The following is a 55930-nucleotide window of genomic DNA, read 5'->3' on the forward strand; positions in this document are numbered from 1 at the left end:
CAACGTCAAAAACTGGCTATCCCTGGGATGGCGGGGTGGGTCCGGTGGCGGGGGACGCCGTAAATACGTCCATGTAGGCTCGGTCGCGCCATCCATGGCGCTCACGCCCCCGCAACCGGACCCACCCCGCCTCCGACAGTTGGTCGTGGGCCAGTAGATCCACGCCATGCATGGATGGATCGAGGGAGAGGACGACGAAAATGAAATTCCGTTCATCTTTCCTACTTTGCCGATTCCGGTTGTTGGCCCGGATTTGGCATGATGGGGCATTGTTCCGACTTGAAGGCATGAGGCCATGAAACGTTCCCGCACCACCGCGCTGCTGCTGATGAGCGCTGCGCCGCTGCTGTTCACTGCCTGCCAGAAGGAAGAGCAGGTGCAGGTGCAGGAAGGCCTGTATACCTCGGTGGAGGCCTGCACCACGGCTACCGCTGATCCTTCGGCGTGCCGCAATGCGTTTGCCGAGGCGCAGAAGAAGTCCGCCGATGCAGCGCCGAAGTACGCGACCAAGGAAGCCTGCGAACAGGATTACAAGCCTGAGCAGTGCGTGCAGCAGCACACCTCGGCCGGCACCTCGTTCATCGGTCCGATGATGATGGGCTTCTTCATGTCGCAGATGCTGAGCAACCGCGGTGGCCTGGCCCCGCAGGCGCCGGCTTCGGCGCCGGCCTACCAGGACAAGAGCGCCGGTTGGGCGCGTCCTGCCCCGGGTGGCAGCGGCGGCCTGAACACCGCCAGCGGCATCGGCGCGGGCAAGGCCGGGCTGGCCCCGGTCAGCAGCGAACCGAACCGTGCGGTGACCGCCAGCCGCAGCGGCTTCGGCAGCACCAGTGCGCGCCGCAGCGGCAGCAGCGTCGGCGGCTGATCGACCCATGCAACGTATCCGTATTGCCGAGCGCGCCCAGTGGCGGGCGCGCGCGGAGGAAGCCGGTTTCCGCTTCCACACCATCGACGGCCAGCCGTACTGGGATGAAAGCGCGTATTACGCGTTCACCCTGCGCCAGATCGAGCAGGACATCGAAGACCCCAGCGCCGAACTGCACCAGATGGCGATGGACCTGGTCGGCGATGTCATCGCCAGCGAGCGCCTGATGGACCAGCTGGCGATCCCCGCGCATTACCGCGACTGGATCGCCGACAGCTGGCGCCAGCGCCAGCCGCACCTGTACGGGCGCCTGGACCTGGCCTACGACGGCACCGGCCCGGCCAAGCTGTACGAACTGAACTACGACACGCCGACCTCGCTGTTCGAAGCCAGTTTCTTCCAGTGGCAGTGGCTGGAGGACCAGCGCAACGCCGGCCGCCTGCCGCAGCACGCCGACCAGTTCAACGCGATCCATGAAGCCCTGGTCGAACGCTTCGGCGAACTGGCCACGCAGCTGCCGCCGCCGTTGTATTTCAGTGCGGTGGGCAGCTCGGACGAAGACCGCGGTACGGTCGAGTATCTGCGCGACTGCGCTTCGCAGACGGGCCTGCACGGGCAGGCGATCGCCATCGAGGACATCGGCCTGTCCGAAGACGGGCGCTTCACCGCGCTGGACGATACGGTCATCGGCACGCTGTTCAAGCTGTACCCGTTGGAAGACCTGATGGCCGAGGAATTCGGTCGCGCGCTGCCGGGCTCGGGCGTGCAGCTGCTGGAGCCGGCGTGGAAGGCGGTGCTGAGCAACAAGGGCATCCTGCCGCTGCTGTGGCAGCGCAATGTCGGCCATCCGAACCTTCTGGAAGCACACTTCGATGACGGCAGCGCGCTGGCCTCGGGCTGGGTGCGCAAGCCGCTGTTCTCGCGCGAAGGTGCCAACATCGAGATGCACCTGGCCGACGGCAGCACGCAGCGCAGCGACGGTCCGTACGACGGTCCGGCGATCCTCCAGCGTGCGCATCCGCTCACCCGCTTCGAAGGCGGTTACCCGCTGATCGGCAGCTGGGTGATCGGCGACCACGCCTGCGGCATCGGCATCCGCGAGGACGACAGCGCGATCACCCGCGACAGTGCGCGCTTCGTGCCGCACGCGATCATCGACGAAGCGCCGACGCGGATCTACGTCTGATGGAGGTGCGGCATCAGCCGAATCGTTTGTTGCAAGGTAGTGCCGGCCGCTGGCCGGCAACTGCAGGGCGCTGCTGACGTTCATGAGGTTGCGTCATGCGCCTGCGCGCGCTGCTGCAAGTACAGCGCGGCGGCACCGGCCTGCGCGGCATCCTCAACCGTATGCACCTCACCCTCCAGCGCAGCATCCAGCTCGCGCTCACGCAGGCTGGCCACGCACACCAGGTGGCGTCGCTGCAGCAGGCGCACGGCAGCAAGCAGGTCTTCGATGTCTTCATCGCGTACGTTGCTGACCAGCATCACCAGCGCGCGCCGACGCTGGCGCAGTGATACTTCGGTGGCGGCGGCCAGGTAATCGGTGGCCACCGCCTGTGGCTGCAGGTCGTAGCTGGCGCGCAACAGGTGCTGCACCGTGCCCATGCCGCGCTGCGGCGCCACCCAGCGGCGCTCGCCGCCGACGGCGAACAGGCCAGCGGCATCGCCCTGGCGCAGGGCCAGGTAGGCCACCACCAGCGAGGCATTCAAAGCATGGTCGAAATGCGAGAGCCCGCCTTCGCTGGCCAGCATGCGCCGGCCGCTGTCGAGCATCAGCAGCAGCTGCTGGTTCTTCTCGTCCTGGTACTCGCGCGAGATCAGCTTGCGCGCGCGTGCGGTGGCCTTCCAGTCGAGCTGGCGCAGGCTGTCGCCGATGCGGTACTCGCGCATCTGGTGGAAGTCGGTGCCTTCGCCACGGCGGCGCTTCACATGCGCACCCACCAAGCGTGAAGCCTGGTCGGCGCTGAACAGTGCGAAGCGGGTGAGCGGCACGAAGTTGGGATAGACCCGTACCTCCAGCGCCGGTGGCAGCGTGCGTTGCTGCCACCACAGCCGCCACGGCGAGCGGATGCGCAGCTGCACGCCCTCGAAGGCAAAGCGCCCGCGCTGCTGCGGCTGCACGTGGTAATGCAGCGAGCTGACATGGCCGGCCCGCAACTGCACGCGCTGTGGCAGCGATTCCAGTGGCCAACCGCCCGGCACCAGATCGAACACGTGCACGTGCATGCTCTGTTCGCTGCGCAGGCGCAGGCCGACTTCGCGACGTACGCCCAGTGCCAGCGCCTCGGGCACGTCACGTTCGACGCTGGGCGACGGCCGACGTCGTTGCCGCCACAGATCAACCAGTGCCGGCACGGCAATCAATGTGCCGGCCACGGTCCAGCTCCAGCGCGGCAGCAGGCCGCCCAGCACCACGCCTCCCAGCACGGCCCAGGCCAACAGCAACGCCAGCAGCAGCGGCGCAGGCCTCATCGGCGCGGCGCTTCCACCTTGGCCAGCAGCGCACCCAGCACGTCGTCGGCATCCTGGCCTTCGATCTGCAGCTCCGGTGCCAGCGCAATGCGATGGCGCAGGGCAGGGCGGGCGATGTCGCGCACATCATCGGGGGTGACGAAATCACGCCCGGCCAGCACCGCCTGCGCGCGCGATGCACGCACCAGGGCGATGCTGCCACGCGGGCCGGCGCCAACGGCGATGCCCGGCCACTGCCGGGTAGCGGCCACGATGCGCACCGCGTAGTCGATCACTTCATCATCGACGGTGATCGCGGCGGTGGCCTGCTGCAATGCCAGCAGTTCACCGGCTCCGAGTACGCGCGGCACCTGGCTCAGGTCGAAATCGCTGGCGGCACGGCCGCTGGTGATCGCCGCGACCATGCGCTTCTCGTCTTCCAGCTGCGGATAGTCGATCAGCACCTTCAGCAGGAAGCGGTCCAGCTGCGCTTCCGGCAGCGGATAGGTGCCTTCCTGTTCCAGCGGGTTCTGCGTGGCCAGCGCCATGAACGGCGGCGCCAGGGTGAAGGCCTTGCCTTCGATGGTGACCTGGCCTTCCTGCATCACTTCCAGCAGCGCGGACTGGGTCTTGGCCGGGGCGCGGTTGATTTCATCGGCCAGCAGCAGGTTGGTGAACACTGGGCCGCGGCGGATCTTGAAGCTCTCGCTTTTCGGGTCGTACACCGCATGCCCGCTGACGTCACTGGGCATCAGGTCGGGGGTGAACTGCACGCGGCCATAGTCCAGCTCCAGTGCCTGCGCCAGCGCGCGCACCAGCAGGGTCTTGCCGAGGCCGGGCACGCCTTCGATCAGCACGTGACCACCGGCCAGCAGGGCGACCAGGATCTGGTCGAGCACATCGGCCTGGCCGATGAAGGCGTGGCCGACGGCCTGGCGGATGGCGTCGACGCGTTCGATCAGGCGGGCGGTGGCGGCCGCCGGAAGTTCAGGGGCATCGGTCATAGCAGGGATCTCATCTGGAGCAGCAAGCGGATGCGCTCGCGCAGGGCGGAGGAATCTTGCGGCGAAGGCGGCGTGAGTGCACTGGTGACACGACTGATCGGCCATTGCAGCACCGCGGCGATGGCCTGGTCACGCGCAGCACCGTCGAGTGCGGCCGCTACGGGTGCGCGCAGGCGCAGGCGATGCAGGAACAGCGCCTGCACGGCCTGGTAAAGGCGCGCGCCATGACCGAAGCGCAGCAGCAGTTCGCCACTGGCGCGCACGTGTTCCAGCAACGAACGGCGCTCGATCACCGGGGCGGGCAGGGCACTGCCGAAGCGTTGCGCGCGTGACCACAACCAGCCGAGGATCGCCAGCAGTAGCGGCACCCATAGCGGCCAGCCCTGGTAGAAGATGCGCGCGCCCAGCGAGGGCGGGCGACTGCCGTACACCAGCCAGACCGTGCCCCGCCCATAGTTGGGGTCGAGCAGGTAGCGGGTCAGGTCGCGGTGCGAGAGGTCGTGCAGGCCATCGCGGGCAACAGCATCGACGTCGACAGGGCGACGGCGCGTCGACGCGTTCGGTGCTTCACCACGCATGACGTCCATGTCCGCCAGCACGTCGATGCGGCCCTTGCCGTGCGGCAGGCGTGCGAATACCAGTCCTTCGTTGCCGCCCCATCGGCGCTCGGCCGTGGCGTTGGCCTGGAAGCCCAGGCTGAAGCGCCGGCCTCCACAGAACTCGACATGGCTGGGATCATCGACCACATGGAAGGGCTGGCAGTCGCTGTCATGGAACAGGCTGTCCACGCCGATCCTGTCCAGCAAGGGCCCCTGCGTGCTGCTGGCATCGTCCTCGGCCGGAGGCTGCGTGCGCAGCAGCAGATGGCCGCCGGTATCCACCCAGTCCAGCAGTGCCTGCGCAGTGCGCGGCGGCATGTCGGCGGTGTCCTGCAGCAACACCAGCGTATCGGTGGCGGCCAGTGGCATCTGTGCCAGGTCCAACCGCTGTCGGGACTGCACCTCGATGCCGTCGGCGCGCAGGGCCTGGCCCAGCACATACAGTGGGTTGTAGCTGGCTTCGCCCTGTGGCGGCAGCACGACGGTCTCGGTCACCTTTTCGTGCGTGCGCAGGAACAGGATCGTCAGTGGCACGCCGAGCAGGACCAGGGCGCCCAGCAGCAATGACCAGAACAGGCGCGGCGTCATGCCTGCCACCCGTACTGCTGGCGCAGGGTGCTGGCCAACGCATCGAAATCGCTGCGGCTGGGCAGGCGCCCACCGTAGGCGGCGTACTGCCACATGCGCACGATGCGCGCGAACAGTTCACGGTCGGTGCTGTCGGTCATGCGCCGCGAGGCACGCAGGCACTGTGCTTCGGTCGCACCGGGCGGCAAGGCGATGCCGGTGCGCTCCACCAGCGTGCGTACGCTGGCGCGATACAACAGGGCCAGCGCCTGCCGCGGTCGTCCCTGGTCCCACAGCAAGCCGGCCTGGGTCGCCACATCCGGCGGCAGCACCACCGGCATTTCCACCTGCTCTTCGGTGATCTGCGGTGCCTGCTTCTGCTTGCGGCGGCCGGAACCGCGCAACCACGGCAGCCACAGCCGCGCGGTCAACAGCAACACCAACAGCAGGACGCCCAGCAGCCCCCACAGGCCCCATTCGGCGATCCGTGCCAGCCACAGCTGGCCGCTTTTGCGCGCCTTGCGGTCTGTGTCGCTGCTACTGTCCTTCTGCAGATCCTTCTTGTCTTTCTTTTTTTCGGCGGCGTCTTCGATCGGCTTCCATCGGCTGACCTGCCGCGTCGGCCGCTGCAACGGATCTTCGTAGGCGCGGTTCACGGCCTGGCGGAAGCCAGCGGTATCCACCGGCGTGTCGCCGAAGATCACCGCCGGTGTATTGGCCGGATCGTTTTCCGCAGTGGCCGCTTCTTCGGCTTCTTCAGCGTCTTCCGCTTCTTCGTCTTCATCGGCGTTGGCCGTGGCGGTCTGCGCGGCGTCCGGCGTGTCGGCGTCCTGTGCGTGCACGGGCGCCAACGGCAGCGCCAGGCACAACAGCAGCACCAACGAAGAGGCGACCGGCAGCAGGCGTTCGCGCAGGCGGCGCAGGGCGATTTCCACGTCCCAGGCTTCCATCTGCGTGCGTCGGTTCAAGTACAGGCCGAAGCCGGCGCCCACGTAGAACGGCCCGATCAGCGCCGCCGCCAGCCAGCACAACAGGTTGAGGCCAAGCTTGGCCCACGCAGGCGCCTCCACGCTGACCATCGCCCACGCTGCGCGCCAGGATTCGGGCAGCAGTTCCAGCGGGATGAAGATGAAGAGGGTGGCGATCGCGCCCACCACCAGCACCAGCTCGAATGCCAGGCAGATCAGCGCCAGCACCAGCGCAGGGCCCGCGGCGCCGGCAGCGACTGCACGCCGGCGAGCGCCGCGGTGTGTGGGCGCGTTGCCCTCCAGCAGATTGACCGGCAGGCACAGGCTGCGCAGGCCGCTGAAACGACGCCAGCCCAGGTAGCCCCAGAAGCCGCTGCCACCCCACTGCCGCTGCGCGCGAAGCGCATCGCGCGGGCCGACCCGTTCGCCGAAGATGCCACGCGAGAGCACGTACAGCGGTGCGCGTTCGAACAACGGTTTGCACCACCACATCGCCAGCCACGCCCAGCCGAAGGCATCCAGCCACCAGGCCAGTGCATTGAACAGCACGAACAACGGCGCACTGGCCAGCAGCCAGCTGCCCCACACACCGCGTGCGTGGCGGCGGGCCAGCGCGCTGCCCAGCTCCATCGCTTCCCAGCTGCTGCGCGCGCGCAGCACCACGTCCAGATGGTCAATCCGCATGGCCACCTCCGCGTCCACCGCGCCACAGCCACAGCAGCACGCCGGCCCACAGCACCCCGGCCACGCTGAACTTCACTGCAGCAGGAATGTCGGCGATGGAGGACCAGAACGCTTCCACGAACGCGGCCAGCAGCAGCATGAAGGCCACGCCCAGGCACAGCCGCGCGCCGATGCGCCCGCCTTCGACCAGCGCATCCAGGCGTCGCCGCCGCCCGGGAGCCAGCAGTTTCATGCCCAGCTGTAGGCCGGCGCCGCCGGCAATCACGATCGCGGTCAGTTCGAACGCTCCGTGGCCGGCCACAAAGCGCCAGAACGGGCCGCCATGGCCGATGTGCTGCAGGTGGCCGGCGACCGCGCCGATGGTGATGCCGTTGAACAACAGCACCAGCAACGTGCCCAACCCCGCCAGCAGGCCGCTGGCGAAGGTGCGCAGGGCGATGCTGATGTTGTTCATGATGTAGTAGCCGAACATCATCCAGTCGGTGCCGCTGTCGCGGCCCAGGCGCTCGGCGGATGGATCGTACATGCGCTCCATCTCGGCGATCTGGCCGTTGTCCATCAGCAGGTGGATGCTGTCCGGGTACACCTGCACCAGCACGAAACAGGCCAGCGCCGGCACTGCGAACATCGCCAGCGCTGCCCACATGCTGCGCGCCTGGCTGCGCACCAGCAGCGGGAAATCAGCAACCAGGAATTCCAGCGCGCGCCGCCAGCGGGTCGGCGGCGTGCGGTACAGCACGCCATGGCCGTGCTGCATCAACTGCTGCAGGCGTTGCACCAGCTGCGGGCTGTAGCCGCGTTCGCGGGCCAGCGCCAGCTGCTGGCACAGCCGTCGGTAACGCTGCGGGAAGCTGACATCGCCGGCTTCTTCCGCGCCCGGCCTGCGCCGGCGCCGACGTGAGGCACCGGCGCGATGCTGCAGCCACTGCTCCAGGTCATGCCATTCCTGTTGATGGCGGGCGACGAACTGCTCCTGCTTCATCGTCGTCCCAGCAACCAGTTGGCCATTGCATACAGGCGCAGCACGCCGACTTGGCCGGACGCGCTGGTCAACGGCTCGGCGATGCCGGCCAGTTCCTGCTGGCGTGCGGGTGACAGGCGTGGCGCGCGCTCGGCGAAGGCCATCACCGCCGCCTGTTCCTCCGGCCGCAGCGGTTGCGGCGGCGCCAGCGCGCTGTCGATGGTGGCCGGCGGCGGCAGGTAATGCGGCGGTGCATGCACCACCATCGTGCCGGCAACCAGATCGCCCAGGCGGCGGCCATGCGGATCGAACAGGCTGCTGATCAGGCCCAGTGCGTAGCCGAAAGGCAGCATGTCCACGGTGCGCAGCAGGTTGCGGGTGATCGAGGCCATCCAGCCCACCGGTGCGCCATCCTGCGCGAGCACCCGCAGGCCCAGCACGCGCTTGCCGAGGGTACGGCCCCACAGCGCTTCGCAGACGATGGGGTAGGCCCACATCAGCAGGAACATCAGCGCCATGTACAGGCCGCGGCCGAACTCATCGAGCAGGGCCAGCGGAATGGACAGCGCGGTGAGCGCGCCGAAGCGGACGGCCAGGTCGATCAGCCAGGCCAGCGCACGCGGCATCGGGCCGGCCGCAGGCAACTGCAGCGGCACGCCTTCCGGCGTTACCACCTCGCGGTAGGTATCGAGCATCGGCGCGGCCATCAGCGCGATGGCCGCCGAAGTGGGCGCTGGAGTCCTCTCCGGCGTGCAGCCACGGGCATGGGGGTCTCGACGGTTCCTGGTCGGGCCCAGACTTTAGCAGAGCCCGGCCATTGGCGAGGCGGCCTCAGCCCAGGTATTCGTCCTTCAGCCGCACGTAGTGGTCGGCCGAATAGTGCAGCGACTCGATCTCCTTGTCGCTGAGCGTGCGCGCCGGACGGGCAGGGTTGCCCACCCACAGTTCGCCTTCGCCCACCACCTTGCCGGGGCCGACCACCGCACCGGCACCGACGAAGCCATGGCGCTCGACCCGGGCACCGTCGAGGATGCATGCGCCCATGCCGATAAGGCTGTAATCGCCGATGCTGCAGGCGTGGATGATGCAGCCATGGCCGACGGTGACGCCTTCGCCGATCAGGGTCGGGTAGCCGGCCTTGTTGTACGGGCTGTGGTGGCTGACGTGGATGATGGTGCCGTCCTGCACATTGGTGCGTGCACCGATCCGCACGAAATTGACGTCGCCACGGATGACCGTGCCCGGCCAGATCGATACGTCATCGGCCAGTTCGACATCGCCGATGATCGTGCAGGCCGGATCGACATACACGCGCTGGCCGAGCACCGGCATCTTGTCGCGGAAGGGGCGCAGCGGGGTCATCGGCATCTCCGGAAGAACAGGGCAATCGCGATGATGATACCGCGTGCAGGAAGCAGCCCCGCCGGTAGTGCCGGCCGCKGGCCGGCACCCGCAGAGGTTCTGCCGAAGGTGTATCGGGTTACCGGCCAGCGGCCGGCACTACCGTTTTTTCATGCCACGCGTCCGCGCCGTGCGCGCTCCAGGTGCACCAGCAGCAGAGAGATCGCCGCCGGGGTCATGCCCGGAATGCGCTGGGCCTGGCCGATGGTCTGCGGACGCACGCGCTCGAGCTTCTGCAGCGCTTCGGCCGACAGCCCGCGCACGATGGCGTAGTCGAAATCGCCGGCAATCGGCGTTGCTTCATGGCGCTGCTGGCGCTCGATCTCCTCGCGCTGGCGATCCAGGTAACCGGCGTACTTCACCCCGATCTCCACCTGTTCGGCCACTTTGCCATCGGCCACGGCCGGGCCGAGCGAGGGCACCCGCATCAGCTGCGCGTAATCCAGTTCCGGGCGCTTGATCAGGTCCAGCACGTTGGTTTCGCGGCTGACCGCCACGCCCAGCGTTTCCTGCACTTCGCGGCCCAGCGCATTGGCCGGCGTGGCCCACAGCGCGCCCAGGCGCGTGCGCTCGGCGGCCACGGCAGCCTGCTTGGTTTCGAAGGCACGCCAGCGACGATCATCGACCAGGCCCATGTCGCGGCCGGCCGGGGTCAGGCGCTGGTCGGCGTTGTCTTCGCGCAGCTGCAGGCGGTACTCGGCGCGGCTGGTGAACATGCGGTACGGCTCGTTGGTGCCGTGGGTGATCAGGTCATCCACCAGCACGCCGAGGTAGGCTTCGTCGCGACGCGGGCACCAGCCCTCGAGGCCACGCACCTGGCGAGCGGCGTTGAGGCCGGCCAGCAGGCCCTGTGCGGCAGCTTCTTCATAACCGGTGGTGCCGTTGATCTGGCCGGCGAAGAACAGGCCGTTGACCAGCTTGGTTTCCAGCGAGGCCTTCAGCCCGCGTGGATCGAAGAAGTCGTACTCGATGGCATAGCCGGGGCGGGTGATGTGCGCGTTCTGGAAACCACGGATGCTGCGCACCATCTCCAGCTGCACGTCGAACGGCAGCGAGGTGGAAATGCCGTTGGGATAGATCTCGACGATGCCCAGGCCTTCGGGCTCGACGAAGATCTGGTGGCTGGCCTTCTCGGCGAAGCGCACCACCTTGTCCTCGATGGAGGGGCAGTAGCGCGGGCCGATGCCTTCGATCTGGCCGCTGTACAGCGGCGAGCGGTGCAGGGCGTCGCGGATGATCTGGTGGGTCTGCTCGCTGGTGTGGGTGATCCAGCAGCTGACCTGCTGCGGATGCTCATCCACCGAGCCGAGGAAGGACATCACCGGGCGCGGCGTGTCGCCGGGCTGCTCGTCCATCACGCTGTAGTCCAGCGAACGGCCGTCGATGCGCGGTGGCGTGCCGGTCTTCAGGCGATCCACCTGGAACGGCCGCTCGCGCAGGCGTGCGGCCAGCGTGGTGGCGGGCGGATCGCCCATGCGGCCGGCTGCGTACTGGGTCGGGCCGACGTGGATCTTGCCGGCCAGGAAGGTGCCGGCGGTCAGCACCACGGCCTCGGCATCGAAACGCAGGCCGGTCTGGGTGATGACCCCGCGCACGTGGTCGCCCTCGATGACCAGGTCATCCACCGCCGCCTGGAACACGGTCAGGTTGGCCTGTCCCTCGACGATGGCGCGGATCGCCATGCGGTACAGGTTGCGGTCGGCCTGGCAGCGGGTGGCGCGCACGGCCGGGCCCTTGGAGGCGTTGAGGGTGCGCCACTGGATGCCGGCGCGGTCGGCGGCATGCGCCATCGCACCGCCGAGGGCGTCGATTTCCTTGACCAGATGGCCCTTGCCGATGCCACCGATGGCCGGGTTGCAGCTCATCGCTCCCACCGTTTCGATGTTGTGGGTCAGCAACAGGGTGCGCACGCCGGTACGGGCCGCAGCCAGCGCGGCCTCGGTGCCGGCGTGGCCACCGCCGATGACGATGACGTCGTAACGATGGAAGGAATCGATCATGGGGGCTGTTCAGCAAGGGGCAGGCGCAGCCGGAGGCGGCGCCGGGGTGGCGATTTTAGCGCCAATCGAGGCAGGGACGTTGGCGCCGGCCGGCCGGCGTCGAAATCAACCCTAAAGTTGGCAGGATTTTTGCAGATAACCCAATAGCACCCACCGTGGCTGGCGCCGCAGGCGCTGGTGACCGGAATTGGAACAGGGGCCGGTACAGGCGCACGGTGGGGAAGCAGAGGGGCCGGCAGTCGGGGGACTGTCCGGCCCTGTTTTTTGGGGCGGCTGGGAACGCGGCATCCACGCATGGCGTGGATCTACTGCCCGCGCGCCCTGGTGTCCCAAACAACAAACGGCCCCGCAGTGCGGGGCCGTTCGTCTTTAAAGGTGCCGACATCCGACAGGGCCGGAACAGGGGGGATCCAGATGTTCCTGTCGGATATCGACGCAGAGCTGTTTGGGACGGGCCCTTAACGCTTTTGTCACTTTGTGACGCTGGCCGTCACCACCTGCGTAGATTGAGGCTTGGACCGTGTGAAATGCAAGATGGAACAAGCGTCAACTGTGCGCTATCTCTCACGATCCATGGCACGCCAGGGGGAACTGTTCATCCTCGGCGCACGCGGAGCCGGAGCCGGACGCGCCTGCGGCGGCGGCGAGGGGCGCTCGACCCGCTGTGCAGGCTGCGGCGGTCGACGCATCGAATCCATGTTGCGCCAGGGCGAGCCGCCATTGTTCTGGCGCGGCGGCGGTGGCGGGCGGTTTTCGCCGCCGTTGCCGGGACGCGGTGGCGGGCGGTGGTTGTGGTGCGGCGGGCGGTAGATCGGCCGCTGGTAGTACGGGCCGCCATAGCCGTAATAGCCACCACCGCCGTAATACGGATAGCCGTAGTCGGCCGGGTAGCCATAGGGGTAGCGGTACTCCACCGACGGCGCACCGTGGTAGTAGCCACCGCTGCGGCCACCGACATAGTCATAAGTGGTGCAACCGGTCAGGGCCAGCAGCAGGCCACCGGCAAGCATCAGGCGCGTTTTCATGATGGGTCCCCCCAGAGGACGGGTATGCAGGCAGCTTCAGCCGCCGGCGTTGAATCAGCCCTTAATTCCGCCGGCCAGGATGAATGGCGGTGTAGGACTGCATGCTGGCATGACCGATGGCGCCCTCGCCAGCGCGGAGCCATACGTTAATCTTGCGTCATGAGCGATTCACTGTTGCCCCGCGCTGATGACGTCCTCGCCGCCGCCGCGCGGATCGCGCCCCATGCCAGCGTGACCCCGGTGCTGCGCTCGCGCACGCTGGACGCGTTGGCCGGTGCGCAACTGGCGTTCAAGGCCGAGCACCTGCAGCGTGGCGGCGCGTTCAAGTTCCGCGGTGCGTGCAATGCGGTGTGGTCGCTGGATGCCGATCACGCCAGTGCCGGCGTGGTAACCCATTCCTCCGGCAATCACGGCGCCGCCTTGGCGCTGGCTGCCCGCACACGGGGCATTCCCTGCCATGTGGTGGTGCCCGAAGGGGCGGTGGCCGCCAAGCTGGCCAACATTGCCCGGCATGGCGCCACTCTCTGGCGCTGCCCGGCCACCATTGCCGACCGCGAGGCCACCTGCGCCAGGGTGCAGGCCGATACCGGCGCCACTCTGGTCCATCCGTACACCAACCCCGCGGTGATCGCCGGGCAGGGCACGGCCGCGCTGGAGCTGCTGCACAGCGAGGGTCCGTTCGACGTGCTGGTGGTGCCGGTGGGCGGTGGTGGCCTGGCCAGTGGCACCGCGTTGGCCCTGCAGCACGCCAGCCCGGACACCCGGCTGGTGCTGGCCGAGCCGGCCGGTGCCGATGACACCGCCCGTTCGCTGGCGACCGGCAAGCGCCAGGAGGCATTTACCCCGGACACGATCTGCGACGGACTGCGCACGCTGATCGGCGCACCCAACTTCGCGCTGCTGCAGGCCGCGGGCGCCGAGGTCATCGTGGTTGACGATGCCGCCACCGTGGCGGCGATGCGCCTGCTGTGGGACGTGCTCAAGCAGGTGGTCGAGCCGTCCTCGGCGATCGTGCTGGCGGCGGTCCTTGCGCAGCCTGCGCGCTTCGCCGGCCTGCGCGTTGGACTGGTGCTGTCCGGCGGCAATGTCGATCTGCCTGCCCTGCGTTGGGGAGCGCCATGAGCCGCGGCCGCCATCGCGAACGTACCGGCCTGCTCGGTTGGGTGTGGCGGTTGTTCGTACTGCTGGTGATCTGGCTGCTGGGCGTGACCGCCTGGATCGTTTGGGTCGGCGAACGTGACCAGGCGGCCAAGGCGGACGCRATCATTGTGCTGGGCGCGGCGGCCTACGATGCCAAGCCCTCGCCGGTGTTTGAAGAGCGCATCCGCCACGGCCTGGATCTGTACGACGCCGGCTACGCGCCACTGCTGATCTTCACCGGTGGCTACGGCGGCACCGGTGCGCGCTTCTCGGAATCGCAGGTGGCCCGGCGCTATGCGCTCAAGCACGGCATTCCCGATGAGGCGATCCTCATCGAGACCGCCTCGCGCAATACCGTGCAGAACCTGGTCGAGGCCAAGCGGCTGATGGACCAGCGCAAGCTGCATTCGGTGATCATCGTGAGCGACCCGCTGCACATGGCGCGCGCGCTGCGTCTGAGCAAGGCGCTGGGCATCCAGGCGTTGGCCTCGTCAACGCCGAGCACGCGCTTCCGCAGCTTCCATACCAGCTGGCGCTTCCTGGTGCAGGAGATCTACTTCTTCCACCGCGACCTGGTGCGGCCGCCGTTGAGTTCACCGGCCAATACCTGAGCGCAGGCGTGCAATGGGGCCGGCCGGGACCTGCTGTTGGTAATTGCCGACCTTGGTCGGCACGGGAAGCACAGCGCCGACCAAGGTCGGCATCTACCAGTGCGGATCGCGTGCCGGCATCAGGTCTGCTTGCGCCGGATCGGGATCGCCGACACCGGCACGGAAGCAATGTCATGCCCACCTTCGCGGATCGGCGCGCCTGGGTCGGGTGCCCAGGCATGGGCGTAGATCACCTCCCAGCTGCTGGGCAGCTTGCCATCGGCACGGCGCATCGGCTCGTACGCCGCCGCTGCGGCCGCGAACCGCCCCCGGCCGGTCAACGTATGGCGGCGATCGACCCGTGCGTTGGTCGCGCCCATCGCGCGCAGCTCGCGCATCAACGAGGGCAGGTCGTCGTAGGTCAGGGTGAACAGGTCGCGGTCCAGAACCGGATCGCGGAAGCCGGCCATCATCAGCGCATCGCCGAACTGGGCGATCTGCGCGAAGCGGCTCACGTGCGGGCGGTCATCGGCGGCGGCGAAGGCCTCGTTGAGCTCGACCAGCGTTTCCGGCCCGAACGTCGAACACACCAGCAGCCCACCGGGCTTGAGCACGCGGCGGAAACCGGCGAACACCGCTGGCAGGTCGTCCACCCACTGCAGGCACAGGTTGCTGAAGATCACATCGACGCTGTTGTCGGCCAACGGCAGCGCCGTGGCATCGGCGGCCAGGCGCTGGAACGGCTTCCACCAGCCGGCCTGGCGCTTGGCCTGGTCGAGCATCGGCAGTGCCACGTCCAGCGCGATCACCTGTGCCTTCGGCCAGCGCTTCTTCATCAGCGCACTGGCATGGCCGGTACCCGCGCCGATGTCCAGCACCACCTCGGGCTTGCGCGCCTCCAGGTAGTCCAGCGATTCCAGCAGCCGCGACTGCACCTCGCGCTGCAGGGCGGCGGCAGCGTCGTAGCTGGAGGCGGCGCGGGCGAAGGCGCGGCGGACATGGCGGGCATCGAAGTGGGACGGCATTGCAGAAGTCTCTTAGAACGTACCGGGGTAGGCGCCGCCGTCGATCAGCAGGTTCTGCCCGGTGAGGTAACCGGCCTGTGCACTGCACAGGAAGGCGCAGGCGGCGCCGAATTCGTCCGGCGTGCCGAAGCGGCCGGCGGGAATCTGCTGGCGGCGGCGTTCGGCCACCGCCTGCACGTCCCCGTCCTGGCCGGCGGCGTGGGCGAAGTTGGCGCGCAGGCGGTCGGTATCGAACTGGCCGGGCAGCAGATTGTTGATCGTGACGTTGTGGACGACGGTGCGCCGCGCCAGCCCGGCGACGAAGCCGGTCAGGCCGCTGCGCGCGCCGTTGGACAGCGCCAGCGCGTCGATGGGTGCCTTCACCGATGACGAGGTGATGTTGACGATGCGGCCGAAGCCGCGCTCGATCATCGCGTCCACGGTGGCGCGGATCAGCGCGATCGGCGCCAGCATGTTGGCGTCCAGCGCGGCGATCCAGTCGTCGCGCTCGAACGTGCGGAAGTCGCCCGGCGGCGGGCCGCCGGCGTTGGTCACCAGGATATCGASCTGCGGGCAGGCGGCCAGCGCCTGGGCGCGGCCCGCCTCGGTGGTGACGTCGGCGGCGATCGCATGCACTTCAGCGGCACCGGGCAGCGTACGCAGTTCTTCAGCCGCGGCCTGCAGCGCAGCGTCACCGCGGGCGACGATGACCACGTTCACGCCTTCGCGCACCAATGCGCGCGCGCAGCCAAGGCCAAGCCCCTTGCTGGCGCCGCAGACCAGTGCCCAGCGGCCGGAAATGCCCAGATCCATGCGTCAGTCCTGCACAAGCTTAGGAAGGCTCATTGTCCGCCATCGGCCGGTGACAGGCCGGCAACGAAGTGTTGCAGGGCGGCTGCAACGTCATCGGCGTGGCCGAGGAAGGGGGCGTGGCCGCCATGACCCACGGTCAACGACTGCCCCCCGGGCGCCAGCGCGGCAGCGGCCTGCATCGCCGCCGGCGAGACCAGACGGTCACGCTGGCCGGCAATCCACAGGCTGGGCTTGCCCAGTGCGGGCAGGGCGCCACGCAGGTCGGTGCTTTCCAGCAGCTGCAGGCCCTCGCGCAGCGCGCGTTCGGTGGGCGCTCCGCGTTCGACCAGGCGCTGGCGCAGCGTGCGCAGTTCCTCGCGGGCATGCGCCGAACCCATCACATCCAGGGCCAGGAAACGTTCCAGGGTGCCACTGAAGTCCTGCGCGAGGTCACGACCGAACTGCTCGAATACCGATGGCTCCACCGCATGCGGCCAGTCATCACCGCGCACGAAGCGCGGCGTGGCGGCGATCATCGCCAGCCCGCGCACCTTCGGCAGCGTGGCCGCCGCATGCAGGGCAAACAGACCACCCAGTGACCAGCCGCACCACACCGCCGGCGGCGTGGCCGCGGCAATGGCGTTGACCACGAACGGCAGGCGCAGCGGGGTGCTGTCGTCGCGGCTGTGGCCATGGCCGGGCAGGTCGACCAGATGCAGCGTGAATCGATCGGCCAGGCGCTGCACCAGCGGCGCAAACACGCCGCCCTGCAGGGCCCAGCCGTGGATCAGTACCAGGTCCGGCCCATGGCCGGTCACTTCAATATGCATGGGGAACTACACGATCACTCAGGCCAGCGCCGGCAACGACGGCGGCAGCACTTCACGCGCGGCAAAGGCCACGCGGTCGCGTGCAATGGCGATGGCTTCGACCAGGCCGCGTACCTGCTCGGTGGTGTGCAGCGCGGACAAGGTGACGCGCAGGCGCGCCTTGCCCTCCGGCACGGTCGGCGGGCGGATCGCACCGACCAGCCAGCCGGCCTGTTCCAGCGCCTGCGACATCGCCATGGCAGTGTGGTCGTCGCCACACAACAGCGGCTGGATCGGCGTTTCCGATGCCATCAGATCCAGCCCATGACGTCGCGCTTCGCTGCGGAACAGGGCAATCAGATCGGCCAGCTTCGCCCGGCGCCAATGATCGCGGCGGGCCAGGCGTACCGCTTCCAGTGCGGACGCCGCCAGCGCCGGCGCCATGGCGGTGGTGTAGATGTAGGGGCGTGCGGTTTCGGCCAGGTGCTCGATCAGGTCCTCGCGGCCGAGCACCAGCGCGCCGGAACCGCCGAGCGCCTTGCCCAGGGTGACCAGCTGCAGCGGCACATCGTCCACGCCCAGGCCGGCGGTGGCGACCGCGCCACGGCCATCGCCGAGCACGCCCACGCCATGCGCATCGTCCACGTAGAACAACGCCTGCTGCAGGCGCGCGACCAGCGACAGCGCACGCAGCGGCGCGATATCGCCATCCATGCTGAAGACACCGTCGGTGGCCAGCATCGCCGCGCCATCAGGCGCATGCTTGAGCTGGCGCATCGCACCTTCCGCATCCAGATGCGGGTAGCGGCGCAGGCGCGCGCCAGCCAGCCGCGTGGCATCGAGCAGGCTGGCGTGGTTGAGCTTGTCCTGCACGCAGACATCATTTTCTTCGCTCAGCAGCGCCTGCTGCACGGCCAGGTTGGCGGCGAAGCCACTGCCGAACAGCAGCGCACGCGGGTAACCGAGCCACTCGGCCACTTCGCGTTCCAATGCGTCATGCAGTGCGTGGTGGCCGCAGACCAGGTGCGAAGCACCGGCGCCAGCACCTTCGCGCGCGGCGGCATCCTGCAGTGCGTTGACCACGCTGAACTGCTGGGCCAGGCCCAGGTAATCGTTGCTGCAGAAGCCGGTCAGCCAGCGCCCATCGACTTCCAGGCGCACACCATCACGACGGGTGACCGTGCGCCGTGGGCGGCGACGGCCTTGTGCATCGCGCAACGCGCGCTGGGCTTGGAGGCGGGCGGTCAGGTCGGGGCGTGCCATGGCGGCTGGATGCGGCGACGGGGCGGCTAGGGTAGCGCGTTGCCGCGACGCCTGCTTGGCCGCCGGCTCAGGCCGCGTGGGCGCAGCCGCAGCCGGGGGCATCGGCGCTGATATCGGCATGCACGGTGCCGCCATGGTCGTGACCGTCGGCGTCCACCTGCACCGCCATCGGCTGCAGGCCCAACCGTGCGAACAGGGCCATGTCGCGCTCGCTTTCCGGGTTGCCGGTGGTCAGCAGCTTGTCGCCATAGAAGATGGAGTTGGCGCCGGCCAGGAAGCACAGCGCCTGCAGTTCGTCGCTCATCGCCTCGCGGCCGGCCGACAGCCGCACCATCGAACGCGGCATGGCAATGCGTGCCACGGCGATCATGCGTACGAACTCGAACGGGTCCAGCTCGGCACTGCCATGCAGCGGCGTGCCAGCGACCTGCACCAGCTTGTTGATCGGCACCGAATCGGGATGTGCCGGCAACGTGGCCAGTGCCAGCAGCAAGCCGACGCGCTGCGCGCGCGTTTCGCCCATACCGACGATGCCGCCGCAGCAGGTTTTCAGCCCCGCATCGCGCACGTGCTCCAACGTATCCAGGCGATCCTGGTACTGCCGGGTGTGGATGATCGAGTCGTAGTAGTCCGGCGCGGTGTCGAGGTTGTGGTTGTAGTAGTCCAGGCCGGCGTCCTTCAACGCGCGCGCCTGCTCGCCACTGAGCATGCCCAGCGTGGCGCAGGTTTCCAGGCCCAGTGCCTTCACTCCGGCGATCATCGCCGCCACCTTCGGAATGTCACGGTCCTTCGGCGAACGCCACGCCGCACCCATGCAGAAACGCGAGGCCCCGGCAGCTTTTGCCTGGCGTGCCTTGGCCAGCACCGCGTCGGTGTCCATCAGCTTCTGCGCGTTGACCCCGGTGCTGTAGCGCTGCGCCTGCGGGCAGTACGCGCAGTCTTCCGGGCAGCCACCGGTCTTCACCGACAGCAGCGTGGAGACCTGCACCTGGGCCGGGTCGAAGTGCTCGCGGTGGACCGCGGCGGCGCGGAACAGCAGTTCCGGGAAAGGCAGGTCGAACAGCGCCTGCAGTTCGTCGTGGTGCCAGTCGTGGCGGATGGCGGTTGCCATGGCGGGACCTTGGAAGGGCTGGAGCGAGGGCGCAGTCTGGGTGGGTCGTAGTGCACTGTCAACTGTTTTAATTTCATATAAGTTTACAGTGCGAGCGAGGGTTAGACTGGGCGCTCACGCAAAGGATTGCCATGAACAACCCATTGATTGCGGTACTGAAGGCCGTGGCGGCGAACGCGCTGCAGGCGACGGCGATTGCCACAGCCCTGATGCTGACCACCGTTCCCGTCGTTACCATTGCGGCGACGCAGTGCGTGCTGCCGGTCGCCGACGGCGGTGACATCGCTCCCTCGCCGCCCTCGGTGACGGGAACGATCGTGAAGGTCCGCGATCGCCAGCTGACGGTCCAGACCCGCGCAGGCGCGGTTCACCGCACCATCGTCAACGACGGCACCGGCTTGTGGACCGTCTATGGCGGCGGCATCGATGAAACCGATCTGAAGGTGGGGCAGCACGCATTGATCTGGTTGCAGGATTGCGGGCACGCGGGAAAGACACCGCAGGTCGCAGCTGTCGTGCAGATCTGCTCGCTTGCCGCCGAAGCATGTGCAGAGCGATAAGGCGTCTTGAGGAGATGAGCATGTCCAGAAGTCGCACATCGCTGGTCGTCCTGCTGGCCATGGCCGGCGCAGGACTGGCCCTTTGCTCAGTGACGCAGGTGCAGGCGATGCAGGCAAGCGCCCCGGATGCCACGGATGCTGCAAGTTCCATTGGTCCGACTGCCGCACAGGTCGCAGAAAACGCGCGAATCCGCGAGGCGATCTTCAATGGTGAAGGCGGCAATCCCAGGTTCGCTGACTACCCCGTAACAAAGATCCATAGCGGGCCGGCCGCATCGCTGGACCTCAGCGATCCGCGCGCCCGCATGTTCAGGACACGCCTGTCAGCAGCCCTGAAGGACGGAGAGGTCGGCTTTGCCGGCGAGTACACGCTGGTGGGATGGGGATGCGGAACCAGTTGTGTTTCGATGACCTTCGTCAGCAAGCGCACCGGCAAGCTGGCCACCCCATCGCTGGGCGGAGAGCTTGGCCCGATGGTGGTCAAGGTCGATCCGCACAGCGCGCTGGTAGTGGCCGAGGGCGGGGAGTTCGACGACAACTATGCTAGGACCGGCAACTTCGCCTTCTTCTACGTGCTGGAAGGACGCGCGCTCAAGTTGATCCGCAAGGTGCCGCTGCCGGTGGCCCTGGGCGAGGAGTGAGCGGCTGGATGGAGTTGCAGGCCACGGCCGTCGCTACGATGCGATAGAGCTGCCTGCACCGCCCGACCTGGAAATGTACGCGTTGGTGCCACGGCGATCGTCCGCTCCGTGCGCCGAGCACCCACGGGTCAGCTCTGCTTGAAGACGGTTCTCTGCCCGATCGCGCTGGACTTTCGAACGTCGGACCGGCCCAGCCCGGGAATCAGGAAATCGGCAGGGCTGCGGCCATGCTTGGTCTTCTCGGCAAGCCAGCGCGGCATCCGGCCGCGGCCCGACCACGTATTGCGCTTGTTGTCCGGGTCGCGGTACTTGGCCGCTACCTTGCCTGCCTTGCGCCGTGTGGCAGGTTTGCGGACCGGTGCAGCGGCCTCGGCGGGCGCGCCCCCGATCAGCTCTTCAATCGTGTAGCCGCACTGCGCGGCGAAGGCGATCAGCTTGCGACGGACAACGGCCACGGGGCGGCGGCTGGCAACCAGCGCCCTCCGCTGCTCGGCAGCAGTCACAAGGGCGTTCAGTTCGCGCAGGCTCAGGTGTTCGACGTCGATTGTCATGCCGCGAAGGGTCCGGACATCCCGGCAGCCTGTCAAGCAGCCGGCTGTCAAGCAGCCGGTGCCAGGATGCATCAAGCTGGACCGGCTCCCCGGGCCCTGTGATCGATCGCTTGACGCACCAACGCGCGCGCCATGAAGATCTACCCCTTCACTCCAGCCGTCAGGGATCGTCCATGTCTGGCTTCATCGGTGATCTGTTGGAAGGGATAGCCAGCTTCGTCTCCGATATATGGCTGCTGCGTCGGCAGCGCGCCGGCAGGAACCGGCCGAAGAACGCCGTGGGAAAGGATGCAGCGGACGTCGCGCTGTTCGACATCCGGGTAATCGGATTGTCGATTCTCACACTCGCCGTCACCGCGCTCATGTTCTTCGTACTCGGCCTGCCACTCTGGACAAGCCTGCTTCCGGTGGCCGCAGGGGCCCTCTACGTAGGCTACCGATGGATCGCTCTCGCGCGTGCGTGAGTCCGCTCCCTGCGGGATCCCATCAAGGGCGCCATTCGACCGAGCGTAGTCTTGCGGGAGCACAGAACAAGGACTGTTGACAAAGGACCTACGGCGATCGAATCTGCGCCGCTATGCGCTGGACAAGCGCTTCAACGGCGAGCCATATGCAACAGGGAATGATGCAGGGGATGTGGGGGCGACGTGCACTGATCGGCTCGCTGCTGGCGGGATCGATGCTTGCAGGAATGGCGCAGGCGCAGACCTTTGACCCTCGCGCCCACAAAGGGCCGCAGCACGGGGTGCCAAACGAAGTGATGGTGCTCGGCAGCGCGCATCTGGCGGTACTGCCGAAGACCTTCGATCCCTCATCGCTGGGCACCCTGATCGACCGGCTCGCAGCGTGGCAGCCGAAGGCCATCGCGATCGAGGCGGTGTCGGGCCAGCAGTGCGACCTGCTGCGTCGATACCCTTCCCGCTACCGATATACGGTGAAGGACTACTGCCCCGATGTTTCGGCGGCGGAGAAGGCAACCGGACTTGATGTGCCGGCGGCGAACGCGGCGGCAGAGACGATGCTGGCGACCTGGCCCGTACAACCCACGGCCGCGCAACGGCGCAGGCTTGCCGCTACCTTCCTGGCCGCCGGCGAACGCGATTCGGCATTGGTGCAATGGCTGCGCCTCCCCGAAGCGGATCGGCAGGCAGGCGACGGCCTGGACCAGGACCTGGTTGCGGCGCTGGAAGCGCTGCGCGTCAACCGCAATGAAAACACGCTCATCGCCGCAGCCCTCGCTGTCCGTCTTGGCCACGAGCGGTTGTGGCCGATGGATGACCACAGCTCCGATCAGTATGGTCCCGATCCCAAGGCCTATGCAGCTGCGGTCAGGAAGGCCTGGGACAACCCGGCGTCCAAACAGCGGAGGACAATGTTCGGCGACTTGGAAGCGCAGGTTGATGCGCCGGAGAAGGCACTGGCACTGTATCGCCGCTACAACGCACCGGATGTGGCATCGGTCGCCTTCGAAAGCGACTACGGTGCCGCGTTGGAGGAGCCGTCTCCGCAGGGCTACGGTCGCCTTTACGTCACCTCGTGGGAGACGCGCAACCTGCGCATGGCGGCGAACATCCGCGACCTGATGGGACCGACCCCGGGAATGCGTACGCTGGTGATTGTCGGCGCCTCACACAAGGCGTATCTGGATGCGTATCTCGAGCAGATGCACGACGTGCGGATTGTCGATGTTCAGCCGTTCCTGAAATAGCCCGCCAAGGACCGGCGGCTGCATGAGGCGAGCTGTTCCCGATCAGCGCCCGATTCCTCGAAATGAAGGATCACAACATGAAACGCAACGTCATTACCGGCACCAGACTGTACGTCGCGGTCGCCGGGATGGTGCTGTTGGCTGGGTGCACCGAGCCAACACTGTCCGAGCCGAATGTGCAGGCATCAACGGGCCAGGGAGCCCACGCACCTGGCGCTGCAGACGCGAAGCCGGCGGGCCCCATCCAGGTAGCGCCCGTGATCGTGCATTCCGATGCGGCCACACAGCCCTTCCCGTTCGACGCTCCGGTGACGGTGGATACGCCGCCGAGCACTTGCCGGATCGACGGCCTGGTGCTCCCGGCCGATGCGAAGGTCTACGCGGCGGGGGCCTACGGCGGTAAGAAAGCCGATTTCCAGATCGACCAGAGCGGCCACCAGGCCACGACCATCCAGGTGGCCGTGCACGAACCCAATGCGCCTGTGGTGCTGTTGCTGGGCGCTTACGAACCCACCGTGTGGAGTGTCGGTTGGACGCGCGGTACGCAGATTGCGGCGGTGCTGGTGACCGGCTACCACCGGCAGCGGCTGACCGGCCTGCCTGCTGGCCTGCCGGTGCTGATCAGCTCCTACGAGGATCGTGGCCCCTGCAGTTATGCCTATGTGGGAGGAGAGGGCTCGAACAAGCTCAACCCGTTGGCCCGCGAGGTGTTCGGTCGCCCGGTTGACGTGGCCTACGCGGCACGCGACGGCCGCGCGGTCATCGGCGCGTTGCCGCCCGGGGCGCAATTGGTGACTGATGCCACGGCCAAGCCAGTGGCCGAATTCCAGATGAAGGGCGCACCGCCAGCAGGGCAAGCCGGAATTGATGCAGCGGTGCGCAGCGGGATCCTGCGCCCGGCGACGGTGGCCGACCTGCGTGCCTGGGAGGCTGCCGGCCGACGCAACGGGGGTGCAGCGGACATCCCGCGCATCGAAGGCGCCAATGCCGAGCGGGAGCAGGGCACGCCCTTCCGTAGCTATACCGTGCTGAAAGCCTTCGCCATCCCAGCAGGGTTGTATGGCGCGCACGCGGCCACGTTCTTCGTGGCGCCCGGGGTGCCGGCGCCTACCGGGGAACCGGGACACTCGCAGGTGCGGTTCATGGAGAACGGGCAATGTGTCGGCGCGACCTGCGGGATGCGCTAAGGGGCGAAGGTCGGCTTTCTGGTCGAACGCGAGGCAAGGTGGACACTTGCAGGGGCGAATCGCATGCACCGCCGATCGCGCTGGCGCGCCTGTTCGTCATTTCGACCTGATCAGGAACAAGCGGAAGTCTGTTCCTTCTGACCCGGTTGGGACGCTGCATGCCATACCCATCTTTGCAAGATTCCGCTCCCAGAATGCGTGCGCCGCATGATCCTTGCGGAATGTGGCCAGCAACCATTCCCCCGTTGTTGGCCGCACAAGGTCTGCAACCACCGCAGATGCGATGCTTTTGCCGCGATGCTTTGGAAGGATGAACAGATCCGCCAACTCTGGCAGTCGCCTTCCCTGGAACTCGACGTCATCCACCTGGACGAATCCACACAAAAGGCCATCGAGCCAGAGCAGACGGGTCCACTCCGGTTCTTCGTGCAGGCGGGCCTGGACATCGGCAAGTGCGCAGTCGTAAAGACCATCGGCAAGGATATCTTCACCACTCCAGGCAGAGGCTTCGAAGTAGTACAGCTGCATCAATCTGAAGACCACATCTGCGTCCTGCGCATTTGCTTTGACCAGCGTCAGTCCGTCCATGCGGTAGAGATCCATCCAGGGCAACTGTGCCTATCCTGATGATAGCTGGCGCAGGATCGGCCAGTGATGGTTCTGCAGTTCCGGCCGTATGTGGATGGAGGCGCGTGGTAGCAGGTGCGATGCAGATCTACGGCCTGGCAAGGTGCAGCCCCCATCGGCCAACGCTCCCTGTACTGACATGCATGCAGCCCCTTCACCGATGGGCAGGCTGCGCTTGCAGGGCGATGCTACGGCATGCGCTTCCCACTGCCTTCTGTCCTGGGTGAATCATTACAGGCTGCCTTTCACCTGCTGCTGCCCCTGCGCTGCCTGGTCTGCAGCGAGCGCGGCCATGACGCCCTCGATCTCTGTCCCGCCTGCCTTGCCGAGATGCCGTGGGCGGGTCGCGCCTGCCTTCGCTGCGCGCTGCCGCTACCGGATGCAGCCCTGCCCATCTGTGGAACCTGCCGCGACGAGCCGCCACCGCAGACCGCGACCCATGCGAGCCTGTTGTACCTGCCGCCGGTCGATCAGCTGCTGGTCCGCTACAAATTCCACCAGGACCTGGCTGCAGGACGCCTGCTTGCGCAGTTGATGCTGCGCAACCCGCCACCGTGGTCGTGCGCGCCGCTGGTACCCGTGCCACTGCACCGCAAGCGACTGCGTCAGCGTGGCTATGACCAGGCCGCCGAACTGTGTCGCCTGCTGCAGTTGCCGACATGGCGCGGGCTGTACCGCCGCCGCCACACCGCGCCGCAGTCCGAACGCAGCGCCGAGCAGCGCCGCGACAACCTGTTCGACGCCTTCGATGTGCGCGGTGCTGTACCGGCGCGGCTGACCATCGTCGACGACGTGATGACCACCGGCAGTACCGTGCTGGAAATTGCAGAGACGTTGCGGTTGGTGGGGTCTGAAGACGTGCGGGCGTGGGTCTGCGCTCGCGTTCCGTGATCGCCCCTTTCATCCGCAAAGGCTAGGATGGCCACGAACCCGGATCGAAGGAGTGGTCATGAATTCCCCCTTGTCTCCCCTGTTGTCGGCCGTTGGACGCAGCTGGTGGATCCTGCTGCTGTACGGTCTGGTCGCGCTGGGCTTCGGCATCATCGCGATCGGCTGGCCGATGTCGGCGGCCATCGCGCTGGCCTGGACGCTGGGTGTAATGGCCATCGTCGAGGGCGTCATCAGCCTGCTGGCGCTGATCACCGGTGCCAGCGGCGCCTCGCGCGGCTGGTTGCTGCTGTACGTGGTCGCCTCGCTGGGCTTTGGCATCCTGGCCGTGATCAATCCGCTGGCCACCGCCAGCGTGCTGGTGCTGTTCCTGGCGGCATGGCTGCTGGTGGCGGGCATCTACCGCATCGTCTTCGCCATCCGCGTGCGCAGGCAGATTCAGGGTGAGTGGCTGCTGATCCTCAGCGGCGTGCTGGCCATCGTGCTGGGCCTGCTGTTCGCAGCCAATCCGTATGCCGGCGTGGCGGTAACCACACTGTGGATCGGCATCGGCAGCCTGCTGTACGGCGTGCTGCAGGTGCTGGTGGCGTTCAAGCTGAGGAAGCTGCGTTGATGCGGGGCTGGAGCAGATGGGCGCTGCTCGGTGGTGGCCTCGCGGTGTTGCTGCTGGCGGGCTGCAACCGGGTGCTTCCGGCTGAGACACGGCATCCGCCGCGGGAGGGGGTGCAGGTGCAGATGCGTGAGGTCGATCCCGATGGTCGCGCTACCCTGCAGTGGCAAGGGCGCAGCATCGCCGTGAAAGCGCCGCCGATGCTCACCAGTGCCGATATCGTCGACGTGCGAGCGGCGTTGGACGCCGCGCACCAGCCCGTACTGGAACTGACGTTCCGCAAGGAGTCCGCCGGCCGGTTGCTGCACGCGACCGAGGCCCTGGTGGGCAAGCAGGTGGCGCTTACCGTCGATGACCACGTGCTGTCCGTGGCCACCATAGCGGGCCCTTTTGGCGAGTCCATGCAGGTGGCCGGTACCAACATGAGCGTGGCCGAAGTGCACGACATGGCGCGCTACATCGTGCACGGCGGCCCTGCGCCGCCACAGCAGCGCTGAATCAGCGCTGCTTTCCTGCAAACCCGGCTTCGATCTCTTCCAGCGAGCGCCCCTTGGTTTCCGGCAGCCAGAATGCGGCCACCAGGAAGAACACGAACGTGCAGCCCGCCCAGAACAGGAACATGCTGGCGTAGCCGTAGTGCCCCACCGTCGGCAGGAAGATGGCGGCAATGGTGGTGGACACGAACTGGTTGATCAGCAGCGCGATGCTCATGCCGTTGGAGCGGATGCGGTTGGGCATCAGCTCGGACAGCGCCAGCCACACGCACACGCCTGGGCCAACTGCGAAGAACGCCACGAATACCAGGATGCAGGCAGCGACGGCCCAGCCATGCGCGGGCGGCGGAATCGGGCCGATACGGGCTTGCTCGATGCGCAGCGGTGCCTGCGCGGCACTGGCCGGGTCGGCGAACGGATTGAGGTGCAACGTGCGGAAGAACGCGCCGATGACGCTGTCCGGTTGCACGGTGCCGGCGCGCTCGATGCGCAGCTCGCGGTCGGTCAGGTTGTCGCTGCGCAGCGCGCGCACGTTGGTGAAGTCGCCATAGGCGTAGGACACGGTCAGCTGCAGCGGCCGGCCCTCGCGGTCGACGCCACCGGCAAGCCGCTGCCACTGCGCGTCATCCAGTACCAGTTGCAGGCCATCGCCGCTTACTGCGGCCTGCAGGTGCGGCTGCACGTCGGCGCGGCCCCGTTCGGCCTGGAAGAACAGCGTTGCTGCGGCCAGCAGGGCCACGCAGATGCCACCGCTGCCCAGCATCAGCAGGAACTTGCGACCCTTGCGGTCGACCAGCAGCAGCGCGGCGACGGTCATCACCGCGTTGAGCAGTTTGATCGCCACGTCGGCGCCGTTGGCCACCGAGCCGGACAGGCCTGCCTGGTTGAGGATGTTCACCGCATAGGCCAGCACCGAGTTGATGCCGGTGGCCTGGGTGCAGGCCAGCACCACGCAGGCCAACACGAACGGCACCACGTAGCGGCGGCTGAACAGCGGGTCACGCTTGCCGCTGCTGCTGCTCGATTCCGGAGCCTGGATCTGCGCCAGGGTGGGCTCGACGTCGGCAGCGGGCAGCACGCGCTGCAGGCTGCGGCGCGCATCATCGATGCGGCCACGACGCACCAGCCAGCGCGGTGATTCGGACAGCCAGAAGATGCCGGCGCAGAACAGCAGGCCCGGTGCCAGGCAGGTCCAGAAGATGGTGCGCCAGGCGTGGTCCTTCACCGTGAACAGCTCCTGCGCCTGCTGCGCGACCGGCAGCGAGCGCACCGACTCTGCGGCAGCGTCCACGGCATGGGCGTGGTACAGGCCGATCAACGCGGCCAGCACCAGGCCGACGGTCAGCAGCAGCTGGAACATCGCCGCGCCGCGGCCGCGTCGTTCCGGGCTGAGCACTTCGGCCAGGTACAGGGGAATGACCACGCCGATCAGGCCGCCGCTGACACCCTGCAGCAGGCGCCCCAGCAGCAGCGGGGTGTAACCCGAGGCCAGTGCCATGATCGGGATGCTGGCGGTGAACAGCACGCCGGCCAGCAGCATCGCGCCACGGCGGCCGATGAGGTCGGCGATCATGCCGGCGAACAGCGAGGACAGCACGCTGCCCAGCAGCACCGCGGCGACGACAAAACCGAGCTGCTGGCTGCTGAGCTGCCAGGCGTGGCTGGCGGTGGCTTCAAGATAGGGCAGGGCACCGGCGATGATGCCGATGTCGATGCCGTACAGCAGGCCACCGAGGCCGCCGATGAAGAGCAGGTAACGTACGGGCCAGCGCGGGGCGGTGCTTGCAGTCATCGACAGGTTCCCAAGGGGCGGAGTGCTTTCTGTAGAGCCGAGCCATGCTCGGCTGCTTTCCGTTCCGATATCGAGGTACCCCGTGCCGCGCCTCGCGCGGTGAGCCGAGCATGGCTCGGCTCTACAGGGAGCCTGCGCGGCATCCAGGCCGCATCGGGTGCGTCAGTTCAAATCGATCACGCGGCCACCGACCACGACCTGCTGCAGGCGCAGTTCCGCATCCAGCACCACCAAGTCGGCGCGGACGTCGGGCGCAATGCGGCCGCGATCGCCCAAGCCCAGGTAATCGGCCGGGAAGGTGGACACGCGCTGCGATGCGTCAGCCAGATCCAGACCCACCTGCACCAGGTTGCGCAGCGCCTGATCCATGGTCAGCGCGCTGCCGGCCAGCGAGCCGGTGGCCAGGCGCACGCAGCCGCCGCACTTGTGTACGCGCTGCTCGCCCAGCGCGTACTCGCCATCGGGCATGCCGGTGGCGGCGGTCGCGTCGGTCACCGCATACAGGCGCGGAATCGCGCGTGCGGCCAGACGGATCACGCCGGGGTGGATGTGCTGCAGGTCGGGAATGATCTCGGCGTACTGCGCATGCGCCAGGGCAGCGGCGGCGATGCCCGGCCGGTAGTGGTCGACGCCGGTCATGCCGTTGAACAGATGGGTGAAGCCGGAAGCGCCGGCCTGCAATGCGGCCACGCCTTCCTCGTAGGTGCCGGCACTGTGGCCGAGCTGCACGCGGATGTCGAGTGCGGACAGCGCGGGAATCAGTGCGGTGTGCTCGCCGATCTCCGGCGCCAGCGTCATCACCCGGATCGGTGCCAGCGCGTGCAGCTGCCGCACCAGCGCCATCGTCGCCTCGATCGTACGATTGGGTTGTGCGCCCAGCCGCTGCGGGCTGATGAAGGGGCCTTCCAGGTGCACACCGGCGATGCAGGCGGCATCGGCATCGGGCGCTGCCATCGTTGCCGCAACGCCCTGCAGCGCGTATTCGATCTCGTCCAGGCCAGCGGTCATGGTGGTCGCCAGCAGCGTGGTGGTACCAAACCGCGCATGGGTGCGGGCGATGGTGCGGGTCACGTCGCCGCCCTGCATCAGGTCGACGCCGGCCGCGCCATGCACGTGCAGGTCGATGAAGCCGGGCAGGATCACCGGCAGCTGCGGGTCATCGCCGCCGCTGTGGTCGTCTACCTGCAGCTGGCGCACGTGTGAATCGAACTGGACCTGGCCGCGACGCCAGCCCAACGGGGTGAGGATGCGGCCGTGCAGGGAGCGGGTGTCGGTCATGCGGGGGGCTCGGCGATGATCACTTCGATGCCCAGCCGCTGCAGCCCTTCGCGGGTTGCCTCGTCGATGCCGGCGTCGGTGATGATGGCGTGGATCTGATCGAGGCGGGCGATGCGGTGCAGGCTGACGCGACCGAACTTGGAGGCGTCGGTGAGCACCACGATGCGCCGCGCGCGTTCGACCATGCGGTGGTTGAGGCGGGCTTCGGCTTCGTCGTGGGTGGTCAGGCCGAACTGCAGGTCCAGGCCATCCACGCCCAGGAACAGCGTGTCGAAACTGTAGGAGTTGAGGCTGGCTTCGGCCTGGCTGCCCTGCAGCGACAGCGATTGCTGGCGCAGCAGTCCGCCGGTCAGCAGCACGGTGATGCCGGCGGCGTTGGCCAGTTCCCAGGCGATGTTCAGGCCGTTGGTCATCACCGTCACATCGCGGTGTTCGCGCAGATGGCGGGCCAGGGTCATCGTGGTGGAGCCGGAGTCGATGATGATGTTGTCACCGGCCTGCACCAGGCGCGCGGCCGCCGTACCGATGGAGTCTTTCAGCGGCAGGTTCAGCGCATCCTTTTCGTGGATGTCCTGTTCCTGCGGCGGTGTACGCACCAGGGTGGCACCGCCGTGGGTACGCGTGGCCAGCCCCTGCGATTCGAAGTGGGTCAGGTCGGCACGGATGGTCACGGCCGACACGCCGAAGCGCTCGACCAGATCGGCCACCTGCACCGAGCCGTGCTCGATCAGCAGCTGCAGGATCTGTTGCCGGCGGGAGCGGGTGTTGCGCATGGCCATTCTCGGTTTCGCGGGGAAAGGTAGAGATTAGCCGTTCGCAAGATCGGCGGCAGCCGAACTTTCGTTGTGCTTGCGGGTTCCAGCCTGGTTGGCGCTGCAGGCGCGGGCGTATTCGCCCAGGCACAGGCCGATGCGATGCTGCACCAGCGCGGTAGGCGCATTGGCCAGGGTGCCCTCGCGCACGGCGCGGTACTGCTCCGGCAGGTACTGGCTGAGCAGCACCAGCGGCGGCGCGTGCTGTTCCAGGTTGGCGAACAGGGTCTGCACGGCCTGCACCAGCGCCGGCTCGCCCCAGTAGTAGCGGCAGCGGTCGCTGAAGGAATAGCTGCGCAGCAGGCGCAGCGTCGCTTCGTCGCCCTGGTAGTACGACTGCCAGGACTTCGGCTGCGCCACCATCACCTCGTCCAGCACCTGCGGCAGGCGCGAGCACTGCGCGGCCGGCAGCAGCTCGGCTTCGATGGCAGCGAGTGCGAACAGCGCTTCGCGATAGGCGAAGGTGGCCGCGGGGCCGACCTTGAGGATGGCGAAATGGTCGCGCACCAGGGCATGCAGGCCGCTTTCGCGCTGGTAGTCGGTCGAATGCGCTTCGAACACGATGCGCGGCTGCTGTTCGAGGAAGTCGGCCAGCTCGCTGGCGGCGGCCGCGTCGTACTCGTGCACGCTGCTGTGGTCGAAGTCCACGCCCGGCTGCACCACCATGGCCAGCACACGCTGCCATGCATCGCGCAGCAGCGGGGTATCGAAGGCCTGCCGGTGGATGGCCAGGGTCTGCGCAGCGGCGGCCGGGGTGGTCACCTGCAGGCCACCGGCCAGCGAGGCTTCGCCACCGGGAATCGGCACTTCGGTGCCGATGACATAGACCGGCGGCGGCAGGCCGTGCTCGGCGGCGGTGCGCTCGGCGATCTCGGCCAGCTCGGCCGAACGTGCAGCAACGATGGCATCGGGCAGCGGCACCGGGTCATCGGCGCAGGACATGCTGCAGTCCAGGTGGATCTTGTGGAAACCAGCGGCGACGTAGGCCTCGATCAGCACGCGCGCATGGGTCATCGCTTCGGCGGCCGGGCGCTTCTGCCAGGCGTTCGGGCCAAGGTGGTCACCGCCGAGGATCAAGCGCTCGCGCGGGAAGCTTTCCTCATCGGCCAGGGTGCCGACGTAGTCGCGGTACTGCGGCGGGGTCATGCCGGTGTAGCCGCCGAACTGGTCGACCTGGTTGGAGGTAGCTTCGATCAGCAGCACGGTATCGTGCGCCAACGCCACGTGCATGGCCGCACGCAGCACCTGTTCGTTGCTGCAGCAGACGCTGTACAGGCCGACGTTGTGGCCGGCGCGGTGGGAGGCAAGCAGGGTCTGCAACGGGGACATGGTCAAGCTCCGGACATCAGGAAAACGAGGGTTGGCAGGCCAGCAGGGCGGCACCGCGTGCACCACCGGCATCGCCGAAGCGCGGCGGCACGATGGGCGGCACCTGCACGCCGTTGAACAGATGCGCGGCGATGGCCGCCGGCAACAGCTGGTACAGCGGTGCGTACTGGGACAGGCCGCCACCGAGCACGATCACGTGCGGGTCCAGTGCCAGCACCAGTGCGGCCAGGCTGTGGCCGAGCAGGTCGCGATGGATGTCCAGCGCCTGCCGTGCGCGCGTATCGCCGGCCTCGGCCAGGGCGACCACCACGCTGGCATCGGCAGCGCTGCCACCGAGGTGACGCTCGATCATCGCCAGGCCACTACCGGACACGTAGCGCTCCACGCAGCCTTGCAGGCCACAGGCGCAGTCGATGAGCGGCAGTCCATGGCGCTGCAGCAGGTGGCCCGGCACACTCCAATGGCCCCATTCGCCGGCCAGGCCGTTGAAGCCGGACAGCAGGCGCCCCTGCAGGCAGAAGCCGCCACCGGCACCGGTGCCGAGGATGGCGCCGAACATGCTGGGGTAGCCATCGGCGGCGCCACCGTGCGCTTCAGAGAGCGCAAAACACTGCAGGTCGTTGCCGAAATGCAGCGGGCGCTGCAGGCGTGCCTGCAGATCAGCCGCCACGCATTGACCGGTCAGCGCAGGCACATTGGCGCTGAGCTGGCGGCCGTTGCGACGATCACGCACGCCGGGCAGGGCGATGCCGATGGCCGCATCGCTGCGACCCAGCGCAGCATCGGCTTCAGCAACCAATGTCACCACCGCCTGCAGGAAGCCGTCGTAGTCGCCCTGCGGGGTAGCCACGCGGCGGCGCCAGGTGACCTGCATCGCCGCATCGCACACCACCAGCTCGATCTTGGTGCCGCCGATGTCGATGCCGTAGCAGGCGTTGGCGATCAGCTCAGCCATGGTGGATGGTGACACCCTTGACCACGCGGTTGACGGTGCCGTCCGGGAACGGATTGTCGGGGGTCAGGCCGAGTGCGGCCGAACGCTGCAGCGCGTACAGCTGCGCAAAGCCCAGCCACACCGGCGCCAGCCACGGGTCATCCAGGGCAGGCACGGTGAGGGTGTAGTCATCGTCGGCACCGATATCCGAATGCGGACCGATCGACAGCACCTGCCCGGCCACGCCATCGCGGCGCAGTTCTTCCAGCAGATCCTGTTCATAGCGGCGCGCCAGCGGCTGCCCGCTGCGCAGCACGACCACCAGGGTGGTGCCGTCCAGCGTGGATTTCGGGCCGTGGCGGAAGCCGAGCGGGGTGTTGGCCAGCGCCAGCACGCGGCCGGCGGTCAGCTCCAGCACCTTCAAAGCGGCTTCGCGTGCGAGCGCTTCCAGCGGGCCGCTGCCAAGGTAGATCACCCGGTTGAACGGGCGCTGCGCCAGCGCGGCCACTGGTGCATCCCACTGCGCCTGGCCTTCGCGGGCGAGACCAGCAATCTGCTTCAGGCGCGCGATGCGCGCATCCCACGGCGAACGGTCGAACACGGTCAGCGCGGCCAGCAGCATGCAGGTCAGGCTGCTGGTCATGGCGAAGGCGCGGTCGCAGCTGGCCGACGGCATCAGCAGGGTGCAGGTGTCGGCACGGCCGGCGCCGCGACGGGCCAGTTCGCCATCGGCATTGCAGGTGATGTCCAGAAAGCGCACATCGTCGACGTCGCTGCGCACGCGGTTGACGGCGGCAACGCTTTCGGGGCTGGAGCCGCTGCGGCCGAATGACACCAGCAGGGTCGGACGGTCGCGCTGCAGGTACAGCGCCGGATGGGTGAGCAGGCTGGTGGTGTGCACCACGCGCACCTCGGCCGGCCACTGCGCGTTGATCGCATCGGCCACCATTTCGGCGATGAAGCCGGAACTGCCGGCGCCGGTGAACAGCACACGCTGGTTCGGGTCATTGAGGCTGTCGCCGAGGAAGGCCTGCAGGCGGTCGCGGGCACGCGACAGATCCTGTGCAAGGGCTTCCCACAGCGCCGGCTGCTGGGCGATTTCGGTAGCGGTATCGGCTCCGCCGCGGCGCTGCCAGGCGGACACATCGGAAAGCAGGGTGACGTCCATTCGGAGGTTCCAGTTGGGCCACCGCACCATCTGTGTTTTCTTTCGAAATGTCAAATACCGAAAGTAAAAAGAAAGATATTGAGGCAACTACTTTCCCGGCGCGGCAGGCTGCTGGAAACGAAAGAAACCGCCAGATGCCGTATCGCACAATGCTTAACAGGGGGTTGCAAGCGCTTACACAAAGTATTGCAGCGCACCAACTTTCGTTTCATGTAAATATATCTTCCTTTTTCCTTTCAATTTGTTGACATCTTTCGAATCGCTGCCCTAGAGTCGGCCCAACCGCTTTCGAAACGCCCGGTGAACGGGTTGGGAGTCCGTGTGGAAATCTGCGTTCGTCGTTCGCCACTGCTGCTGGCCCTGTTGCCGGCATTGCTGTCGGCGTCCCTGTCGGCCCAGGCCGCACCGGTCGGCAACCTTCGCTCGGTCAGTGCCAGTGCCAGCACCGACGGCGTGAGTGGTTGGGACCTGCAGACCGACAACGGCACGCGCATCCGCATCGAACTGCCGGCCACCGACATCATCCGCGTGCAGGCCGGCCGCAATGGCAAGCTGACCGGTGCCGGCGACAAGGCCGCGCCGATCGTGCTGCCGCAGCCCAAGGCGAACGTGCAGGCGCAGCTGGAAGAAGACGCGCAGGAAATCCGCGTGCGCACCGACGCACTGGTACTGCATGTGCAACGGCAGCCGCTGCGCCTGCGCCTGGAACGCCTGGACAACGGCCAGCCCAGCGCGCTGTGGCAGGAACTGCAGCCGTTGGACCTGGATGCCGCGCAGAGCGTGCAGGTGCTGTCCTCGCAGGCCGATGAAGGCTATTACGGTGGTGGCCAGCAGAACGGCCGCTACCAGTTCAAGGGCCGCGAACTGGAAGTCTCGTACTCCGGTGGGTGGGAAGAGGGGGATCGCCCGAGCCCGGCACCGATGCTGCTGAGCAGCCGTGGCTGGGGCATGCTGCGCAACACATGGAGCGACGGCAGCTACGACCTGCGCCAGAGCGACCAGGCCACCCTGCTGCATCGCGAGGACCGCTTCGATGCCTACTACTTCGTTGGCGCCGATCTGCCGAAACTGATCGAGCGCTACACCCAGCTGACCGGTCGCCCGAACATGGTCGCGCGCTGGGCGCTGTCCTACGGCGATGCCGATTGCTACAACGACGGCGACAACAGCAAGAAGCCCGGCACCGTGCCCGAAGGCTGGAGCGACGGCCCGACCGGCACCACCCCCGATGTGATCGACAGCGTAGCCAAGCAGTACCGCGCCAATGACATGCCCGGCGGCTGGATCCTGCCCAACGATGGCTATGGCTGCGGCTACAAGCAGCTGCCGGAGACGGTGAAGGGCCTGGCCGGATACGGTTTCCGCACCGGCCTGTGGACCGAAAACGGCGTCGACAAGATCGCCTGGGAAGTAGGCAAGGCCGGCAGCCGCGTGCAGAAACTGGACGTGGCCTGGACCGGCAAGGGCTACCAGTTCGCGATGGATGCCAACCGCCAGGCATTCAACGGCATCCTCGACAATTCCGATTCGCGCCCGTTCCTGTGGACGGTGATGGGCTGGGCCGGCATCCAGCGCTATGCCGTGGCCTGGACCGGCGACCAGAGCAGCAGCTGGGACTACATCCGCTGGCATGTGCCGACCCTGGTGGGTTCGGGCCTGTCCGGCATGGCCTACGCCAGCGGCGATGTGGACGCGATCTTCGGCGGCAGCGCCGAGACCTTCACCCGCGACCTGCAGTGGAAGGCGTTCACCCCGGTGCTGATGGGCATGAGCGGCTGGTCGTCGAATGCGCGCAAGCACCCGTGGTGGTACGACGAGCCCTACCGCAGCATCAACCGCGATTACCTGAAGTTGAAGATGCGCCTGACCCCGTACATGTATGGGCTGGTGCATGAGGCCGCACAGACCGGTGCACCGCCGGTGCGTGGCCTGATGTGGGACAACCCGCGCGATCCGCACGCGCAGGATGAAACCTACAAGTACCAGTTCCTGCTCGGCCGCGACCTGCTGGTTGCACCGGTGTACCGCAGCCAGGCCGCCAGCCGTGGTTGGCGCCGCGACATCCACCTGCCCGCCGGCGGCTGGATCGACTACTGGGATGGCCGCCGCGTGCAGGCCGCCGCCGATGGCCGCCAGCTGGACCGCCAGGTGGACCTGGCCACCCTGCCGGTGTTCGTGCGCGCCGGTGCGATCCTGCCGATGTACCCGTCGATGCTGTTCGACGGCGAGAAACCGCTCGATGAAGTGACCTTCGACCTGTACCCGCAGGGTGATTCGCAGTACACGCTGTACGAAGATGACGGCAACACCCGCCGCTACCAGCAGGGTGAATCGAGCACGCAGCGGATCAGTGTGCAGGCGCCGGCACAGGGCAGTGGCCCGGTGCAGGTGCAGATCGATGCGGTACAGGGCCAGTACAACGGCCAGCTGGCACAGCGCCGCTATGGCCTGCGCGTGCTCAGCCGACAGGCGCCGCGTGCGGTGCAGGCCGCTGGCCGCGCGCTGCCGGCGCTGGCCGACGCGACCGCATTCAACAGCGCCAGCGAGGGTTGGTACTTCGATGCCAAGGAGCGTCGCGGCACCCTGCATGTACGCACTGCGGCGCAGGACATCCGCCAGCCGCTGCAGCTGCAGCTGGACTTCGCCGTCGCCGCAGCGGCCGCCGACGATGCCTATCCGGCCGCACCGGTGCTGGGCCGCGAACTGCCGGCCGACAGCCTGCTGGTGGTCAACCGCCCGGCCGAAGAACCCGGCCATGCGCTGGAAAATGCCTTCGATGATGATCCGGCCACCTGGTTCCGCAGCGTGCGCAACCAGGCCGTGCGTACCGGTGCCCACGAGTGGGTGATCGGTTTCGGCGAACGGAAGATGATCGATGGCATCGACATCGCGCCGCGCAACGACAAGAACTGGAAGCACGGCCAGGTGCGCGACTACGAGGTGTACCTGGGCGACAGCAACGGCGAGTGGGGTGAACCGATTGCCCGCGGCCACCTGCTGCTGAAGGAAGGCACGCAGCGCATCGACTTCCCGGCCCACGCCGGCCGCCTGCTGCGCTTCCGCGTGTTGAGCGTGCAGAACCCCGAAGGTGACGGTGCCTCCAGCACCGATCCGATGGTGACCGCTGCACAGGGCAGTGCGCGTGCCTTCGACGCGCTGCAACCGCGCGACGTCGGCCCGATTGCGCTGTCCACCTTCCACATCCTCGAACACCAGGAACCGGAGCGACCGGCCCGGCAGCGCTATCTCTCCGAGCTGCCGGTGCCGGCCGCGCTGGCCAGCCATGTGCACGCCGACAAGGCGTTCAGCGGTGACGCCGGCATGCGCATGAACGGCCTGCAGTTCCGCCGTGGCCTTGGCGTGGCCGCCAACAGCCGCATCGACCTGCGCCTGCAGGGTGGTTGGCGCCTGCTGCGTGCCGACCTCGGCATCGACGACGCCTGCCGCACGGCCGGTGGCCTGCAGTTCCAGGTCTGGGGTGACAACCACCTGCTGTACGACAGCGGACTGGTGAAGGCGCCCGGCGTGGTCAAGCCGGAGCTGGACATCCGTGGCCTTTCCACCCTGAGCCTGCGCACGCTGGGTGCGCAGGGCAGCCAACCCGCCCAGGTCTGCGCCAACTGGGCCAACGCCGTGCTGATCGGCCAGGAGGGCGACTCCGCCAGCATCGTCGCCCCATGACCGCCACGTAACACCGCTCCTCCCCCGCCCATTCCGACTACGGCTTCACCACGACTGTGGGGGCCGTGGCCCGGGAGCGTTTTGCCCGCTGATCCACCATTCGCGCCGCACCCCTGCCAGGAGAGAACCCCGATGTTGCCCGCCCGCCACCACCGCCCCCCCTGTCGTTCGATCGCACCGTTGTCGCTGGCCATCGCCGGCGTGCTGTTGTCGGTCGCCGTTCCTGCCTTCGCCCAGGAGAGCAAGGACAAGGCCACCGACCTGGCCCGCATCGAGGTCACCGGTTCCAACATCCGCCGCACCGACGTTGAAACCGCCTCGCCGGTGCAGGTGATCAGCAAGCAGGACATCCAGAACATGGGTGCGCGCACGCTGCTGCAGGTGCTCGACAACCTGCCGGCGGCCCGGCCAGCGCAGCAGGATTCGCGCTCGCTGTTCACCGGCTCCGACGGCGCTTCGCAGGCCAACCTGCGCGGCCTCGGCGCACAGGGCACGCTGGTGCTGCTGAATGGCCGTCGCCTGTCGTACTACGGCGCGCCGGCGGGTTTCCAGACCCAGTTCGTCAACATCGATGCGATTCCCGCCGCCGCCATCGAACGCATGGAAGTGCTGACCGACGGCGCCTCGGCCGTGTACGGCACCGACGCGGTGGCCGGCGTGATCAACGTGATCACCAAGCGCAACTTCCAGGGCGCGGAGATCAGCTTCACCAACGACACCTCCTCGCGCATCGATTCCTACGGCGAGCGCCAGGCCAGCATCACCGCCGGCTTCGGTGACCTCACCGAGAACCGCTTCAACATCTACGGCGCGGTGAACATGTACCGCCGCGACGCGATTCCGCTGGCCGACTTCTATGACAAGCGCCCGGACCAGTACTACGTCAACAATCCCAACTACCTGAACAATCTGCGCCTGGGCGTGGGCAGCAAGCCGGGTGAGTTCAACCCGGGCAGCTATTTCGCGTTCGATCCGGTGACCGGCCGCCGCGTGCAGGAAGCCGCGCCCGGCTGCAAGAACGTGCTGACCAGTGAAGCGGCCGGCCCCCGTTGCGTCTGGGAAACCTGGATGAACAACGAGATCGACGCGGGCGCCAAATCCGAGCGCAACACCGCCTACCTCAACGGCACCTTCCTGGTGGGCGACAGCACCGAGATCTTCGCCGAGGCCACCTATACCGATATCGACCTGCGTGCCAACGGCGGTACCCCGCGCAGCTACGGCACCACCACCGGCAACCCGACCAGCTGGTTCTCGCGCGATACCGGCAACAACGTCAACCAGTTCCTGTATCCGTTCCTGGGCCCGAACAACGAGTACAACCACGCCAGCCCCGAGCTGAAGGCCATGATGGGTGGCGTGGTCGGCCTGCAGTACCTGCTGCAGGATGCCGGCGCCAACTACTTCGGCCAGCGCAACACCGACAAGAGCTACCGCGTGCTGACCGGCGCGCGTGGCAACATCGGTGACTGGAACTGGGAAACCGCGTTCGCCACCGCCGGCACGCACTCGACCACCTACCAGACGATCAACGTCAACGTGAAGGGCTTCGAGAAGGCATTCGGTCCTTACAGCATCGACCCGGGCACGGGCCGTGTGATCATCTCCGATCATCCTGCGTACAAGTTCGGTGAGATCAGCGAGGCCAACGCCGCACTGATCCGCGGCGCCTTCCCGACCTTCGACATCCAGTCGTGGACGCGCCTGCACACCCTGGACGGCAAGATCGAAGGCCCGCTGTTCCAGCTGCCGGCCGGTGAAATGCGTGCGGCATTCGGCTTCAACGCCAGCCGCGAAACCTTCTACACCCCCGGCAACGCCGACGCGGCCGCCGGCCTGATCACCCAGCAGGGTGGCTCGTGGTTCGATGGCGCGCGCAATACCTATGCGTTGTTCGCTGAAACGGTGGCGCCGATCACCGAGAAGCTGGAGCTGGATGCCGCCGTGCGTGTGGACAAGTACCCGAACTTCAGCGCCAACGTCGCGCCGAAGATCGGTTTCAAGTACCAGGCCTTCGACCAGCTGATGCTGCGCGGCACCTATTCCACCGGCTTCCGCGCCCCCAGCCTGGCCGAGTCCGGCAACGGCGGCGTGTACGCGCAGCTGGGCGGCTTCCGTGATGAACTGCGCTGCGCCGAGACCAACGCCATCGCCAACCTGCTGCTGAAATCGCAGCGCGGCGGCGATGTTGACCTGGGCAAGAGCCTGCTCAACGTGGACTGCAGCCGCACCGTGGCCCGCATGACCCAGCCGAACCAGAACCTGAAGCCGGAGAAGGCGAAGATCGCCACGCTGGGCTTCGTCTACGAGCCGGCCAGCTGGCTGTCGGTGTCGGCCGATTACTGGTTCATCTACCGCGACAACGAAATCGTTGCTCCGGACTACCGCCGCGCCGAAGACATCATTTCCTCGTCGCGCTCGCCGATCACCGACAGCGACCGCGCCAACCTGGCGCAGCTGGCGGCGATGTGCGCCGACCCGGCAAGCGGTGTGAGCTGCCCGGGAACGCTGCCGGGCTACTCGGCCGGCAATGTGGCCAGCGTGGTGGGCCAGTACAAGAACCGCGGCAAGACCCTGATCGATGGATTCGACATCGATGCGCGCAGCCGTTTCTCGCTGGGTGAGTGGGGCGGCCTGAACATCGGCCTGGCCGCCACCATCGCCAACCGCAACCGCTTCTACATGGATGAACAGAACGGCTGGTACTACGGCGACGTGGTGGGCTACTACAACAACCCGCGCCTGCGTGCGACGCTGAATGCCGACTGGACCTACAAGCAGGTCACCACCAGCATGTTCGTCAACTATGTGGGCGGCACCAAGTGGGCGACCGACCAGGTCGACGAAGTGAGCAACAACAAGGAAACCTGCACCGGCGGCTACCTGGCCCTGCAGGAGAGCAAGTGCGATGGTGCACCGTCGTGGTGGACCGCCAACATGAGCGTCACCTGGCGCCCGGATGATGCGTGGAACCTGAGCTTCACCGTCAAGAACCTGTTCAACCGCCTGCCGTTCTACGATCCCAACAGCTTCCTGGGTGACTCCAGTGACTACGCCACCATCTTCGGTCGTGGTTACAGTGTGACCATCGGCTACCGGTTCAAGTAATTCCGTTTGCGTGACCAGGCGCGCCGGCCCAGGCTGGCGCGCCTTCAAGAGGAGAGTGTTTGCCATGAAGCGTAGGGAATTCATCGCGGCCAGCGCCGCTGTCGCCGCCAGCAGCCTGCTGCCGCAGACCCCGGCATGGGCACGTGGCCGCAAGGTACGCCTGGCCGTGATCGGTACCGGCATGCGTGGCCTGGTGCTGCTGAAGGAACTGGTGCGCCGCGACGACGTGGAGGTCGTTGCCCTGTGCGATATCGAGCCGATCATGCTCGCCCGCGCCGTGGAGATGGTCAGCAAGGCGGATAAGCCCGCGCCGAAGACCTACGGCCAGGACCGCGACATCAACGCATGGAAGCGCCTGCTGGAGCAGAAGGGCATCGATGGCGTGATCATTGCCACGCCGTGGGAGTACCACGCACCGATGGCGATTGCCGCGATGCAGGCCGGCGTGGCCGTGGGCTGCGAAGTGGTGGCCGGCATCACCCTGCAGGATCACTGGGATGTGCTGAAGACCCAGCTGAGCACCGGCACCCCGTACATGCTGCTGGAGAACGTCTGTTACCGCCGTGACGTGATGGCGGCCCTGCAGATGGTGCGGCAGGGTCTGTTCGGCGAACTGGTGCACCTGCAGGCCGGTTACCAGCACGACCTGCGCGGGGTGAAGTTCAACTCCGGCGACCCGAACCAGCCCTACGACAGCGGCGTGGAATTCGGCCCCAAGGGCTGGAGCGAAGCACGCTGGCGCACCGAACACTCGGTGGAGCGCAATGGCGAGCTCTACCCCAGCCACGGCATCGGCCCGTGCGCGATGTATACCGGCATCAACCGCGGCAACCGCTTCACCCACATCAACGCGTTCGCCACCAAGGCGCGTGGCCTGCACGAATACACCGTGGCCAAGAGTGGCGGCACCACCCACCCGAGCACCAAGGTGAAGTTCAAGCTCGGCGACATCGTCACCACCACGCTGGCCTGCGAGAACGGCGAGACCATCCTGCTGCAGCACGACACCTCGCTGCCGCGCCCGTATTCGATGGGCTTCCGCGTGCAGGGCACCAAGGGCCTGTGGATGGACGTGAACCATTCGATCCACATCGAAGGCCGCAGCCCGCCGCACCAGTGGGAAGAGTTCAAGAAGTACCAGGACCAGTACGAACATCCGCTGTGGAAGCAGAATGCCGACACCGCCGCCAGCGCCGGCCATGGTGGCATGGACTGGTTCGTGATCCATGCGTTCGTGGAAGCGCTGAAGGCCAAGGCGCCGATGCCGATCGACATCTACGACGCAGTGACGTGGAGCGCGATTACCCCGTTGAGCGAGCAGTCGATCGCCAACAGTTTCCAGACGCTGGAGTTCCCGGATTTCACTGCCGGTGCGTGGAAGCAGCGCAAGCCGATTTTTGCGTTTGATGGTAAGTACTGATCTGCTCTGTGTAGAGTCGAGCCATGCTCGACTGCTTTGAACACAACGCCGGGCCATGCCCGGCGTTGCTGTCTGCATCGGTGCATTGGCACCCGTAGAGCCGAACCCACGCCCGGCTGTCTTTCCCGCCGACCGCATTAAACTAACGGCCCCACCGTTGGCGGAGCCCCATACCATGCCATGGCAGAAGATCAGCGAACTTCCTGACCAGCGATTCGTCGGCCCCTACGGCACCGAATTCTGGCGAATCCACGAAGGCCAGGTCTTCCACCAGGGTCGGTTGCTGCGCAAGGCCGACGCGGCCAGTTTCGAGTTCATCCCCGAGCACTATTTCATCGCGCGCGATTCGCACGCCGTCTACCACGCCTGGACCCGCCTGCCTGCGATTGACCGCGACAGCTTCCGCCAGTGCGGCGATTACTGGCTGGACAAGCGCAATGTCTACTTCGAATACGAGACTTCGCTGAAAGCCTTGGCCGAAGCCAATTGCGCCACTTTCCGCAGTATGGGCGGCGGCTACGGTGCCGACGATCACGGCGGCTGGTACTGCGGCCGACGCATGAAGCATTGCCTGCGCGGCGACCTGCTGCAGACAATCCCGCAGGACCCGCTGTACGCCGTTGACGACAGCAGCGTCTACTGCGACGGGAAGCCTCTGCCCGGCGTGGATCACGCGCGCTGGCGGCTGCTGGACGGACACTTCTCCGGCGATGGCAGCCGTGTCTACTATTTGGAACGGAAGCTGCCGCGCGTAGATGTGGCGTCGTGGCGTCTGTTGCAGGGGAGCTGGTCGCGGGACCATAAACACCTGTTCCATATGTTCATGATCGAGACCGACCCGATGCTGCGTGCACAGCATGGTTTCACGGATGATGAGGGTTGACGCGCGAAGCGGCTACCGTGACACCTTGATCTGCGTCAGCCGTCCCCCGGACGCCCTGGCATGCGGTACGCGGAACATTGCACCAGGTTGCACGAGTTCGGCCTGCTGCATCATCTTGGGCCACCACTCCAGAAGCCGCGCTGCGCGCTCGTAGTGGTTGAACGTGCTCCAGCCCTTGGCCAGAACGAATACGGTCAGGCCGAGGCGTGCGATCGCCTCGCGCTCTGCGGGCTTGCGATGATGATGATCCTGGGTAACGTGTACGCGGATGCCACGCTGGGTGGCCGCGTCGAAGAGCTCCAGGTCAGTAGTGCCGGGCATCACGAACTCCCTTACGTGGAAGACTTCGTGTTCGTCCGTTCCTGCAATGGCGTCGATGGCCCGGGCCAGCGCGGGCGGAAGATTCTCATCGATCTGCGCCTTCAAGGCGCGGCTCGATTCTCGAACTGCAGTGCTTTCTTCACTGCAGTCAGAGATAGGTCATACAGCTTGGCCACGCGACGCTCGTCGCCACCTTCGGCGCGCAGCGCCTCGACAATGGCGATGGTAGGAACGCCCGATTCGGCAAGGATGGGCTGACCAAAACTGCGCTGTGGATCAAATACCACCGCACGGGATCCCTTCAGTGGGAACCATCGTTCGGCACGATCATCGATGCCCAGTTCGATGCCGTCACGCAGCGAAGGTGCGATGACCTTGCGCATCACGTCCTGGCGCTTCACCACATCCACCAGTGCTGCATCGCCGCTGTCGCCCACGAGCTCCATGAAAATGCGGCGCCCATCGGTCTTGAAGCTCGTGCTGGTGAAGGGGTACTCCTTACCGAGCCGCTCGTTCAGCTCGACAATGGTTCGCCGCACCAGGTTGAGTGGCACGCCACATGCGACGAATGTGCGGACGAAGCGCAGCTCGATCAGATCGCGAAAGCCAATGCCGTCGATCTCTGAATCGGCCCATTGCGACTTCCACAGGGGAGGGTGGGCTTCCGGATTCCCGTGCTTCCGACCCTGATAGCCCTTCAGCCACCGGCGCAGTTCCGACGAGCTGCCGCCAATGAAGCGCGCAGCATCGGCGTAGGAATAGAGACCGACGCCGAGGCTGTCCTGTGCTGGCAAGGCGATACCCATGGCGCCGAGTCTACTCAATCCAAATGGAGCTGGAGTACAGAATCCCATTCTGCGCCCTGCGGGACTCATAAACTGAGAACGGAGACATGCGCGGGCGAATCTGCCCGGTGATTGGCAGGCCGAAGCCGACAAGAAGATGGCGCGCCCGGAGGGATTCGAACCCCCGACCAATGGCTTCGGAAGCCACTACTCTATCCGGCTGAGCTACGAGCGCGTGGTGGAACCGCCGCGCCGTCGGCCAAGGCCGGGGCGGGCATCGCAACGCAATGAGGCGGTGCGGAATGGGCATTCTATCCAGTTTCGCCGCACAAATCTCCCCCCGCCGGCAAAGTCGGTCCGAAGGCACAGGAGTATCCTAGTGCCATGGCTGATACCCCCCTTTCCGCGCCGCATCCGGCGCCGACGCCGCGCTGGCGGCATTACTGGAGTCTGATGCGCGCCGATCGCCCGATCGGCACGCTGCTGCTGCTGTGGCCCACCTGGTGGGCGTTGTGGCTGGCTGCTGGCGGGCTGCCGCCGCTGTGGACCCTGTTCGTGTTCACCGCGGGCGTCTGGCTGACCCGCTCGGCCGGTTGCGTCATCAACGACTACGCCGACCGCTGGCTCGACCCGCACGTGGAGCGCACCAAGGCGCGACCGCTGGCGACCGGTGCAATCAGCGGCCGGGCGGCGCTGGTGCTGTTCGCGGTGCTGATGCTGGTGGCCTTCGGCCTGGTGCTGACCCTGAACGGCCTGACCATCGCCCTGAGCTTCATCGGCGTGTTCCTGGCGGCCAGCTATCCCTACCTGAAGCGCTACACGCATCTGCCGCAGGTCTATCTGGGCATGTCGTTCGGCTGGGGCATCCCGATGGCCTTCGCGGCCGTGCAGGGCGAGGTGCCGTTGCTGGGTTGGCTGCTGTACGCCGGCAACATCCTGTGGTCCACCGCCTACGACACCTGGTACGCCATGGTCGACCGCGAGGACGACCTGAAGATGGGCTCGCACTCCACCGCGATCCTGTTCGGCGACCTGGACCTGGTCATCCAGGGCGTGCTGTACGCGCTGTTCCTGGCCACGATGGCGCTGGTGGGCGTGCGCGGCGGGCTGGGCGGGTACTACCTGGCCGGCGTAGCGGTGGCGACGCTGCTGGTGGTGTACGAATTCTGGATCTGCCGCAACCGCGAGCGTGGGCCGTGCTTCAAGGCCTTCCTGCACAACAACTGGGTGGGTGCCGCGCTGTTTGCCGGCATTGCCGTGGATCTGGCGCTGCGTTGAGCCCAAGGTGAGGTAGAGCCGGCCGCTGGCCGGCTGCATCCGTGTGTGACCCCGAGGTTGCCGGCCAGCGGCCGGCACTACCGCCACCGGCCATCTACGACCAATAGGTGGCTGACAGCCCGCATCCCACCGCCCAGAATCGAGCCATCGAACCTGGGAGGGTAGGCGATGGCCTCGACGGCAGCAGTACAGGACGGCTGGATGGCGCGCGCTGCGCTGCGCTCGGCCGCCTGGGCGGAAAAATGGTTCCCCGATGCGTACGTGTTCGCGGTACTGGGCGTGGTCATTGTCGCGCTGGCCGCGATGGGCTTCGGCTCTACCCCGCAGGCCACTGCCAGCGCCTTCGGTGATGGCTTCTGGAGCCTGATTCCCTTCACCATGCAGATGGCCTTCGTGGTCATCGGTGGCTATGCCGTGGCCACTGCACCGGTGGTCGCACGCTTCATCGATTTCCTTGCCCGTGTGCCGCGCACCGGCCGTGGTGCGGTGGTGTACGTGGGCCTGGTCAGCATGCTCGCCTCGCTGCTCAGCTGGGGCTTCTCGCTGGTGTTCGGCGGCCTGCTGGTGCGCGCGCTGGCCCGCCGTACCGAGCTGCGCATGGACTACCGCGCCGCCGGTGCTTCGGCTTATCTCGGTCTGGGTGCGGTGTGGGCGATGGGATTGAGCTCGTCGGCCGCGCAGCTGCAGGCCAACCCGGCCAGCATGCCGCCGGGGCTGGTGGAGATCACCGGCGTCCTGCCGTTCACTGAAACCATCTTCCTGTGGCAGTCGATCGCACTGACCTCGGTGTTGATCGTGGTCTCGCTGCTGATCGCCTGGCTGACCGCGCCGGCCGCCGGCAGTGCGCGTACCGCCGAAGATTTCCCCGGCGCGGCGCAGGCCGAACCGGAGCCGCTGCAGCGCCGCACCCGTCCGGGCGAGTGGCTGGAGTACAGCCCGTTGTTGACCGTGCTGCTTTCGCTGCTGGCCTTCGGCTGGCTGTTCAACGAGTTCGCCAACAAGCCATTGGTCAGCGCGATCGCCAACCTCAACACCTACAACTTCATGTTCATCTCGCTGGGCCTGCTGCTGCACTGGCGCCCGCGCAGCTTCCTCAACGCGGTAGCCAAGGCGGTACCGAGCACCACCGGTGTGCTGATCCAGTTCCCGCTGTACGGCGGCATCGCGATGATCCTCACCCACGCTGCCGGTGGCGACGGTGAGACGCTGGCGCACCGGCTGTCGAGCCTGTTCGTGCACGTGGCCAGCACCGATACGTTCGCGCTGGTGATGGGCGTGTACTCGGCGGTGCTGGGCTTCTTCGTACCGTCCGGTGGCGGCAAGTGGATCATCGAAGCGCCGTACGTGATGCAGGCCGCGAACGAGCTGAAGGCGCACCTGGGCTGGGCGGTGCAGGTTTACAACGCGGCCGAAGCGCTGCCGAACCTGATCAATCCGTTCTGGATGCTGCCACTGCTGGGCGTGCTCGGCCTGAAGGCCCGCGACATCGTCGGCTTCACTTTCATCCAGCTGCTGGTGCACATCCCGCTGGTGCTGGGGTTGCTGTGGCTGCTGGGCATGACCCTGGCCTACGTGCCGCCGGTGATGCCGTAGCGCAAGCACGGGGTCATGTGGGGTCAGAGCCTCTCCGCTGGAGAGGATCCGACCCCGGGGTCAGATCCCTTTCGAAGGAGGGGCTCTGACCCCGGAGACCCTCAGCCAGCCGCCGCCTGCTTCTCGATCTCGGCCTTGCGCAGCAGGAAGCGCTGCAGCTTGCCGCTGGGCGTTTTCGGTAGTTCCGCGACGAACGCCACCTGGCGCGGGTACGCATGGGCGGACAGCCGTCGCCGCACATGCTGCTGCAGTTCCTGCGCCAGCGTGACGCTGCCGCTGAACCCAGCGCGCAGGATCACGAAGGCTTTGACGATTTCGGTGCGCTCTGGATCGGGTACGCCGATCACCGCCGTTTCCGCCACCGCAGGGTGTTCCATCAGCACGCTCTCCACATCGAATGGACCGATGCGATAGCCCGACGAGGTGATCAGGTCGTCCGAGCGACCGATGAAACTGATCGAGCCGTCGTCCTCGCATTCCACCGAATCACCGGTGAGGTAGTAGCGATCGCCCAGCGCCGGTGTGTCGGCACCGTAGTAGCCGGTGAACCACATGATCGGCGACTGCTGCAGGTCTACGGCGAGGATGCCGGGCGTGCGCGGCGGCAGTTCGTTGCCGGCATCGTCCAGTACCGCCACGCGGTAACCGGGCATCGCAAAGCCCGATGATCCCGGCCGCACGGCGTGGTCCAGTGCGTGGTGATTGTTGACCACCATGCCGGTCTCGGTCTGGCCGTAGTGGTCGAGCACCGTGGTGCCCAGATGGGCGGCGAACCAACGGGCGATCTCCGGGTTCAGCGGTTCGCCGGCGCTGCTCACCACCCGCAGCTTGCCGTTGATGGCCGCACTGGCCTCGGGCCCGGCGGCGATGATCTGCCGGTACGCTGTGGGCGAGCCGGCAAGATTGGTGACACCCAACCGCCCGACGATGTCGTTCAGCCCCTGCACGCTGAAACCGGCTTCGCTGAAGGTGGTGGCCTGGCCCAGCAGCAGCGGGCCGATCACGGCGTAATACAGGCCATAGGCCCAGCCGGGATCGGCGATGTTCCAGAACACGTCCTCTGGGCGCAGGTCCACGGCCAACTGCATGTAACTGGCAAAGGCCAGCAATGCGCGTAGCTGCACCGGCACGCCCTTGGGGCTGCCGGTGGTGCCGGAGGTGGACAGCAGTGCCATCAGCGCATCGCCGCGCAGCATCACCGGCGCGAAATCAGGTGTGGCATCGGCGGTGCGTGCAGTCCAGTCGATGTCGCCGGCACGTAGTGTCTGCTCCGGTGCCAGGAGGGTGGCGACCGGCGGGCAGCCATCGACCTCGTCCAGCTTGCTGCGGTTCGTGCTGTCGGTCACCACCAGTGCGGTGCGCCCGGTTTTCAACCGTGTCTCGATGGCCTTGGGGCCGAACGCAGTGAACAGCGGCTGGTAGATCGCGCCCACCCGCCAGGTGCCGAGGATGGTCGCCAGCAGGTCCGGTGTACGCGGCAGCAGGCCGGCCACCACATCGCCCTTGCCGATGCCCTGCGCGGCCAGCACCTGGGCAACACGCGCGGAGGCATCGCGCAGGTCCTCGAAGGTGTACCGATGCAGGGCACCGTGGGCGTCCACCCAGCGCAGCGCCAGCGCATTGCGGCCGCAGTGACGGTCGCAGCACTCCACGCAGGCGTTGATGCCGGTCTGCAGGTCACCGTGCAACTGTCGCTGTCCGCGCTCGATGCTGAAATCGGCCAGTGCCTGTTCGTAGGTGGGGCGTGCTGCAGTGTCGCGGGCCATGCGCATCTCCGGGGTGACGTCACTCCGACGATAGGCGGCGGCCCTGCATGCTGCAAATGGGACCATGGGCGTAGGCCGCCGCTGCGCGCGCCGCGTCGGGCAAGAACGCTGAATGCGTTCGTTTCCGGCTGCAGCATGACGACATGCCAAACTCGCATGAATCCTTCAGTCGCTTGTGCCGCAAGGGCTGGCGCCGGTTCATTCACGCACGTACACATGGGTGTAGCCCGCTCACAACGCATGGTTAACCAATCGCTGCCGACGATGGCCCCGTCCACCGCATTCCGCGCGTGGCATTTGGAGATCGGACATGGCACAGCAGAACCAGAACCCGAACCAGAAGCAGCAGGGCCAGCAGAACCAGCAGGATCAGCAGCAGGGGCGCGGCCGCGACCAGCAGCAGCAACAGCAGCAGGAACAGCAGAAGCGCAACCAGAACCAGCAGCAGGGCGGGCAGGACGAGGAAGAGTGATCCTGGCAGCCGCCATCCATCACCGACGAAGCCCCGCCCCGCGCGGGGCTTCGCTTATTCCAGCACGCCGATCCGCTGCAGCACCGGTGCTGCAGCCATGTCGTTGGGGTTGGTACCGGGCAGGCCCTGCGGCACCTCCATGCCCATGCCGCGATACAGATCAACCCAGTGCCGGGAGATCTCACCGGTTTGCGGGTTGCGGAAGTTCATCGGCTGCAGTGCGAACACATGGTGCGCACGGAACGCGCGCTCGATGAAATCCGAGCAGTAGTAATTGTCGTCGTTCAACACGTAGGCAGTGTTGTACGGTTTGCCCAGCATCGTGCGCGCGGTGGCCACGGCATCGGCGATGGCATTGTCCGGCGGCGCACGCAGGCGATAGACCACGATCTGCCGCTGCTTGCCTTTCGCGTCCTCGCGGAACTGTTCCAGCGTCTGCCGGCGCGAGCCCTTCTCATCGGCGTGCAGCACCTCCCAGCCCTGCGGTGCCGAGGCCACCAGCGCGACATGGTCGAAGCTCGGCGCGCCTTGTTTTCCGGTCGCATCGTTGATGGCCGCGCTCAGGCCGCCATGGCCGGCGGTGACGAACAGCAGGTCGCCGTCGCGGACGTCGACGCCCATCGCCATGGCTGGCCACAGGGCAGGCAGCAGCAGGCCGATCAGGAGCAGGAGGCGGCGCATGGGCATCTCGGACAGGCGGAAGACCGCGATTGTAGGCGGCAGGGTAGGATGGCGCGACCGAACCGGAATCAGGACGATCCCATGAAGCCCCGCCGTTCCCTTGTGCTGCTGGCACCTGCCCTTGGCCTTGTGCTGTCCGCCTGCACGCCCGCGCCGCAGCCCGCGCCGGCTGAAGCCCAGGCTCCTGCAGAGGCACCTGCCAGCACAGCGACGACGGTGGAGCCGGCGCCCGCGCCCGCAGTGGCGACCGCAGCGTGCCCCCATCCCGGGTTCGATACCTTCCTGAAGCACTTCGGCAACGAGATCACCCTGCAGGAAAAGGCCACGGCCGATCCGCTGCTGGACAGCTACGTTGACGCTGGCGCCGAGCCTGAGCCGCGCACGGTGCAACGCCCGCTGGCATTGGCCGATGTCGAATGGCCGGTGATGCCTGATCCGGCCGGGCTGGCCGGGCAGGGCCGGCAGATGCAGGTGACGGCCGTGGCCGACGGGCAGATGCAGGTGCAGATCCGAACGCCCGACAGCAGCGACCAGCAGACCTATACCTTCGCGCAGACGCCGTGCTGGACACTGGTCAAGCGCGAAGACGAGTCGATCTGAGGCCAGATCGGGACAGGCGCGGGCCGTCGGTGGCTGCTAGGCTCCAAGCACGTTCAAGGCACGGAGACGCCGATGCAGGCCCGCAGGATGCGCACCACCACCGTTACCCTGGTCATCGCCACGCTGTGGGCGATGACCGCGTCGCTCGGCGCCCACGCGCAATCGCTGCACGCTGACGATCGCGCTTACTTTCCCAGCGCCGCCGCCGAACAGACGGCACGCATTGCTCTGGGCGAGCGCGTTGAGGTGTTGCAGGGCGCCACGGCGAGCGAGCCGGCCACGCGCTTCCGCCAGGCCGAAGCGCTGCAGGCACAGTGCCTGCGCCACCATGCGTATCTGCATCTGCAGGCTGCCCGCAACGCACGCGATCATCGCCCGGCGCAGGCGCTGGACCAGGTGATGGGTCTGTGCAGCCGTATCGCCCGCGCGGGCAGGGCCGCCCTGCGTGAGGCACCGGCGGATGCACCCTGGTTGGCGTCCTACCGGTTCCTGCGCGACCGCGCGGTGCAGGAAGGTGCGGCGCCGGCCAATGCGCAGCTGGATGATGCCGTGGATACGCTGGCCGACCCGGCGCTGGATACCTTCGCGCGCCTGCATCGGCAGATCTTCCACAGCGCCGCATTTCCGCGCGTCGAGGGGGCTGGCCGCAGCTGGGATACCGGCGCCGACAAGCAGGCGCTGGCCCAGCACTCCGACCGTACGCTGCGTGAGGCCGGCTGGAAGGGATACTGGCAGGGCCTGCAATCGCGCCGCGAGCCGATGGCTTCGGTGCTGCTGGGCCTGGTGCAAGTGAATGACGCCGCCGCGCGCCTGCAGGGAGATGGCTCGGCCACCGCGCGTGGCTACCGTCGCATGGGCATGGATACGGCGACCGTCGACGCTACGCTGGCGGCGATCGAGCGTCACGCGGCAGACCGTCGTGCCTACCAGGACATGCTGCTGCAGCATGCTGGGCGCAGCGGCATCACGTCGCCGCAGGTCTGGGATACCACCGTGCCGGATGCCGGCTATACGCCATCGGTGCTGACGCTTGAGCAGCTGCGCGATACCGCCGCCGATGCCATGCAGCACCTGGGGCCGGAGTATGTCGCCGAGCTGCGCGCGCTGCTGGACCCTGCGCACAAGCGCATGGACCTGGCCACCGTGCTGGGCAGTCGCAGCCACGACGCGTTCCAGGTGGTTGCTCCGGACATGCCGTCGCTGTTGTTCGTGGGGCTGCGCAGCGGGGATCTGGAGAGCGACGTGGAGATCGCCCATGAAGCCGGGCACGCCGTGCACGGGCAATGGATGCAACGTGGCCATGCCTCGCCGTTGCAGCGCAATGGCAGTGCGTGGCTGACCGAAGCCTTTGCCATCTACAACGAACTGCGCTTCCGTGACCAGCTGTACCAGCAGGCACAGGATCCTCGCGCCAAGGCGTACTACCTGAAATCGCTGCTGGATGACATGGTGATGCAGCTGTTCACCTCCTCCGAGGAAGCGCAGCTGGAGCAGTCGATCTACCAGGGCGTGGCTGGCAACACCCTGGGCACCGCCGACGATCTTGATGCGCTCACCGGCCAGGTGCTGGCGCGCTATGGCCAGCAGCCGCAACGCTACCCGCAGCTGCGCAGCAACTGGATCAGCAAGCGCCTGATGTACGAGGACCCGCAGTACATGGTCAACTATCTCTACGCCGGTCTGCTGGCGGTGCAGCTGTATGTGCAGGACCAGCAGGACCCGGAGGGTTTCCGCCAGCGCTATCTGACCGTGCTGGGCGAGGGCTTTGACCGCGCACCGCAGGAGCAGGTGGCACAGTTGCTGGGACATGTACCGGACTGGCCGGCACTGGTCGACGCGGACCTGCAGGTGTTCGCGCAGAACGCTGCCCGGCTGCAGGCGTTGTATACGCAGATCGAGGCAGGGCAGGGCACATGAGCCGGGTGCCGCAGGCGCGCGTTGCCAGGCAGTGGGCGTGGCTTGTGCTACTGCTCTGCCTGTTGCCGTTGCTGTCGCTGGCGGCAGCCCCGATTCCTGCACTGGACGACCCGGTAGTGGACACCGCCAATGCGCTGTCCCCCAGTACCCACGCCACGCTGCGCGAGCAGGCATTGCAGCTGCAGGCACGCAAGGGCGCGCAACTGCAGGTGCTGGTGGTGCCCAGCGTTGGCGAGGAAGGTATCGAAGCCTATGCGCAGCGGGTCTTCGACCAATGGCAGCTGGGCCGCGCTGGCGTCGATGATGGCGTGTTGCTGCTGGTGGCGGTGCAGGATCGGCGCGTCCGCATCCAGACCGGTTATGGCCTGGAAGGCACCATTCCTGATGCGTATGCCGCGCGCATCATCGACAAGGCGATCGTGCCGCGGCTGCGCGAGGGAGACCTGGACCAGGGGGTGCTGGATGGCACCGCGGTGCTGGTGGCGCTGGTCGATGGCGAGCAACTGCCGCCTTGGGAAGATTCCTTGGCACGCAACGTGTTGCCGCCGGATTGGCGCACGGGGGATTCGGTCGTCGCGCTGACGTTGCTGGCGGGCTTTCTGGCGGGTTTGTGGCGATCGCCACCGCGTCTGCTGGCGACCAGGACCGAAGCCGGGTTCACCGGTAACCGCCGCGAGCGGCGGCGCAAGGCACTGGCAGCCAATGCGGCGGTGCCCAGGTCAACGTGGCCGACATTGCCTGCCTGGGGCAGGCCGCTGCTGGTGACGGCGGTGATCGCCGGGGGAGGGCTTTCTGCGTCGCTGCTGCTGCCGCGCCATGTGCTGCCGGCGTTGTTCTTCGTGCTGCTGCCCGCCGTCCCGGTGGCAACCCTGCTGGGCTGGTGCTGGCGTCGCAGCGGCGGCGTTCGCATCGTGCTGTACGGCATGCTGGCCGTCAGCACCGGCTTCTTCGCGGTGATGCTGGTGCGCGGCCAGTTGCCGCCCAGCCTTGCGCTGCACACGCTGCTGAACCTGGCGGTCGGCATCGCCGCCATGCTGGTGTTCTTCCTGGTGCAGGCCGGTCGCGCGCGCTGGCGGAAGAACCGCAACAGCTTCGCCATCCGCCTGGTGGTGCTGGTGCTGCTGACCGGTGGCTATGCGCTGGGCGCGCTGCTGGCCATCGACCGTGCCGGCGACGAGAACGCCCGCGTGCTGGCGACGATCGTGTCCAGCATGGGCACGCTGTTCCTGTACTTCATCTGGGTGTTCACTCTGCTGCCCGGCGAAAAGGCCCGCGGCGGCCGGGGGGCGTCCACAGGCTATCGTTCCTCGTCCAGCACCTCGTCTTCCAGTTCGTCCTCGAGCAGTTCCAGCGACTGGTCCGGTGGTGGTGGCCGCAGCGGAGGCGGTGGCGCCTCGGGCAGCTGGTAACTCAGGCCGCCTGCACCCGCCAGCCCAGCGCGGCATCGTGCAGTTCGCCGCTGCCGCTCACATCGGCCACCTGCAGCTGCAGCCCCTGCGCGTTGGGCAGGTCCTTCTGCTCGGGGAACCAACGGCGATCGGCAGCGACCACGATCAACAGGCCCTCGTCATCGCCCATCGGGGCGAACTGGGGCGACGGCGGGCTGATGGGCTGCAGGCCGAAGCGCTGGCTGGCTTGTTCGCGCACAGCATCGACATCATGGCTGGGCAGGCCAACCTCGCTCAGGCAGGTCAGTTCGCTGCCATGGAAGGCGCCACTGCGGTCGCTGGCCGGCAAGCGCCTACGGCCGATCAGTTCCAGGATCAGGCCATCGGGTCCGGTGAAATACACCGACTGCGACTGCCAGCTGCTTTCCAGTGCGAAGTAGTCCAGCCCTTCCGGATTGCATTGCAACGGCGTGCGTGCACGCAGCCAGCTCATGGCGTCGGCGAAGCGGTTGTCCGGCACATTGAAGGCCAGGTGCACGCCGCCTACCGGACGGCCATTCGCTGGTTGCAGCTGGATCGTGCTCCAGCCAATGCGGACCTGGTCGCCGGCCACCTCCAGCTGCAGCACGTCGCGGAAGTACGCGGCGACGCTGGCAACATCGGATACCGGCAGAGAAAGATGCAGCAGGCGCATGATCGATCCTCCGTGGAGCGCTAGGAGCAGTGTAGTCCCGTGCACCTTTGCGCCGCGTCATCACCTCTGCAACGAATCGTTACTGCCAGCCCTGGCATCGAGCCGTGCTCGACTGTCTTCAGCGCAAGGATTCCGCGAAGAAGCGCACCGCGTCTTCCACCACCACCGCATGCGTCTGCTCCTTCGGTACCGCAGTCATGCACAGCGCCTGCAGCCGCTCATCCGCCAGCGGCGTGCAGGCAGACAGGAAATCGTAGTGGCCGACACCGGGCAGCGCGTGCAGCGTTGCTTTCGGAATCAGTGCCGCCGCCACATCACCGTTGGTCGCCGGCGGCGCCACTTCATCCGCTGAACCCAACACGATCATCACCGGCTGCCGCAACGCCTTCAGCTGCTCCGGTGCAAACGCCTGCACGATGGCGGGCGCCAGCACGAACACCGCGCGCACGCCGGCAATCGAACGATCATCCTGTGCATGCTGCACGTAGGGTTGCAGTTGTGGCGACGCCGCTGCAGCAAGACGCGCCGCCATCGTATGCGCGACCGCTTCCTGCTGCGGCCTGCACACGCCGTCGTCCGGGTGCACCTGGCAGAACGCCAGCAGCCGCGTCATGTCCGGCCGTGCGCCGGCGCTGAGCATTGCGGTGAAGCCACCGGCGGAATAGCCCACCACGCCCAGCCGCGATGCATCAACATGTGGTCCCAGCTGTGGGTCGGCCTGCACGGCTGCCAGCGCCGCCTTCAGGTCGTCGGCGCGCAGCCAGGTCAGCACGCTGCCGGCCAGCGTCATCTCATCGGCGCCGTTGTTGCCGGGGTGGTCCACGGCGATCACCAGGTAGCCAGCCCGCGCCAGCGCGGTGCCCAGCCACCCCATCATGCGCGCGGTGCCGCCATTGCCATGCGACAGCAACAGGGTTGGCAGGCGCCCGCCGGCAATGGGGGCGTCCTTCGCCGCGCGCCCCACCTCGAACAGCGGCGCATCCGGTGGCCCGATGGTCAGCGGCGTTTCTTCGCTGCCTGGCATTGCCGGGTGCCACGCGGTGAAGCGCAGCACCTCGCGCTGCGCACTATCGCGGATCGCCGCGCTTTTCAGCGTTGTCACGCCATGACGTTCACCGGCAATGGTGGGAGCGGCCGCCATCACCATCGGCGCCTGAGCAGCCAGCAGCAGGGTCAGCATCCATCGTGTCGCGCGCATCATCGGTTTCTCCGGGTCAGTCAGGACGGTGATCGACCGGCAGCCAGATCTCCACGCCGCCATGGCCGGTATGCTCGTCGAAGCGGGTGTCATAGCGTTCAAGATCCGGCGCGTTGGCCAGGTGGAGGCCGCTTGCCGGCAGGTACTGGTCCAGCAGCCAGAACCAGGTCGAGCGGATGGTGGAGATATGGCCGCCATGCCAGGCCACCAGGTAACGGCGCGCAGGCACATCCACCCGCTGCCAGTGTGCAGGCACCGATGGCAGTGCGTTCACCGACAATGCTGCGATGTAGTCGAAGCCACCCTCGTCGTCGCTGTTGCAGCACACACCG

50 protein-coding genes, 1 tRNA gene and 1 pseudogene (1 of these 52 running past the window's edge) are annotated in these 55930 nt (G+C 67.1%); 22 read left to right on the plus strand and 30 right to left on the minus strand.

Annotation, left to right across the window (positions count from 1 at the left end; translation table 11 throughout):
* The first annotated feature begins 295 nt into the window (after positions 1-295).
* Complete coding sequence (locus AB4Y98_RS08450) at positions 296-865, plus strand: DUF1190 domain-containing protein (protein WP_032976852.1); 570 nt, start codon at positions 296-298, stop codon at positions 863-865.
* A 7-nt stretch (positions 866-872) separates the two neighbouring features.
* Positions 873-2051, plus strand: a complete 1179-nt coding sequence (locus AB4Y98_RS08455) for a glutathionylspermidine synthase family protein (RefSeq protein WP_025877526.1) — start codon at positions 873-875, stop codon at positions 2049-2051.
* A gap of 89 nt (positions 2052-2140) precedes the next feature.
* On the opposite strand, the pseudogene AB4Y98_RS08460 reads toward AB4Y98_RS08455, so the two are convergent.
* From AB4Y98_RS08460 to AB4Y98_RS08500, 9 genes and pseudogenes are all read right to left on the minus strand, one after another.
* Positions 2141-3337: pseudogene (locus AB4Y98_RS08460) on the minus strand (DUF58 domain-containing protein); the annotation flags it as partial.
* Entirely contained in the window at positions 3334-4320 is a 987-nt protein-coding gene (locus AB4Y98_RS08465) for an AAA family ATPase (protein ID WP_089237639.1), read from the minus strand. The gene AB4Y98_RS08465 and the pseudogene AB4Y98_RS08460, both read right to left, overlap by 4 nt.
* Positions 4317-5507 carry a DUF4350 domain-containing protein gene (locus AB4Y98_RS08470; RefSeq protein ID WP_442244148.1) on the minus strand — a complete coding sequence of 397 codons (1191 nt, stop codon included), beginning with the start codon at positions 5505-5507 and terminating at the stop codon, positions 4317-4319. The genes AB4Y98_RS08465 and AB4Y98_RS08470 overlap by 4 nt, the downstream gene beginning before the upstream one ends.
* Positions 5504-7138 (minus strand): DUF4129 domain-containing protein, encoded by a 1635-nt coding sequence (locus AB4Y98_RS08475; RefSeq protein ID WP_442244149.1) that lies wholly within the window; start codon positions 7136-7138, stop codon positions 5504-5506. Before AB4Y98_RS08475 ends, AB4Y98_RS08470 begins: the two co-directional genes overlap by 4 nt.
* The gene (locus AB4Y98_RS08480; protein ID WP_032976855.1) at positions 7128-8120 is read right to left on the minus strand and encodes a stage II sporulation protein M; all 993 of its coding nucleotides are present in this window, start codon (positions 8118-8120) and stop codon (positions 7128-7130) included. Before AB4Y98_RS08480 ends, AB4Y98_RS08475 begins: the two co-directional genes overlap by 11 nt.
* A complete protein-coding gene (locus AB4Y98_RS08485) occupies positions 8117-8806 on the minus strand; it encodes an RDD family protein (protein WP_032976856.1) in 690 nt (229 codons plus the stop codon). Before AB4Y98_RS08485 ends, AB4Y98_RS08480 begins: the two co-directional genes overlap by 4 nt.
* Positions 8807-8930: 124 nt before the next feature.
* Positions 8931-9461, minus strand: a complete 531-nt coding sequence (locus AB4Y98_RS08490; protein ID WP_059065523.1) for a gamma carbonic anhydrase family protein — start codon at positions 9459-9461, stop codon at positions 8931-8933.
* Between the two features lie 149 nt (positions 9462-9610).
* On the minus strand, positions 9611-11500 hold the full coding sequence (gene mnmG, locus AB4Y98_RS08495; RefSeq protein WP_080149610.1) for a tRNA uridine-5-carboxymethylaminomethyl(34) synthesis enzyme MnmG: 1890 nt from the start codon (positions 11498-11500) through the stop codon (positions 9611-9613).
* A gap of 557 nt (positions 11501-12057) precedes the next feature.
* The gene (locus AB4Y98_RS08500) at positions 12058-12525 is read right to left on the minus strand and encodes a hypothetical protein (protein WP_313251341.1); all 468 of its coding nucleotides are present in this window, start codon (positions 12523-12525) and stop codon (positions 12058-12060) included.
* 159 nt (positions 12526-12684) lie between these two features.
* On the opposite strand from AB4Y98_RS08500, the gene AB4Y98_RS08505 reads away from it, so the two are divergent.
* The gene (locus AB4Y98_RS08505; RefSeq protein WP_363733840.1) at positions 12685-13647 is read left to right on the plus strand and encodes a pyridoxal-phosphate dependent enzyme; all 963 of its coding nucleotides are present in this window, start codon (positions 12685-12687) and stop codon (positions 13645-13647) included.
* Positions 13644-14276: a YdcF family protein gene (locus AB4Y98_RS08510; protein WP_025877503.1), complete on the plus strand. Its 633-nt coding sequence runs from the start codon at positions 13644-13646 to the stop codon at positions 14274-14276. Before AB4Y98_RS08505 ends, AB4Y98_RS08510 begins: the two co-directional genes overlap by 4 nt.
* 119 nt (positions 14277-14395) lie before the next feature.
* Here AB4Y98_RS08510 and bioC read toward each other — a convergent pair whose 3' ends face one another.
* The 5 genes from bioC to bioB all read right to left on the minus strand — a co-directional run bounded on the left by bioC (position 14396) and on the right by bioB (position 19234).
* Positions 14396-15280 (minus strand): malonyl-ACP O-methyltransferase BioC, encoded by an 885-nt coding sequence (bioC, locus tag AB4Y98_RS08515; protein ID WP_140225319.1) that lies wholly within the window; start codon positions 15278-15280, stop codon positions 14396-14398.
* Between the two features lie 12 nt (positions 15281-15292).
* Positions 15293-16072 (minus strand): SDR family oxidoreductase, encoded by a 780-nt coding sequence (locus AB4Y98_RS08520; RefSeq protein ID WP_442244150.1) that lies wholly within the window; start codon positions 16070-16072, stop codon positions 15293-15295.
* 29 nt (positions 16073-16101) lie between these two features.
* Complete coding sequence (gene bioH, locus AB4Y98_RS08525; protein ID WP_049465784.1) at positions 16102-16881, minus strand: pimeloyl-ACP methyl ester esterase BioH; 780 nt, start codon at positions 16879-16881, stop codon at positions 16102-16104.
* 18 nt (positions 16882-16899) lie between these two features.
* Positions 16900-18123, minus strand: coding sequence for an 8-amino-7-oxononanoate synthase (bioF, locus tag AB4Y98_RS08530; protein WP_442244151.1), 1224 nt, complete (start codon positions 18121-18123; stop codon positions 16900-16902).
* A 67-nt stretch (positions 18124-18190) separates the two neighbouring features.
* Positions 18191-19234: a biotin synthase BioB gene (bioB, locus tag AB4Y98_RS08535; protein ID WP_442244152.1), complete on the minus strand. Its 1044-nt coding sequence runs from the start codon at positions 19232-19234 to the stop codon at positions 18191-18193.
* Positions 19235-19365: 131 nt separating this feature from the next.
* On the opposite strand from bioB, the gene AB4Y98_RS08540 reads away from it, so the two are divergent.
* Both AB4Y98_RS08540 and AB4Y98_RS08545 read left to right on the plus strand, forming a co-directional pair.
* Positions 19366-19794: a hypothetical protein gene (locus AB4Y98_RS08540; protein WP_394196713.1), complete on the plus strand. Its 429-nt coding sequence runs from the start codon at positions 19366-19368 to the stop codon at positions 19792-19794.
* A gap of 20 nt (positions 19795-19814) precedes the next feature.
* On the plus strand, positions 19815-20435 hold the full coding sequence (locus AB4Y98_RS08545; RefSeq protein ID WP_336022396.1) for a hypothetical protein: 621 nt from the start codon (positions 19815-19817) through the stop codon (positions 20433-20435).
* 128 nt (positions 20436-20563) lie between these two features.
* Here the strand turns inward: AB4Y98_RS08545 and AB4Y98_RS08550 are convergent, their stop codons facing one another.
* Complete coding sequence (locus AB4Y98_RS08550; protein WP_336022393.1) at positions 20564-20986, minus strand: H-NS histone family protein; 423 nt, start codon at positions 20984-20986, stop codon at positions 20564-20566.
* A 173-nt stretch (positions 20987-21159) separates the two neighbouring features.
* Here AB4Y98_RS08550 and AB4Y98_RS08555 point away from each other — a divergent pair, with 173 nt between their 5' ends.
* From AB4Y98_RS08555 to AB4Y98_RS08565, 3 genes are all read left to right on the plus strand, one after another.
* Positions 21160-21450 carry a hypothetical protein gene (locus AB4Y98_RS08555; RefSeq protein WP_223497051.1) on the plus strand — a complete coding sequence of 97 codons (291 nt, stop codon included), beginning with the start codon at positions 21160-21162 and terminating at the stop codon, positions 21448-21450.
* Positions 21451-21608: 158 nt separating this feature from the next.
* The gene (locus AB4Y98_RS08560; RefSeq protein ID WP_442244153.1) at positions 21609-22694 is read left to right on the plus strand and encodes a DUF5694 domain-containing protein; all 1086 of its coding nucleotides are present in this window, start codon (positions 21609-21611) and stop codon (positions 22692-22694) included.
* A 77-nt stretch (positions 22695-22771) separates the two neighbouring features.
* Entirely contained in the window at positions 22772-23881 is a 1110-nt protein-coding gene (locus AB4Y98_RS08565) for a hypothetical protein (protein WP_442244154.1), read from the plus strand.
* 96 nt (positions 23882-23977) lie between these two features.
* On the opposite strand, the gene AB4Y98_RS08570 is transcribed toward AB4Y98_RS08565, so the two are convergent.
* Positions 23978-24469 (minus strand): GNAT family N-acetyltransferase, encoded by a 492-nt coding sequence (locus AB4Y98_RS08570; protein WP_442244155.1) that lies wholly within the window; start codon positions 24467-24469, stop codon positions 23978-23980.
* Positions 24470-24703: 234 nt separating this feature from the next.
* On the opposite strand from AB4Y98_RS08570, the gene AB4Y98_RS08575 reads away from it, so the two are divergent.
* The 3 genes from AB4Y98_RS08575 to AB4Y98_RS08585 all read left to right on the plus strand — a co-directional run bounded on the left by AB4Y98_RS08575 (position 24704) and on the right by AB4Y98_RS08585 (position 26503).
* Positions 24704-25399, plus strand: coding sequence for a ComF family protein (locus AB4Y98_RS08575; protein ID WP_442244156.1), 696 nt, complete (start codon positions 24704-24706; stop codon positions 25397-25399).
* Positions 25400-25457: 58 nt separating this feature from the next.
* Positions 25458-26009 carry an HdeD family acid-resistance protein gene (locus AB4Y98_RS08580; protein ID WP_089237595.1) on the plus strand — a complete coding sequence of 184 codons (552 nt, stop codon included), beginning with the start codon at positions 25458-25460 and terminating at the stop codon, positions 26007-26009.
* Positions 26010-26131: 122 nt separating this feature from the next.
* Positions 26132-26503, plus strand: coding sequence for a SecDF P1 head subdomain-containing protein (locus AB4Y98_RS08585; protein WP_263929013.1), 372 nt, complete (start codon positions 26132-26134; stop codon positions 26501-26503).
* 1 nt (position 26504) lies between these two features.
* Here the strand turns inward: AB4Y98_RS08585 and AB4Y98_RS08590 are convergent, their stop codons facing one another.
* The 6 genes from AB4Y98_RS08590 to AB4Y98_RS08615 all read right to left on the minus strand — a co-directional run bounded on the left by AB4Y98_RS08590 (position 26505) and on the right by AB4Y98_RS08615 (position 33813).
* Positions 26505-28292, minus strand: coding sequence for an MFS transporter (locus tag AB4Y98_RS08590; protein ID WP_442244157.1), 1788 nt, complete (start codon positions 28290-28292; stop codon positions 26505-26507).
* A 162-nt stretch (positions 28293-28454) separates the two neighbouring features.
* Complete coding sequence (locus AB4Y98_RS08595) at positions 28455-29570, minus strand: N-acetylglucosamine-6-phosphate deacetylase (protein ID WP_442244158.1); 1116 nt, start codon at positions 29568-29570, stop codon at positions 28455-28457.
* Positions 29567-30343, minus strand: coding sequence for a DeoR family transcriptional regulator (locus AB4Y98_RS08600; protein WP_312704570.1), 777 nt, complete (start codon positions 30341-30343; stop codon positions 29567-29569). The genes AB4Y98_RS08595 and AB4Y98_RS08600 overlap by 4 nt, the downstream gene beginning before the upstream one ends.
* A 33-nt stretch (positions 30344-30376) precedes the next feature.
* Positions 30377-31711, minus strand: coding sequence for a D-tagatose-bisphosphate aldolase, class II, non-catalytic subunit (locus AB4Y98_RS08605; protein WP_442244159.1), 1335 nt, complete (start codon positions 31709-31711; stop codon positions 30377-30379).
* Between the two features lie 16 nt (positions 31712-31727).
* A complete protein-coding gene (locus AB4Y98_RS08610; protein ID WP_428703702.1) occupies positions 31728-32666 on the minus strand; it encodes an ROK family protein in 939 nt (312 codons plus the stop codon).
* Positions 32659-33813, minus strand: a complete 1155-nt coding sequence (locus AB4Y98_RS08615; RefSeq protein ID WP_442244160.1) for an SIS domain-containing protein — start codon at positions 33811-33813, stop codon at positions 32659-32661. The genes AB4Y98_RS08610 and AB4Y98_RS08615 overlap by 8 nt, the downstream gene beginning before the upstream one ends.
* A 321-nt stretch (positions 33814-34134) precedes the next feature.
* Between AB4Y98_RS08615 and AB4Y98_RS08620 the strand changes: the two genes are divergently transcribed.
* The 4 genes from AB4Y98_RS08620 to AB4Y98_RS08635 all read left to right on the plus strand — a co-directional run bounded on the left by AB4Y98_RS08620 (position 34135) and on the right by AB4Y98_RS08635 (position 42905).
* Entirely contained in the window at positions 34135-37494 is a 3360-nt protein-coding gene (locus AB4Y98_RS08620; RefSeq protein ID WP_442244197.1) for a TIM-barrel domain-containing protein, read from the plus strand.
* A 132-nt stretch (positions 37495-37626) separates the two neighbouring features.
* The gene (locus AB4Y98_RS08625; RefSeq protein WP_442244161.1) at positions 37627-40602 is read left to right on the plus strand and encodes a TonB-dependent receptor domain-containing protein; all 2976 of its coding nucleotides are present in this window, start codon (positions 37627-37629) and stop codon (positions 40600-40602) included.
* Between the two features lie 64 nt (positions 40603-40666).
* Complete coding sequence (locus AB4Y98_RS08630) at positions 40667-42022, plus strand: Gfo/Idh/MocA family protein (RefSeq protein WP_442244162.1); 1356 nt, start codon at positions 40667-40669, stop codon at positions 42020-42022.
* A gap of 175 nt (positions 42023-42197) precedes the next feature.
* Positions 42198-42905, plus strand: coding sequence for a DKNYY domain-containing protein (locus AB4Y98_RS08635; RefSeq protein WP_033832464.1), 708 nt, complete (start codon positions 42198-42200; stop codon positions 42903-42905).
* Between the two features lie 12 nt (positions 42906-42917).
* On the opposite strand, the gene AB4Y98_RS08640 is transcribed toward AB4Y98_RS08635, so the two are convergent.
* The 3 genes from AB4Y98_RS08640 to AB4Y98_RS08650 all read right to left on the minus strand — a co-directional run bounded on the left by AB4Y98_RS08640 (position 42918) and on the right by AB4Y98_RS08650 (position 44246).
* Complete coding sequence (locus AB4Y98_RS08640; protein WP_033832463.1) at positions 42918-43331, minus strand: DUF5615 family PIN-like protein; 414 nt, start codon at positions 43329-43331, stop codon at positions 42918-42920.
* Positions 43328-44032 (minus strand): DUF433 domain-containing protein, encoded by a 705-nt coding sequence (locus AB4Y98_RS08645; protein ID WP_033832462.1) that lies wholly within the window; start codon positions 44030-44032, stop codon positions 43328-43330. Before AB4Y98_RS08645 ends, AB4Y98_RS08640 begins: the two co-directional genes overlap by 4 nt.
* Positions 44033-44169: 137 nt before the next feature.
* Positions 44170-44246 (minus strand) — tRNA-Arg (locus tag AB4Y98_RS08650).
* 149 nt (positions 44247-44395) lie between these two features.
* Here AB4Y98_RS08650 and ubiA point away from each other — a divergent pair.
* Both ubiA and AB4Y98_RS08660 read left to right on the plus strand, forming a co-directional pair.
* On the plus strand, positions 44396-45289 hold the full coding sequence (ubiA, locus tag AB4Y98_RS08655) for a 4-hydroxybenzoate octaprenyltransferase (protein ID WP_312107660.1): 894 nt from the start codon (positions 44396-44398) through the stop codon (positions 45287-45289).
* Positions 45290-45457: 168 nt separating this feature from the next.
* The gene (locus tag AB4Y98_RS08660; RefSeq protein ID WP_442244163.1) at positions 45458-46882 is read left to right on the plus strand and encodes a short-chain fatty acid transporter; all 1425 of its coding nucleotides are present in this window, start codon (positions 45458-45460) and stop codon (positions 46880-46882) included.
* Between the two features lie 101 nt (positions 46883-46983).
* Here the strand turns inward: AB4Y98_RS08660 and AB4Y98_RS08665 are convergent, their stop codons facing one another.
* Positions 46984-48648: an AMP-binding protein gene (locus AB4Y98_RS08665; RefSeq protein ID WP_442244164.1), complete on the minus strand. Its 1665-nt coding sequence runs from the start codon at positions 48646-48648 to the stop codon at positions 46984-46986.
* Between the two features lie 310 nt (positions 48649-48958).
* On the opposite strand from AB4Y98_RS08665, the gene AB4Y98_RS08670 reads away from it, so the two are divergent.
* Positions 48959-49120: a hypothetical protein gene (locus AB4Y98_RS08670; protein WP_164745118.1), complete on the plus strand. Its 162-nt coding sequence runs from the start codon at positions 48959-48961 to the stop codon at positions 49118-49120.
* A 54-nt stretch (positions 49121-49174) separates the two neighbouring features.
* Here AB4Y98_RS08670 and AB4Y98_RS08675 read toward each other — a convergent pair whose 3' ends face one another.
* A complete protein-coding gene (locus AB4Y98_RS08675) occupies positions 49175-49801 on the minus strand; it encodes a YiiX/YebB-like N1pC/P60 family cysteine hydrolase (RefSeq protein WP_442244165.1) in 627 nt (208 codons plus the stop codon).
* Positions 49802-49882: 81 nt separating this feature from the next.
* Between AB4Y98_RS08675 and AB4Y98_RS08680 the strand changes: the two genes are divergently transcribed.
* The 3 genes from AB4Y98_RS08680 to AB4Y98_RS08690 all read left to right on the plus strand — a co-directional run bounded on the left by AB4Y98_RS08680 (position 49883) and on the right by AB4Y98_RS08690 (position 53727).
* Complete coding sequence (locus tag AB4Y98_RS08680) at positions 49883-50401, plus strand: hypothetical protein (RefSeq protein WP_442244166.1); 519 nt, start codon at positions 49883-49885, stop codon at positions 50399-50401.
* Between the two features lie 72 nt (positions 50402-50473).
* Positions 50474-52318, plus strand: a complete 1845-nt coding sequence (locus AB4Y98_RS08685; protein WP_442244167.1) for a M3 family metallopeptidase — start codon at positions 50474-50476, stop codon at positions 52316-52318.
* On the plus strand, positions 52315-53727 hold the full coding sequence (locus tag AB4Y98_RS08690) for a TPM domain-containing protein (RefSeq protein ID WP_442244168.1): 1413 nt from the start codon (positions 52315-52317) through the stop codon (positions 53725-53727). Before AB4Y98_RS08685 ends, AB4Y98_RS08690 begins: the two co-directional genes overlap by 4 nt.
* Position 53728: 1 nt before the next feature.
* On the opposite strand, the gene AB4Y98_RS08695 is transcribed toward AB4Y98_RS08690, so the two are convergent.
* The 3 genes from AB4Y98_RS08695 to AB4Y98_RS08705 form a co-directional block, all read right to left on the minus strand.
* The gene (locus AB4Y98_RS08695; RefSeq protein ID WP_442244169.1) at positions 53729-54400 is read right to left on the minus strand and encodes a VOC family protein; all 672 of its coding nucleotides are present in this window, start codon (positions 54398-54400) and stop codon (positions 53729-53731) included.
* A 118-nt stretch (positions 54401-54518) separates the two neighbouring features.
* On the minus strand, positions 54519-55598 hold the full coding sequence (locus AB4Y98_RS08700; RefSeq protein WP_442244170.1) for an alpha/beta hydrolase family protein: 1080 nt from the start codon (positions 55596-55598) through the stop codon (positions 54519-54521).
* A 16-nt stretch (positions 55599-55614) separates the two neighbouring features.
* Positions 55615-55930: the 3' end of an AraC family transcriptional regulator gene (locus AB4Y98_RS08705; protein ID WP_442244171.1), read on the minus strand. It continues 512 nt past the right edge of the window; the window shows 316 of its 828 coding nt (coding positions 513-828); the start codon falls outside the window, past its right edge; its stop codon occupies positions 55615-55617.

Source organism: Stenotrophomonas sp. 2YAF26 (assembly GCF_052114625.1).
Lineage (GTDB): Bacteria > Pseudomonadota > Gammaproteobacteria > Xanthomonadales > Xanthomonadaceae > Stenotrophomonas > Stenotrophomonas indicatrix.

Excerpts from the sequence above, each read along its gene's own strand:
- AB4Y98_RS08465 (WP_089237639.1), bottom strand. The coding sequence starts at position 4,320 with ATGACCGATGCCCCTGAACTTCCGGCGGCCGCCACCGCCCGCCTGATC.
- AB4Y98_RS08545 (WP_336022396.1), top strand. The coding sequence starts at position 19,815 with ATGTCCAGAAGTCGCACATCGCTGGTCGTCCTGCTGGCCATGGCCGGC.
- AB4Y98_RS08490 (WP_059065523.1), bottom strand. The coding sequence starts at position 9,461 with ATGACCCCGCTGCGCCCCTTCCGCGACAAGATGCCGGTGCTCGGCCAG.
- AB4Y98_RS08475 (WP_442244149.1), bottom strand. The coding sequence starts at position 7,138 with ATGCGGATTGACCATCTGGACGTGGTGCTGCGCGCGCGCAGCAGCTGG.
- AB4Y98_RS08585 (WP_263929013.1), top strand. The coding sequence starts at position 26,132 with ATGCGTGAGGTCGATCCCGATGGTCGCGCTACCCTGCAGTGGCAAGGG.
- AB4Y98_RS08560 (WP_442244153.1), top strand. The coding sequence starts at position 21,609 with ATGATGCAGGGGATGTGGGGGCGACGTGCACTGATCGGCTCGCTGCTG.
- AB4Y98_RS08690 (WP_442244168.1), top strand. The coding sequence starts at position 52,315 with ATGAGCCGGGTGCCGCAGGCGCGCGTTGCCAGGCAGTGGGCGTGGCTT.
- AB4Y98_RS08500 (WP_313251341.1), bottom strand. The coding sequence starts at position 12,525 with ATGAAAACGCGCCTGATGCTTGCCGGTGGCCTGCTGCTGGCCCTGACC.
- AB4Y98_RS08670 (WP_164745118.1), top strand. The coding sequence starts at position 48,959 with ATGGCACAGCAGAACCAGAACCCGAACCAGAAGCAGCAGGGCCAGCAG.
- AB4Y98_RS08565 (WP_442244154.1), top strand. The coding sequence starts at position 22,772 with ATGAAACGCAACGTCATTACCGGCACCAGACTGTACGTCGCGGTCGCC.
- AB4Y98_RS08590 (WP_442244157.1), bottom strand. The coding sequence starts at position 28,292 with ATGACTGCAAGCACCGCCCCGCGCTGGCCCGTACGTTACCTGCTCTTC.
- AB4Y98_RS08575 (WP_442244156.1), top strand. The coding sequence starts at position 24,704 with ATGCGCTTCCCACTGCCTTCTGTCCTGGGTGAATCATTACAGGCTGCC.
- AB4Y98_RS08480 (WP_032976855.1), bottom strand. The coding sequence starts at position 8,120 with ATGAAGCAGGAGCAGTTCGTCGCCCGCCATCAACAGGAATGGCATGAC.
- AB4Y98_RS08630 (WP_442244162.1), top strand. The coding sequence starts at position 40,667 with ATGAAGCGTAGGGAATTCATCGCGGCCAGCGCCGCTGTCGCCGCCAGC.
- AB4Y98_RS08485 (WP_032976856.1), bottom strand. The coding sequence starts at position 8,806 with ATGGCCGCGCCGATGCTCGATACCTACCGCGAGGTGGTAACGCCGGAA.
- AB4Y98_RS08455 (WP_025877526.1), top strand. The coding sequence starts at position 873 with ATGCAACGTATCCGTATTGCCGAGCGCGCCCAGTGGCGGGCGCGCGCG.
- AB4Y98_RS08675 (WP_442244165.1), bottom strand. The coding sequence starts at position 49,801 with ATGCGCCGCCTCCTGCTCCTGATCGGCCTGCTGCTGCCTGCCCTGTGG.
- AB4Y98_RS08625 (WP_442244161.1), top strand. The coding sequence starts at position 37,627 with ATGTTGCCCGCCCGCCACCACCGCCCCCCCTGTCGTTCGATCGCACCG.
- AB4Y98_RS08635 (WP_033832464.1), top strand. The coding sequence starts at position 42,198 with ATGCCATGGCAGAAGATCAGCGAACTTCCTGACCAGCGATTCGTCGGC.
- ubiA (WP_312107660.1), top strand. The coding sequence starts at position 44,396 with ATGGCTGATACCCCCCTTTCCGCGCCGCATCCGGCGCCGACGCCGCGC.
- AB4Y98_RS08665 (WP_442244164.1), bottom strand. The coding sequence starts at position 48,648 with ATGGCCCGCGACACTGCAGCACGCCCCACCTACGAACAGGCACTGGCC.
- AB4Y98_RS08695 (WP_442244169.1), bottom strand. The coding sequence starts at position 54,400 with ATGCGCCTGCTGCATCTTTCTCTGCCGGTATCCGATGTTGCCAGCGTC.
- bioC (WP_140225319.1), bottom strand. The coding sequence starts at position 15,280 with ATGCCGTCCCACTTCGATGCCCGCCATGTCCGCCGCGCCTTCGCCCGC.
- AB4Y98_RS08595 (WP_442244158.1), bottom strand. The coding sequence starts at position 29,570 with ATGACCGACACCCGCTCCCTGCACGGCCGCATCCTCACCCCGTTGGGC.
- AB4Y98_RS08450 (WP_032976852.1), top strand. The coding sequence starts at position 296 with ATGAAACGTTCCCGCACCACCGCGCTGCTGCTGATGAGCGCTGCGCCG.
- AB4Y98_RS08610 (WP_428703702.1), bottom strand. The coding sequence starts at position 32,666 with ATGGCTGAGCTGATCGCCAACGCCTGCTACGGCATCGACATCGGCGGC.
- AB4Y98_RS08470 (WP_442244148.1), bottom strand. The coding sequence starts at position 5,507 with ATGACGCCGCGCCTGTTCTGGTCATTGCTGCTGGGCGCCCTGGTCCTG.
- AB4Y98_RS08540 (WP_394196713.1), top strand. The coding sequence starts at position 19,366 with ATGAACAACCCATTGATTGCGGTACTGAAGGCCGTGGCGGCGAACGCG.
- AB4Y98_RS08660 (WP_442244163.1), top strand. The coding sequence starts at position 45,458 with ATGGCCTCGACGGCAGCAGTACAGGACGGCTGGATGGCGCGCGCTGCG.
- bioH (WP_049465784.1), bottom strand. The coding sequence starts at position 16,881 with ATGCATATTGAAGTGACCGGCCATGGGCCGGACCTGGTACTGATCCAC.
- AB4Y98_RS08580 (WP_089237595.1), top strand. The coding sequence starts at position 25,458 with ATGAATTCCCCCTTGTCTCCCCTGTTGTCGGCCGTTGGACGCAGCTGG.
- bioF (WP_442244151.1), bottom strand. The coding sequence starts at position 18,123 with ATGGCACGCCCCGACCTGACCGCCCGCCTCCAAGCCCAGCGCGCGTTG.
- AB4Y98_RS08605 (WP_442244159.1), bottom strand. The coding sequence starts at position 31,711 with ATGTCCCCGTTGCAGACCCTGCTTGCCTCCCACCGCGCCGGCCACAAC.
- AB4Y98_RS08645 (WP_033832462.1), bottom strand. The coding sequence starts at position 44,032 with ATGGGTATCGCCTTGCCAGCACAGGACAGCCTCGGCGTCGGTCTCTAT.
- AB4Y98_RS08615 (WP_442244160.1), bottom strand. The coding sequence starts at position 33,813 with ATGGACGTCACCCTGCTTTCCGATGTGTCCGCCTGGCAGCGCCGCGGC.
- AB4Y98_RS08505 (WP_363733840.1), top strand. The coding sequence starts at position 12,685 with ATGAGCGATTCACTGTTGCCCCGCGCTGATGACGTCCTCGCCGCCGCC.
- AB4Y98_RS08550 (WP_336022393.1), bottom strand. The coding sequence starts at position 20,986 with ATGACAATCGACGTCGAACACCTGAGCCTGCGCGAACTGAACGCCCTT.
- AB4Y98_RS08685 (WP_442244167.1), top strand. The coding sequence starts at position 50,474 with ATGCAGGCCCGCAGGATGCGCACCACCACCGTTACCCTGGTCATCGCC.
- bioB (WP_442244152.1), bottom strand. The coding sequence starts at position 19,234 with ATGGCAACCGCCATCCGCCACGACTGGCACCACGACGAACTGCAGGCG.
- AB4Y98_RS08600 (WP_312704570.1), bottom strand. The coding sequence starts at position 30,343 with ATGCGCAACACCCGCTCCCGCCGGCAACAGATCCTGCAGCTGCTGATC.
- mnmG (WP_080149610.1), bottom strand. The coding sequence starts at position 11,500 with ATGATCGATTCCTTCCATCGTTACGACGTCATCGTCATCGGCGGTGGC.
- AB4Y98_RS08555 (WP_223497051.1), top strand. The coding sequence starts at position 21,160 with ATGTCTGGCTTCATCGGTGATCTGTTGGAAGGGATAGCCAGCTTCGTC.
- AB4Y98_RS08570 (WP_442244155.1), bottom strand. The coding sequence starts at position 24,469 with ATGGACGGACTGACGCTGGTCAAAGCAAATGCGCAGGACGCAGATGTG.
- AB4Y98_RS08700 (WP_442244170.1), bottom strand. The coding sequence starts at position 55,598 with ATGCGCGCGACACGATGGATGCTGACCCTGCTGCTGGCTGCTCAGGCG.
- AB4Y98_RS08680 (WP_442244166.1), top strand. The coding sequence starts at position 49,883 with ATGAAGCCCCGCCGTTCCCTTGTGCTGCTGGCACCTGCCCTTGGCCTT.